At 68.2% G+C, this 56,549-nt stretch carries 49 protein-coding genes and 13 pseudogenes (1 of these 62 cut by a window edge); 22 read left to right on the top strand and 40 right to left on the bottom strand.

Annotation, left to right across the window (positions count from 1 at the left end):
* The 3 genes from ACFV0T_RS22685 to ACFV0T_RS22675 form a co-directional block, all read right to left on the bottom strand.
* Nucleotides 1-65 carry the start of a TetR/AcrR family transcriptional regulator gene (locus ACFV0T_RS22685; RefSeq protein ID WP_385781922.1) on the bottom strand. The gene continues 577 nt to the left of window position 1, outside the view, so the window shows 65 of its 642 coding nt (coding positions 1-65); the start codon lies at nt 63-65; its stop codon lies beyond the left edge, outside the window.
* A 323-nt stretch (nt 66-388) separates the two neighbouring features.
* A complete protein-coding gene (locus ACFV0T_RS22680; RefSeq protein WP_385781920.1) occupies nt 389-640 on the bottom strand; it encodes a hypothetical protein in 252 nt (83 codons plus the stop codon).
* 209 nt (nt 641-849) lie between these two features.
* Entirely contained in the window at nt 850-1,689 is an 840-nt protein-coding gene (locus tag ACFV0T_RS22675; protein WP_385781917.1) for a hypothetical protein, read from the bottom strand.
* Between the two features lie 302 nt (nt 1,690-1,991).
* On the opposite strand from ACFV0T_RS22675, the gene ACFV0T_RS22670 reads away from it, so the two are divergent.
* The 3 genes and pseudogenes from ACFV0T_RS22670 to ACFV0T_RS22660 form a co-directional block, all read left to right on the top strand.
* Nucleotides 1,992-2,288, top strand: coding sequence for a hypothetical protein (locus ACFV0T_RS22670; protein WP_385781915.1), 297 nt, complete (start codon nt 1,992-1,994; stop codon nt 2,286-2,288).
* A 10-nt stretch (nt 2,289-2,298) separates the two neighbouring features.
* Nucleotides 2,299-2,508, top strand: a complete 210-nt coding sequence (locus ACFV0T_RS22665; protein WP_385781912.1) for a hypothetical protein — start codon at nt 2,299-2,301, stop codon at nt 2,506-2,508.
* A 140-nt stretch (nt 2,509-2,648) separates the two neighbouring features.
* A pseudogene (locus tag ACFV0T_RS22660) lies at nt 2,649-2,814 on the top strand (L-threonylcarbamoyladenylate synthase); the annotation flags it as partial.
* Nucleotides 2,815-2,898: 84 nt separating this feature from the next.
* Here ACFV0T_RS22660 and ACFV0T_RS22655 read toward each other — a convergent pair.
* Nucleotides 2,899-3,210 (bottom strand): hypothetical protein, encoded by a 312-nt coding sequence (locus ACFV0T_RS22655; protein ID WP_385781909.1) that lies wholly within the window; start codon nt 3,208-3,210, stop codon nt 2,899-2,901.
* A gap of 667 nt (nt 3,211-3,877) precedes the next feature.
* A pseudogene (tpg, locus tag ACFV0T_RS22650) lies at nt 3,878-4,212 on the bottom strand (telomere-protecting terminal protein Tpg); the annotation flags it as partial.
* A 97-nt stretch (nt 4,213-4,309) separates the two neighbouring features.
* On the opposite strand from tpg, the gene ACFV0T_RS22645 reads away from it, so the two are divergent.
* The 3 genes and pseudogenes from ACFV0T_RS22645 to ACFV0T_RS22635 form a co-directional block, all read left to right on the top strand.
* Complete coding sequence (locus ACFV0T_RS22645) at nt 4,310-5,038, top strand: GNAT family N-acetyltransferase (protein WP_385781985.1); 729 nt, start codon at nt 4,310-4,312, stop codon at nt 5,036-5,038.
* A gap of 89 nt (nt 5,039-5,127) precedes the next feature.
* Nucleotides 5,128-5,337 carry a hypothetical protein gene (locus tag ACFV0T_RS22640; protein ID WP_385781906.1) on the top strand — a complete coding sequence of 70 codons (210 nt, stop codon included), beginning with the start codon at nt 5,128-5,130 and terminating at the stop codon, nt 5,335-5,337.
* 153 nt (nt 5,338-5,490) lie between these two features.
* Nucleotides 5,491-5,724 (top strand): annotated as a pseudogene (locus ACFV0T_RS22635) (phosphotyrosine protein phosphatase); the annotation flags it as partial.
* Nucleotides 5,725-5,728: 4 nt separating this feature from the next.
* Here ACFV0T_RS22635 and ACFV0T_RS22630 read toward each other — a convergent pair.
* Nucleotides 5,729-5,869: pseudogene (locus ACFV0T_RS22630) on the bottom strand (aldo/keto reductase); the annotation flags it as partial.
* A gap of 330 nt (nt 5,870-6,199) precedes the next feature.
* Between ACFV0T_RS22630 and ACFV0T_RS22625 the strand changes: the two are divergent.
* Nucleotides 6,200-6,703, top strand: coding sequence for an N-acetyltransferase (locus tag ACFV0T_RS22625; RefSeq protein WP_385781904.1), 504 nt, complete (start codon nt 6,200-6,202; stop codon nt 6,701-6,703).
* Nucleotides 6,704-6,751: 48 nt separating this feature from the next.
* Here ACFV0T_RS22625 and ACFV0T_RS22620 read toward each other — a convergent pair.
* From ACFV0T_RS22620 to ACFV0T_RS22610, 3 genes and pseudogenes are all read right to left on the bottom strand, one after another.
* Nucleotides 6,752-6,973: pseudogene (locus ACFV0T_RS22620) on the bottom strand (transposase); the annotation flags it as partial.
* Nucleotides 6,974-7,185: 212 nt separating this feature from the next.
* The gene (locus ACFV0T_RS22615) at nt 7,186-7,509 is read right to left on the bottom strand and encodes a hypothetical protein (RefSeq protein WP_385781901.1); all 324 of its coding nucleotides are present in this window, start codon (nt 7,507-7,509) and stop codon (nt 7,186-7,188) included.
* 304 nt (nt 7,510-7,813) lie between these two features.
* Complete coding sequence (locus ACFV0T_RS22610; protein ID WP_385781898.1) at nt 7,814-9,067, bottom strand: phosphatidylserine/phosphatidylglycerophosphate/cardiolipin synthase family protein; 1,254 nt, start codon at nt 9,065-9,067, stop codon at nt 7,814-7,816.
* 59 nt (nt 9,068-9,126) lie between these two features.
* Between ACFV0T_RS22610 and ACFV0T_RS22605 the strand changes: the two are divergent.
* Nucleotides 9,127-9,627, top strand: a pseudogene (locus ACFV0T_RS22605) (hypothetical protein); the annotation flags it as partial.
* 512 nt (nt 9,628-10,139) lie between these two features.
* Here the strand turns inward: ACFV0T_RS22605 and ACFV0T_RS22600 are convergent.
* The 3 genes and pseudogenes from ACFV0T_RS22600 to ACFV0T_RS22590 form a co-directional block, all read right to left on the bottom strand.
* Nucleotides 10,140-10,732: pseudogene (locus ACFV0T_RS22600) on the bottom strand (winged helix-turn-helix domain-containing protein).
* 227 nt (nt 10,733-10,959) lie between these two features.
* Nucleotides 10,960-12,186, bottom strand: a complete 1,227-nt coding sequence (locus ACFV0T_RS22595) for an acyl-CoA dehydrogenase family protein (protein WP_385781895.1) — start codon at nt 12,184-12,186, stop codon at nt 10,960-10,962.
* A gap of 1 nt (nt 12,187) precedes the next feature.
* Complete coding sequence (locus ACFV0T_RS22590; protein WP_385781892.1) at nt 12,188-13,024, bottom strand: CoA transferase; 837 nt, start codon at nt 13,022-13,024, stop codon at nt 12,188-12,190.
* Nucleotides 13,025-13,393: 369 nt separating this feature from the next.
* Here ACFV0T_RS22590 and ACFV0T_RS22585 point away from each other — a divergent pair, with 369 nt between their 5' ends.
* Together ACFV0T_RS22585 and ACFV0T_RS22580 are read left to right on the top strand one after the other, a co-directional pair.
* The gene (locus tag ACFV0T_RS22585; protein WP_385781890.1) at nt 13,394-13,687 is read left to right on the top strand and encodes a DEAD/DEAH box helicase family protein; all 294 of its coding nucleotides are present in this window, start codon (nt 13,394-13,396) and stop codon (nt 13,685-13,687) included.
* Nucleotides 13,688-14,482: 795 nt separating this feature from the next.
* Nucleotides 14,483-15,040, top strand: coding sequence for a helicase associated domain-containing protein (locus ACFV0T_RS22580; protein WP_385781887.1), 558 nt, complete (start codon nt 14,483-14,485; stop codon nt 15,038-15,040).
* A 96-nt stretch (nt 15,041-15,136) separates the two neighbouring features.
* On the opposite strand, the gene ACFV0T_RS22575 is transcribed toward ACFV0T_RS22580, so the two are convergent.
* Complete coding sequence (locus ACFV0T_RS22575; RefSeq protein ID WP_385781884.1) at nt 15,137-16,042, bottom strand: helix-turn-helix domain-containing protein; 906 nt, start codon at nt 16,040-16,042, stop codon at nt 15,137-15,139.
* Between the two features lie 340 nt (nt 16,043-16,382).
* Between ACFV0T_RS22575 and ACFV0T_RS22570 the strand changes: the two genes are divergently transcribed.
* Nucleotides 16,383-17,318, top strand: a complete 936-nt coding sequence (locus ACFV0T_RS22570; protein WP_385781882.1) for an alpha/beta hydrolase — start codon at nt 16,383-16,385, stop codon at nt 17,316-17,318.
* 175 nt (nt 17,319-17,493) lie between these two features.
* Nucleotides 17,494-17,877 (top strand): DUF3152 domain-containing protein, encoded by a 384-nt coding sequence (locus ACFV0T_RS22565; protein WP_385781878.1) that lies wholly within the window; start codon nt 17,494-17,496, stop codon nt 17,875-17,877.
* A 163-nt stretch (nt 17,878-18,040) separates the two neighbouring features.
* On the opposite strand, the gene ACFV0T_RS22560 is transcribed toward ACFV0T_RS22565, so the two are convergent.
* From ACFV0T_RS22560 to ACFV0T_RS22550, 3 genes and pseudogenes are all read right to left on the bottom strand, one after another.
* The gene (locus tag ACFV0T_RS22560; RefSeq protein ID WP_385781875.1) at nt 18,041-18,442 is read right to left on the bottom strand and encodes a tautomerase family protein; all 402 of its coding nucleotides are present in this window, start codon (nt 18,440-18,442) and stop codon (nt 18,041-18,043) included.
* A gap of 495 nt (nt 18,443-18,937) precedes the next feature.
* Nucleotides 18,938-19,726: an acetoacetate decarboxylase family protein gene (locus ACFV0T_RS22555; protein ID WP_385781872.1), complete on the bottom strand. Its 789-nt coding sequence runs from the start codon at nt 19,724-19,726 to the stop codon at nt 18,938-18,940.
* Between the two features lie 885 nt (nt 19,727-20,611).
* Nucleotides 20,612-21,009 (bottom strand): annotated as a pseudogene (locus ACFV0T_RS22550) (transposase family protein); the annotation flags it as partial.
* Nucleotides 21,010-21,020: 11 nt separating this feature from the next.
* On the opposite strand from ACFV0T_RS22550, the pseudogene ACFV0T_RS22545 reads away from it, so the two are divergent.
* A pseudogene (locus ACFV0T_RS22545) lies at nt 21,021-21,113 on the top strand (hypothetical protein); the annotation flags it as partial.
* A gap of 412 nt (nt 21,114-21,525) precedes the next feature.
* Here the strand turns inward: ACFV0T_RS22545 and ACFV0T_RS22540 are convergent.
* Together ACFV0T_RS22540 and ACFV0T_RS22535 are read right to left on the bottom strand one after the other, a co-directional pair.
* Nucleotides 21,526-21,825, bottom strand: coding sequence for a hypothetical protein (locus ACFV0T_RS22540; RefSeq protein WP_385781870.1), 300 nt, complete (start codon nt 21,823-21,825; stop codon nt 21,526-21,528).
* Between the two features lie 157 nt (nt 21,826-21,982).
* Nucleotides 21,983-22,465: a winged helix-turn-helix transcriptional regulator gene (locus tag ACFV0T_RS22535; protein WP_385781868.1), complete on the bottom strand. Its 483-nt coding sequence runs from the start codon at nt 22,463-22,465 to the stop codon at nt 21,983-21,985.
* Between the two features lie 60 nt (nt 22,466-22,525).
* Here ACFV0T_RS22535 and ACFV0T_RS22530 point away from each other — a divergent pair, with 60 nt between their 5' ends.
* Nucleotides 22,526-23,989, top strand: a complete 1,464-nt coding sequence (locus ACFV0T_RS22530; protein ID WP_385781866.1) for an MFS transporter — start codon at nt 22,526-22,528, stop codon at nt 23,987-23,989.
* Nucleotides 23,990-24,167: 178 nt separating this feature from the next.
* Nucleotides 24,168-24,905: a hypothetical protein gene (locus tag ACFV0T_RS22525; RefSeq protein WP_385781863.1), complete on the top strand. Its 738-nt coding sequence runs from the start codon at nt 24,168-24,170 to the stop codon at nt 24,903-24,905.
* Nucleotides 24,906-25,182: 277 nt separating this feature from the next.
* Here ACFV0T_RS22525 and ACFV0T_RS22520 read toward each other — a convergent pair whose 3' ends face one another.
* The gene (locus tag ACFV0T_RS22520) at nt 25,183-26,634 is read right to left on the bottom strand and encodes a membrane-associated oxidoreductase (protein WP_385781861.1); all 1,452 of its coding nucleotides are present in this window, start codon (nt 26,632-26,634) and stop codon (nt 25,183-25,185) included.
* Nucleotides 26,635-26,749: 115 nt separating this feature from the next.
* Nucleotides 26,750-26,923: pseudogene (locus ACFV0T_RS22515) on the bottom strand (transposase); the annotation flags it as partial.
* A gap of 26 nt (nt 26,924-26,949) precedes the next feature.
* Here ACFV0T_RS22515 and ACFV0T_RS22510 point away from each other — a divergent pair.
* Both ACFV0T_RS22510 and ACFV0T_RS22505 read left to right on the top strand, forming a co-directional pair.
* Nucleotides 26,950-27,414: a hypothetical protein gene (locus tag ACFV0T_RS22510; RefSeq protein WP_385781859.1), complete on the top strand. Its 465-nt coding sequence runs from the start codon at nt 26,950-26,952 to the stop codon at nt 27,412-27,414.
* A 177-nt stretch (nt 27,415-27,591) separates the two neighbouring features.
* Nucleotides 27,592-28,488 (top strand): annotated as a pseudogene (locus ACFV0T_RS22505) (aminoglycoside phosphotransferase family protein).
* Nucleotides 28,489-29,010: 522 nt separating this feature from the next.
* On the opposite strand, the pseudogene ACFV0T_RS22500 reads toward ACFV0T_RS22505, so the two are convergent.
* Nucleotides 29,011-29,508: pseudogene (locus ACFV0T_RS22500) on the bottom strand (transposase); the annotation flags it as partial.
* Between the two features lie 401 nt (nt 29,509-29,909).
* Here ACFV0T_RS22500 and ACFV0T_RS22495 point away from each other — a divergent pair.
* The 3 genes from ACFV0T_RS22495 (at nt 29,910) to ACFV0T_RS22485 (ending at nt 33,066) form a co-directional block, all read left to right on the top strand.
* On the top strand, nt 29,910-30,314 hold the full coding sequence (locus tag ACFV0T_RS22495) for a hypothetical protein (protein WP_385781856.1): 405 nt from the start codon (nt 29,910-29,912) through the stop codon (nt 30,312-30,314).
* Between the two features lie 80 nt (nt 30,315-30,394).
* A complete protein-coding gene (locus ACFV0T_RS22490; RefSeq protein WP_385781853.1) occupies nt 30,395-31,279 on the top strand; it encodes a hypothetical protein in 885 nt (294 codons plus the stop codon).
* 803 nt (nt 31,280-32,082) lie between these two features.
* Nucleotides 32,083-33,066, top strand: a complete 984-nt coding sequence (locus ACFV0T_RS22485; protein ID WP_385781850.1) for an aldo/keto reductase — start codon at nt 32,083-32,085, stop codon at nt 33,064-33,066.
* 33 nt (nt 33,067-33,099) lie between these two features.
* On the opposite strand, the pseudogene ACFV0T_RS22480 reads toward ACFV0T_RS22485, so the two are convergent.
* Nucleotides 33,100-33,198 (bottom strand): annotated as a pseudogene (locus ACFV0T_RS22480) (IS5/IS1182 family transposase); the annotation flags it as partial.
* Nucleotides 33,199-33,239: 41 nt separating this feature from the next.
* On the bottom strand, nt 33,240-33,629 hold the full coding sequence (locus tag ACFV0T_RS22475) for a hypothetical protein (protein WP_385781847.1): 390 nt from the start codon (nt 33,627-33,629) through the stop codon (nt 33,240-33,242).
* Nucleotides 33,630-33,940: 311 nt separating this feature from the next.
* On the opposite strand from ACFV0T_RS22475, the gene ACFV0T_RS22470 reads away from it, so the two are divergent.
* Together ACFV0T_RS22470 and ACFV0T_RS22465 are read left to right on the top strand one after the other, a co-directional pair.
* Complete coding sequence (locus tag ACFV0T_RS22470) at nt 33,941-34,807, top strand: alpha/beta fold hydrolase (RefSeq protein WP_385781844.1); 867 nt, start codon at nt 33,941-33,943, stop codon at nt 34,805-34,807.
* A 108-nt stretch (nt 34,808-34,915) separates the two neighbouring features.
* Nucleotides 34,916-36,691 (top strand): MOSC domain-containing protein, encoded by a 1,776-nt coding sequence (locus ACFV0T_RS22465; protein WP_385781842.1) that lies wholly within the window; start codon nt 34,916-34,918, stop codon nt 36,689-36,691.
* Between the two features lie 173 nt (nt 36,692-36,864).
* Here ACFV0T_RS22465 and ACFV0T_RS22460 read toward each other — a convergent pair whose 3' ends face one another.
* From ACFV0T_RS22460 to ACFV0T_RS22380, 17 genes are all read right to left on the bottom strand, one after another.
* The gene (locus tag ACFV0T_RS22460) at nt 36,865-37,452 is read right to left on the bottom strand and encodes a TetR/AcrR family transcriptional regulator (protein ID WP_385781839.1); all 588 of its coding nucleotides are present in this window, start codon (nt 37,450-37,452) and stop codon (nt 36,865-36,867) included.
* 165 nt (nt 37,453-37,617) lie between these two features.
* Nucleotides 37,618-38,322 (bottom strand): hypothetical protein, encoded by a 705-nt coding sequence (locus ACFV0T_RS22455; protein WP_385781836.1) that lies wholly within the window; start codon nt 38,320-38,322, stop codon nt 37,618-37,620.
* A gap of 87 nt (nt 38,323-38,409) precedes the next feature.
* A complete protein-coding gene (locus ACFV0T_RS22450) occupies nt 38,410-38,841 on the bottom strand; it encodes an SsgA family sporulation/cell division regulator (protein ID WP_385781833.1) in 432 nt (143 codons plus the stop codon).
* 1,014 nt (nt 38,842-39,855) lie between these two features.
* The gene (locus ACFV0T_RS22445) at nt 39,856-40,776 is read right to left on the bottom strand and encodes a VOC family protein (RefSeq protein ID WP_385781830.1); all 921 of its coding nucleotides are present in this window, start codon (nt 40,774-40,776) and stop codon (nt 39,856-39,858) included.
* A gap of 51 nt (nt 40,777-40,827) precedes the next feature.
* Complete coding sequence (locus ACFV0T_RS22440; protein WP_385781828.1) at nt 40,828-41,703, bottom strand: fumarylacetoacetate hydrolase family protein; 876 nt, start codon at nt 41,701-41,703, stop codon at nt 40,828-40,830.
* Between the two features lie 446 nt (nt 41,704-42,149).
* Complete coding sequence (locus ACFV0T_RS22435; protein WP_385781825.1) at nt 42,150-42,761, bottom strand: histidine kinase; 612 nt, start codon at nt 42,759-42,761, stop codon at nt 42,150-42,152.
* Between the two features lie 867 nt (nt 42,762-43,628).
* Entirely contained in the window at nt 43,629-44,420 is a 792-nt protein-coding gene (gene ribA / locus ACFV0T_RS22430; protein WP_385781823.1) for a GTP cyclohydrolase II, read from the bottom strand.
* Nucleotides 44,421-44,624: 204 nt separating this feature from the next.
* Nucleotides 44,625-45,671 carry a zinc-binding dehydrogenase gene (locus ACFV0T_RS22425; RefSeq protein WP_385781820.1) on the bottom strand — a complete coding sequence of 349 codons (1,047 nt, stop codon included), beginning with the start codon at nt 45,669-45,671 and terminating at the stop codon, nt 44,625-44,627.
* Nucleotides 45,672-45,889: 218 nt separating this feature from the next.
* Nucleotides 45,890-46,963, bottom strand: coding sequence for a tetratricopeptide repeat protein (locus tag ACFV0T_RS22420; RefSeq protein WP_385781817.1), 1,074 nt, complete (start codon nt 46,961-46,963; stop codon nt 45,890-45,892).
* Nucleotides 46,960-48,132: a DUF4331 family protein gene (locus ACFV0T_RS22415; protein ID WP_385781814.1), complete on the bottom strand. Its 1,173-nt coding sequence runs from the start codon at nt 48,130-48,132 to the stop codon at nt 46,960-46,962. Before ACFV0T_RS22415 ends, ACFV0T_RS22420 begins: the two co-directional genes overlap by 4 nt.
* 36 nt (nt 48,133-48,168) lie before the next feature.
* A complete protein-coding gene (locus tag ACFV0T_RS22410) occupies nt 48,169-49,497 on the bottom strand; it encodes a Dyp-type peroxidase (protein WP_385781811.1) in 1,329 nt (442 codons plus the stop codon).
* A 118-nt stretch (nt 49,498-49,615) separates the two neighbouring features.
* Nucleotides 49,616-50,245 (bottom strand): hypothetical protein, encoded by a 630-nt coding sequence (locus ACFV0T_RS22405; protein ID WP_010981989.1) that lies wholly within the window; start codon nt 50,243-50,245, stop codon nt 49,616-49,618.
* 367 nt (nt 50,246-50,612) lie between these two features.
* Nucleotides 50,613-51,200 (bottom strand): TetR/AcrR family transcriptional regulator, encoded by a 588-nt coding sequence (locus ACFV0T_RS22400; protein WP_385781809.1) that lies wholly within the window; start codon nt 51,198-51,200, stop codon nt 50,613-50,615.
* 221 nt (nt 51,201-51,421) lie between these two features.
* Nucleotides 51,422-52,933, bottom strand: a complete 1,512-nt coding sequence (locus tag ACFV0T_RS22395) for an MFS transporter (protein WP_385781805.1) — start codon at nt 52,931-52,933, stop codon at nt 51,422-51,424.
* A gap of 68 nt (nt 52,934-53,001) precedes the next feature.
* Entirely contained in the window at nt 53,002-53,196 is a 195-nt protein-coding gene (locus ACFV0T_RS22390; RefSeq protein ID WP_385781803.1) for a hypothetical protein, read from the bottom strand.
* 497 nt (nt 53,197-53,693) lie between these two features.
* On the bottom strand, nt 53,694-54,323 hold the full coding sequence (locus tag ACFV0T_RS22385; protein ID WP_010981989.1) for a hypothetical protein: 630 nt from the start codon (nt 54,321-54,323) through the stop codon (nt 53,694-53,696).
* Between the two features lie 1,445 nt (nt 54,324-55,768).
* A complete protein-coding gene (locus tag ACFV0T_RS22380; protein ID WP_385781799.1) occupies nt 55,769-56,392 on the bottom strand; it encodes a malonic semialdehyde reductase in 624 nt (207 codons plus the stop codon).
* Nucleotides 56,393-56,549 lie beyond the last annotated feature (157 nt).

Here is a 56,549-nt window from a genome sequence, read left to right as displayed (position 1 = left end):
TCACGCAGCAGAGCAGCGGCACTGAGGATCATCCGGTCACGGCTTTCACTCCTGCGCGGGCTCACCTGCTCACCACCTTCCCGATGACAGTGCAGCCCGCCAAGCGGGCTACCTGTAAGTAACTTATGGGCTATGCCATAGACCATGCAAGAGAGGCTGCGGTGGTCATTCGTCCGGTACCGACAGGCGCCGCTCGGCCGAGGTGCGCGCCGGCTATGACGGCACCCCTGGGCACGCTCAGCTCTGTCTGCCTCGGTCTTCGCTACCGTCGTCCGGGTTAGTCCGGGTGCGCCGGGCGGGGAGAGCGCCTGCCGCGGCTGCCCGGCAGGGCCGGGGCGCGAGCGGGGAGCAGGCCCGTCGCCCGGTCGCGGTGGAACAGGGGCAGTTGTCATGGTCCCTGCCCTGTGCCGGCGGTCGCCGGGCCGTGTGGTGGCGTGAAGCGAGCCACCTCGCTCGGAAACAGGCCGAGCAAACGGCCGGCGTCTGCCTGGCTCACGCGCAGCTTGTCCACGACCTCGTGAACGGCGGCGGCGATCGCCTGATCCTCGGCGGCGACCGCGGCCGCCCTGCAGCGTCGCGCTCCCGCCACCGGGCCGAGCACGGGCGCGAGTTCGAGGACCGCAATGTTCAGAACGATCACGTCCGGAGGGGCACCGATCCGCCTTCTCCCACGCATCGGTTGGACCGTTGCTCACGGGCTGACACACGGCTCGCGAACCCCGCTCCGCGTCGGCCACACACGCCACGGCGGCGGAGCAGGGCGCGCGGCTGGATCGGTCGTGGTGGGCACTCGCCACGTGCGACGCCCGTCCCGCTCGTCCAGCCGACAACGGCCGGGTGTCGGAAAGGTCAGCCGAGGCACACCACGAGGACGCAGATCTCCGTCGGCGACGTCGAGATCAGTGCGGGGCTGGTCTGGGACGTGCCCGAGCCCGTGTTGTCCGCGGTCGCGGGCGCCGACGGCTGCTCCGCGGTCGTATCGGAGCGGCCGGGGGCCGAGTCGCCGACGGACGGGGCGCTGCTGTGGGGCTGCGGGGCCGACGTCGCGACTTGACGGGGAGGCACGGCGCCGTCCGGCCGGCCGATCGACGGCGTAGCGCGGGGCGAGGCAGCGAGAGACTGCTGTCGCGGGGCGTTGGTCGTCGGCGACTGGGAAGAGGCGTGTGGCGACCGGTGAGTGCGCGCAGCGGTGGCTGGGGTGGACACCGGACGGTTCCGCTCGGGCGTCAGCTCTTCCGCGGCTCCCATGCTCCGGTCGTCCGGCGCTGTCGCCGCCGATGTCTGGTCGGCGGAGTGCCGGTCCATCGTGGCGATGGTCAGACCGCCGCCGACGAATGCGACGGCGCTCGCGACCGCTGCCCGGCGCTTGTTCTTCTTCCAGCGGGCCAACTGGCGACGGCGTGCCGCCCGCCCCTGCCTCGCGGGCGGCAGCTCTTCGGCCTCGGCGGCGGGGGCGTAAGGGGCCACGTCCATGCCGGCGCTGAACTCTGCCTCGTTGTCCAGGGGGCTGTCGTGCCAGGTGTCGGAGGGCGTGACTCCCCGGTGGGCCGCAGGGGCGCCCGTCCTCGCCGGGTCCGAACCGATGCGGCCGTCGGTGGCGTGCGGGGCGATGTCCGGGGCGTAGGCGCCGCACCCGGGACACACCAAGGCGCCGTTGAGATGCCGACGGCACGTGGAGCAGTAATCCATCTGCGGTTCTTCCGGTCTTCCTGGGTCACTTCGCCGCCGGCCCGCCTGGGCCACGGCCTGGTCACGTTCGAACTGGGGATCGTGCGGCCAGCCACGCTAACGAAGCTTTCGAAACGCTGTGTGCAGCCTGTGTGGTGCTACTGCGTTGATTCCTTGAGTGAGGACGAGACGGACGGACGAATCCGCGCCGATTTCGCCTACGGGTGCGTCCCGCGCCACTCCGAATCGCCATCCGGAGCGGCTCTCGTGTTGCCGTCCCAGCGATGGGATTGCTGGACCGCGTCCCGTCCGGTCAGTAGTTCGTGCTTCACAGCGCCGACAAGTCCGCCGTCGGCTTCGTCGTCCTGCGCAAGCGGGCCGTGGCCAACCCGCAGGAGGTGGACCGGCTTCGGGCGGTCCTCGAGCGTCGGCTCCTGCGCGCGGACGACGCCGAGGCGCCCGGAGACCCACGGAGCCGGGGCCGGGCTGTCGGCCGCGGGATCGGTTCCGTCGCACTGGTACCGCTGAGGCTGCTGCTGGTCCTTTTCGCTTTCGCCACCGTCCAACGTGCCGCGCGCCCGGACCACTTCCCGGAATCCAGAACAACACCGCTCCGGTAGCGGGCCCGTCATGCTGGGGCTGGGGGCGCTTGCGGTCGCCGGGGCGTGGTGGCTCGTACGGCGGATGACGGCCATGCGGATCGTGACCGCCGTGCTCGCCATCCTTGTCCTGCTGGCCGGTGGCATCGCCCTGTACCGCATAGGGCCGATGCTCCACTGCTGGGGCTCGGACCACATCGCCGGCGGGCCCGACGGCGCCTACGCCTGCTACGACTTCTGAGCGGGCCACGGTCTGCGAGCAGGCCCGGAGAGCATCGCTCAGCAGCGGGCCGCAGAAGCCCCGCAGTCAGCAGGGCGGTGAGAACCGTGTCGCCGACCGCTAACGAAGCTCTCAAGGCCACCGGTTACCTTGCGGCTGGTGTGCTGCGCACCGGCGGCCTGGTGGCCCTCCCGACCGAAACCGTTTACGGTCTGGGCACCAGCGCCGAGGACCCCGCCGCCGCCGCGCGCATCTTCCAGGTCACGGGAACGCCCGTCCTCCCACCCGCTGATCGTCCCCATCGGCGGTGCGGAGCATCTGGACGACGGGGAGGCCCGCACGCGCCGATCAGCCATGCAGACAACGAACTGACCCTGCGCCACCTCCGCGGCTCTTCCCGCGCGGCCTGCGTCAGTGCGCGATCGAGCAGTCCTTCCAGGCAGCGGCCAAGGCGTCGGGAATCGCCGGGATGTCTCCGCAGCCGTGCGGCCCGGCGGGGAAGCCGTCACTCCCGACATAGACCCAGCCGCCACCGGAGTTGCGGAAGTACTTGGTGGCGCTGCCCTCGTCCTGCATCCCCACGAGTTCCTCGTCCGTCGCACCGTCGACGGGCTGGAATCGGGTGGCGGCGTACCGGACGGTGCCGCACTGGCCATAGAAGAAGCCGTGCGGCACCGGCTCGATGTGCGCAAAATGAACTCTCTCCCGGTATACCCGGGTCACGGCAGCCTTCACCTCGCCGCCCGCGGCCAGATTGCGGCAGCCGGAGACCGCCGCGGGGACGTGACTGGTTGCGGCAGGAGCGGTATCTCCGGCCCGGGCCGGGGTGGCGGAAACCGGCGACGGTGTGGGCGTGCCGGCGGAACTCGACGAGGGTGACGTGACCGAACCGTCCGCCCGTACAGCCACCGAGACGGAGGCCTCCGGAGAGGAGCCGGCAACATCCGCCCCAGATCCGCCTGCCGCGTCCTGACACCCAGTCAGCAGCATGATTCCACTAGCCAGCGCTACCACCGACACACGTCTGAGACCGGGCATGACCCATCCTTAATTCTCGACCGACGAAGGCACCGCCGCGCCCCGCGTGACCACCGCTCACGGCCACCGCGTACCGGCCGTGAGCTCTGCCCCACAGAACAGCACAACACGGCCCGGAAATTGAGAGAAAAGGGATCTCGATTCCGCATACATGCCCTGGTCACCGGTACGCCGGCAGCCACCACGACCGCCCCGCGTGCTGATCCGGGTCGGGTCCAGGCCGAACGAAGTCGGCGTGGGTTCTTTTCCGGTCCGACGAGCGGCGGATGGAAGTTCAGAAATCGAGGTCGAGGTAGTCGATGTCGAGGTAGTCGATGTCGAGGTAGTCGATGTCGAGGTAGTCGATGTCGAGGTAGTCGATGTCGAGGTAGTCGATGTCGGTGAGGGCGACGTCGGAGAGCCCCATGGCGCGGGTTATGTCGTCCTGGAAGTACACGTCCTTCAGCCCCTCGGAGACGATCCCGCGCATCTCCTGGTCGCCGGTCCCGGCGTCGCGGGCGTCGAACAGGCGCTGCGCGTACGCCGGGGTCAGGTGGACGGTGAGGCGGCGGAGCGTCCGTCGTCGGTCGTGCCGACGGGCGCGGTGTAGCCGAACCGGGCCCGGGTCTCGACCGTGATCCCGCCGGTCGCGGCGGCCTGCCGGCAGCGGCGCTTGCAGACCTGGGTCTGCCAGCGCTGGCGGACCGCGTTCAGCAAGTTCCTGATCCTGCCGACGTTCGACTGCGGCAGGTCGGCAGCGGGAAAAGCCGTTCCGCGTGTGATCTTCGAATGGCAGGATCCAGGCATGCCGCTGGATCCGCTGATAGCTCGTGCTCATGCGCTGTGGCAGGACTTGGCTGGCGCTCCCGTGGAGTTCGGACGCTCCGCCGCCAGCGTGATCGTCTCGCCAAGATCGAAGCTGTGTCCGCCCTCGTGGTGCGGGGTCGTGGTCCTGGACGGAGCAGGGATCATCACTGCGCCGACGGCCGAGGCTGCCGTCCAACTGCGTAATGTCACTGCTGGGGTGCCCCCTGCGGCTCTTGTCCAGACTGATGTGCTCCGGGCCGAACTGCCCGTCGCCGAGGTACTGGGCCCGGCCGCTCTCGCCTACTTGTCCAGCTCGGATTTCCGTCCCATGCCCACAGACCGGACGGTGACACGCGTGCCTGCGGGGCACTCGGGCCTGCTGGCTTTGCTGGCGAAGGCGGGGCAGGAAGACGCTGATGCAAGTGGTCTGGATGAGATCTCGTCGCCTGCCTTCGCCGTCCTTGACGGTGTCGAGGTCGTGGCCGCAGCGGGATATCGGGCTTGGCCAGGAAGGACAGCGCATCTGTCCGTCCTGACAGTGCCGGAGCATCGCAGTCGTGGGTTGGCCAAGACGGTGGCCTCCGCCGCAGTAGCACACGCTCTCGACGCGGGCCTCATGCCGCAATGGAGAGCTCGGCCGGAATCGTCCCGGCGGGTTGCTCACGCGCTCGGGTTTCAGGAGGTAGGGGCCCAGTTGAGCATTCGGCTCGACGATGGCGGAGGTTGAGCAGGGGTAGGTGGGTGCGGTTATGAGGTGCTCTCCATTCAGGTGGAGGGCGGGGTGCGGCGTGCTGTGGAAGGTGGGCCGCGCCCCGCGTGCTGTCAGCCTCTTTTGATGTACGGGAATGCGAGATCAGCGATGCAGGTTGTGGACTGGTTTCGGGTCCGGTCCATGGCCGTGAGCTTGTTGCGGGCGGCTTCGAGGCTGACCCGGAGGCCTTCTTCCTCGCCGCGCCAGCCATTGAGCTTGGCCTCCGTGAGGTGCTCGGTCAGCTGCGGATGATCTCGATCAGCCGGGACCGTTGAGCGGGGTCGACTCGCAGCATGGGGCAGCGAATTTCCCGTTGACCGAAGTAACTGGGATGCCTCCGGAGCTTTGTCCGACTCGCAGATCGGGCGCCACCTCTCGCCGTCCCGGCCCGAGGTCGCAGTCGACGACCCCTTACGAAGGAAGAAGCGATGTCTGCTCCGCTCGCCTCCGTGCTGTTCGTCTGCGCCCACAACGCCGAACGCTCGCAGATGGCCGCCGGATTCCTCAACGACCTCGCGGGCGACCGGATCGAGGTCCGCTCCGCCGGCTCCATCCCGGGCGGCCAGGTCAACCCGGCCGCTGTGGAGGCCATGAAGTAAGTCGGTGTCGACATCGCCGACGCCAAGCCGAAGATCCTGACCACCGAAGGGGGCGGTGCGAGCTCTCGAGCTCCTTCATGGTGCCGACGACGTCCTCGACGGGGACGGCGGGGTCGAACCGGTGCTGGTAGAGCACGTCGATGTGGTCCACGCCGAGGTAGCGCAGGCTGTTATTGACGACCTCACGGATGTGCTCAGGGCGGCTGTCGAACCCGTAGTCGGGGGTGAAAGCGAAGTGCAGCAGCCCGCAGCGGGGCCGCCCGTTGACCATCCGCACAAAGAAGGGTGCCCAGCTTCTGCTTAGCCCCATGTTTCGGGCCAGGCACTCAGTCAGTCCCCGATTGGGCCTGTTCCAGCGGCTATCGTCTGGCCTTGGGAGTGGCTAAGAAGCCGTTGCCATACCGATCATGGAGTCTGTCGATCGAACGGGAGTCTCGATCGGGTGATCGCGGGCCCTGCCCGGCATGAGAGCAGTGCCTGGCGGTATACGGGGAAATCCAGGGGAGCGGACGGCCGCGCGCTGCTACGGTCGGGCGCCATGAGCTGGCTTCCCGATGACTTCGTCCACCCCGTCCTGGTTCCGCTGCCGGGCGGTGGTCATCACCTGCGGCCGATCCGGGAGGCGGACACTCCGCTCGACTATCCGGCTGTGATGGGTTCGCGCGAGCGGCTGTGGACCATCTTCGGCCCGGCCTGGGGCTGGCCCGCGGCCACCATGACCTACGAGGCCGACCAGGCCGACCTGTTGCGGCACGAGAAGGAGATCGCCGCACACCAGTCCTTCAATTACGCGCTGTTCGACGCGGCGGAGACAGCTCTGCTCGGCTGTGTCTACATCGATCCACCGGAGAGGGCCGGCACGGACGGCGAGATCTCCTGGTGGGTGGTGGACGATCTGGTGGGCAGCAAGGTCGAGCAGGCCCTCGACGAGCTGGTGCCGCAGTGGATCGCCGCCGACTGGCCGTTCGAGCAGCCGCGCTTCCTCGGCCGCGAGATCTCCTGGTCGGACTGGCTCGCCCTGCCGGAGCATCCCGACACGTAAGTGGTTGTTGCCCGTACCGATCTCGAAGGCCCGGTCGTGGAACTCGGCGATCAGCCCGTGCTCGCGCCAGCGGCGGAAGAAGGCGTAGACCCGGGCCCATGCGGGGAAGTCCGCGGGCATCGCCCGCCACGAGATCCCGCCCGCGACCAGATAACGGATCGCGTCCAACAACTGCCGGTGACAGTAGCCCTCGGGCCGTCCACCCCGCCCCTGGAACCAGGCCGGCACCGGCAACAACGGCCGGACGGTCGCCCACTCCGCATCCGTCATGTCCGACGGATACCGGCGCACCCGGTCCGGATGGTCGGCCGCGTTGCCGTACACGTGCGCGAGGCAATCGCACGACACGGCGGGCGACACCCGCGCTCCGCCAGGCGCCGGGCTTTCGACCGCAGCCCCTCGACCTTCGCCGGCGTCGCGTCAAGGCCCAGCTCCACCGCGATCTCCTTGGCCCGAAGCGGTCCGTGACCCGTGGATAGCTGCTATTCCAGCACGCCCAGAATGCGCTGATAGTCCGGCGTCAGAACCGTCACCGGCAGCCCTTCCCGCCAGGGCGGCACCGTCGAGCCCGGCACCGGCGCGAGCGACAGCACCGCTTTCTCCTCGGCCTCGGTCCCGGCGGTGCCCTCGGCAGCCGAGGTCGCCAGGGCCTCGACCAGCTCTTCCCGCGCGATCACCCGCCGGTCCAGCTCGATCTCGGCGGCCTCCAACACCTCAGCCAACCGGGCGACTTCCTCCCGTAGCCCTTCCACCCGCACACGGGCCGCTGTCTCCCGCTCCTCCAGCATTCCCAGCACCGACGCCACCCCGCACCCCTCGCTCACGGAGCGGAAACAAGACGCCGGATGCCTCTCTCATTCCGAGCTACACCATGCCTGACCAGCAGAAATCAACGGATCACGTTCAGTTGAGATACGGCTTCAGCGAAGGCCTTCCAGTGGGTACCACCGAATGCACCTGCTCCCGAAGCGGGCGAGCGAACTGTCACGAGCCTCGGCAAGCTCGCCCAGTCGCGGTCGGTACCTCACCCCGGCCCGGGCAGAGCGGTCCGCGCGCCTGCCCGCAGGCTTACTGTCAGGACCAGCCGCCTCGCGCATCAGGTCCGAGAGGTCAGAGAAAGCGTCGTATGGGCAGGACAGCTGCCTCCCTGACGCGCTGGAGCGGTGCCCGCCGCTTCCATCGTCCGGGACTGATGAGTTCGCTGTGCTCAAGGTCTTCCGCGAAGTGGCGGTCAAGGGTCGCGGTGAACGTCGGGTCCAGCACGGCGAGCATGACCTCTTCGTCGTGGTCGAGGGAGCGGCGGTTGAAGTTGGTCGAGCCGATGAGTGCGGTGGTCCTGTCGACAGTCAGTACCTTTGTGTGGAGCATGGTCGGCTGGTACTGGAAGACCTTCACACCGCAGTCGGTGAGATCCTCGTAGTAGCGCTGGCCCGCCAGCTGGCAGACCCGTTTGTCGGTGTACCGGCCCGGCAGCAGGATCTCCACTTCGACCCCGCGGCGCGCGGCGGCGCACAGCAGCTCGATGAAGTACGCGTCGGGCGCGAAGTAGGCGGTGGCCAGTCGAATCCTTTCCTCCGCGGTCTCGATCATCACGCGGAACAGGGTCTGCATGTCCTGCCAGCCAAAACTGGCCGAGCCCCGTACCACCTGCACCACGGCGTCGCCCTGTGGGATGTGGGCGGTGAACCGGTCGCGGTCGTCGAAGAGTTCGTCGTGGCACTCCGCCCAGTTCTGGGCAAACGCTGCGGCCAGCCCGTCCACGGCGGGTCCGCGCACCTGGACGTGGGTGTCGCGCCATTCGTCCGGGTTGCGGGCGTCGCCACACCATTCCTCGGCGATGCCGACGCCACCGGTGAAGGCCGTCTCTTCGTCGACGACAAGCACCTTGCGGTGGCAGCGATGATTCTGCCTCAACGGAGACAGATACAGTGGCTTGCGGAACCAGGCCACCTGCACACCGGCCCGCTCCATCGTCTCCAACTGGCGTTTCTCGATGAGTCGGCTCCCGAAACCGTCCAGCAGCAGCCTCACTCTCACTCCTTCGCGCGCCCGCTCCGCCAGAGCGTCGGCGAACTGCTGAGCGATCTCCCCTCTCCAGTACACGAACGTCATCATGTCGACCGTGTGCCGCGCGGAACGGACACCGGCCAGCATGGCGCCGAAGATCTGGTCCCCATTGCGCAACGGGAGCAGCGCGTTGCCTTCCGTCGCAGCGATCCCTATGAGCCGTTCCAGCCGGCGTCTGGTGCGCCGGGCCCGCTCCTGGAGGACCCCACTGAAGTCCTCCACGCCGCCGGACTCCTGGGATCGAGCGATTCCAGTAGCTGTGGCGGATCCTTCGGGTGCGTTCTGCGTATGTGCCATGACTGCACCTTCCAGGAAAGCGGCCGCGAAAACAAAGCTGAGGGGCAGCCGTGGCATGCGAGGCCTCCAGATTCCTCGGCTGCAAGAACCCCCAGCAGGTCAACACCTACCGGCGCGACCACCCCGGCTACTTCCCCGACCCCGACGTCGTCGAGGAACTCGGCACCGAAGAACGCCCCTACCGCCGGCCGAAGTGGCGCGTACAGACACTCCTGGACTGGAAGCAGACCCCACCGGGCAGCGGCCGGCGCAGCGTCGAACGCATTCCTCCCGCGCTGCCGGTGGTTTCCGTCGACGGTGACCCGGACGAACTCCTGGGCGCCTCGCAGGCAGCCGTACGGCTCGGGTTCAAGAGCGTCAACTCGTTCAGCAGCAGTCTGGGACAGGGCAACCTGCCCCTGCTCAAAACCGTGGACGCCGTCAGCGAGACGGGCGGACGCCGCCGGTGGACTCGCCGGCGCATCCTCGAACCAGCCGCCCGGCGTGCCACCAGGCAACACAGACGGCAGGTGACCACTGCGTCCCTGCGCCTCATAGACGCGGCATCCGGTTATGGGTAGTTGATCCCCCGCGGAGCGGGTACCGCACGATGGCCGGCCTGACTAGGATCGCCACCGCATCCCGCGGCAGCCTCGGCTGCCGCAGACCAGCCATCGCCAATCGTCCTCGCACCCTTGGGGCCAACCGCTGCCCGTGTGAACCTAACCGCGCTGGCCCATGGCCGCCTCCCGTGACACCAAGTGGAGCCGACCACCTGGTTGTCGCGGATTCGTGGTCGGGGGTGCGTGGTCGGATGTTTGGTCGGGCCCTGCGGGACTCCTCATCCGCGTACAGCCACCAGGTGGTTGGGGAACACCGAGGACCTGGTCGCGGTGCAGCTGCTCGATGTACCTGCTGGCGGACGGGGCGACAACCGTCCACTCCGAGGCCACTCCGAGCGCCTTCGTGCCAGGCTGCGGCACCGTCGCGAGCCACTGCCAGCGTGCGCGCGAATGCTCGGCGCCCGTTGCGTTCGCAGCGGGGCCAGGGAGCACTCACACCCGCCATCGCCGTTGCTGCCGTTCTCGTACCCTCATCGCTCCTGGACATCGGTGATCTCCACGGACAGCTTCGTACTCGCGGAAGCGGTGCTGATCATGGACGGGGTGTAGTTCGGACTCGTCCTGTCCGACAGTTCGGCCGTCTCGATGACCGGGCCAGACTCGTCGCCGTGGATCTCATAAGTGGGCATCGAGCGCCGCCGCGGTCCTTCCACCTGCGGCCACACGTCCTTCTTCCACAGCTCGACCGCGTGTTCGTCGCGTTCCAGCGCACGACGGGCCGGGCTCTGCCAGGACCAGCCGTGGCGGTGCAGGAGCCGCCACACACCCGCGATGGAACAACTGATATGGAACTGGCGGCCGATCAGCGTCCGGACGCGTTCCAGCGTCCACCGCTGGTCTTCCCAGCCATGCGCGGCCGGCCCTTTGGCGAGCTCCCTTTCCAGCAGGCGAACCGTTCGTCCGACAGCTTCGGCAGCTTCGCGGGTCCCTTCGACTTCAGACCCCGCATGCCGCCTTCACGCCAGTTGCGGTGCCCTCGCTCCACCGAACGCTCGCTGACCCGCAGATCTCCGGCGATGTCCGAGGTCCTGTCTCCTCGCGCGAGCATCTGCCCGGCCTCCAGCCGGGTCCCTTCCCGAGCAGCCCGCCGCTCAGCAGTCAGGCCCCCACCATCCGCATACCGCGTAACACCGGCATACCGCAGGGATCACCCAACCTCGCCACCCGAAGGCAACCCGAAAAGGTCAGTAGGAGCCGGTGCACTCCCCTCCGGTACGTCACATGGCGCCGAATGAGCGGGCCCAGGCCACGAGTCGACGGTAGCCATCGGTGATTCGGTGGTCACCGCTCTCACCCCACGAAGGCGCTGTGGCCGGTGATGGACTTGCCGACGATGAGGGTCTGCATCTGGTGCGTGCCCTCGTAGGAGTAGACAGCCTCGGCGTCGGAGAAGAACCGGGCGATGTCGTAGTCGAGGAGGATGCCGTTGCCGCCGAAGATCTCACGGCAGTAGGCGACGGTTTCGCGGGTGCGGGCGGCGACGAACTGCTTGGCGAGTGCGGATTGATCGTCGCGGAAGATGCCCTGGTCCTGCAGCTGGGCGAGTTGGATCAGCATGCCCCAGGAGGCGGTGATGTTGCCCAGGCTCTTGACGAGGAGGTCCTGCACCAGCTGGAACCCGGCGATCGGACGACCGAAGGCTATGCGCTCCTTGGCGTAGTCGAGCGCGAGCTCGTAGGCGCCGATCATGACGCCCAGCGCCATCCAGGCGACTCCGCTGCGGGTGACGCGCAGAAGCTCGGCGACGTCCCGGAAGCCGTTGATGTTCTGGAGCCGGTTCGCCTCCGGCACATGGACGTCGGTCAGCGTGATCTCGGCGTTCTGTACGATCCGCAGCGAGATCTTGCCCTCGATCTTCTCGGGCTTGAAGCCGGGGGTGCCCTTCTCGACGACGAAGCCCTTGACCTTGTTGTCCTCGACGTCCCGCGCGTAGACCACGACATAGTCGGCGAAGGTGGCGTTGCCGATCCACTTCTTGGCGCCGTTGAGGACCCAGGTGTCGCCCTCGCGCCTGGCGGTGGTGCGCATGCCGCCTGAGACGTCGGAACCGCCCAGCGGCTCGGTCAGGGCGAACGCGCCGATCTTCTCCATCGTGGCCATGGCGGGCAGGAACCTGTCCCGCTGCTCCTGGCTGCCGCCGTAATGGATGGAGTAGAACCCGAGCCCGTTGTGAACACCGAAGAAGGTCGAGACCGAAGCGTCGGTGCGGCACATCTCCATGGAGATCATGCCGTCGAGCAGGTGGCTGACGGCCGGCTGGTGCGCGCCGTAGCCCTCGTAAGCCAGGGCGTTCAGGTCGCTGCCGCGGAACTTGTTGATCAGCGCCTCGGGCAGCTCGGCCTTGCCCCAGGCCTCGTTGACGAGCGGCTTGACCTCGTCGCGCATAAGGGTGCGGGCCTTGAGCAGTATCTTGCGCTCGTCGTCCGAGAGCAGCGCCTCGTACTGGTAGAAGTCGGCGGCCAGCTGATCCTCCAGCTGGGCTACGGGCTCGGCAGGGGTGACGTGAGTGACGGTCATCTCAGTTCTCCTTCGTGTTCCGGTTCGGGCGGACGTCCTCCAGGGCGGACAGGACGGCGAGTTGCTTACGGTCGCGGCCCTCGGCGAGGTCGGCATACGGCGTGGAGGCGTACGCCTCCTCCACCGCGCAAACGACTCTCTCCCGGTCCTCGGGGGCCTGCGAGGGCTCACCGAGGACCATCTGAGCCATGGGCGTGCCGATGTGCTCGGTGACGTGGCGGTAGCCACCAGGATCACCACCCAGGTCCCGCCGACGAACGGCCCGACCGTGGACCAGCGGATGCCGAGCGACTGGGCCACGACGGTATCTAAGTCCTCGCGGGCGATGACGCCCTGCTGGACGAGGTAGACGGCCTGGCCGTTGAGCGGCGTTCTGGAGGCGGTTGCCCACGAGCGTGGGGATCTCTCGATGTTCGACGACAGGGGCACGGCCGACGGCGGTGTAAAGGGCGACTGCCGCCCGCACGACCTCCTCGGTGGTGCGTTCGCCGGGCACGACCTTGTCGTACGTGGCGTGATCGGCCCAGTCGGATTCGCTGCGGAGGCTGTGGCCGTGGGCATACACCACGCCGGAGTTACGCACGGCGGCGTCCACGTAGGCCAGGCTCTTGAGATTTAGGGCACCGCTGCGCTTGTTGCAGTTGACGTTCAGGTCCAGTGCCGTCTTGCTGAGCGATCGCGACTCCCCCACCCGCATGGTGTCGAAGGGCGACTCGAACTTGATCACGTCCACACGAACGTGACCAGGGATCTGGGCCGCGTACGGACCCATCACAACGGTCGAGAGATCGATCGCTCGCAACCCGTCGAGGAGCCCGGCAATAGAGGATTCCGCCACCGTCTCTTCCTTTCGGACCTCAGCTTCGTTGCATCTGCCATACAACGCTAATGAGGAACCACGGCGGACGGAATCATCAAACCTGGAAGAGCGGTGCGACCGCAGCGGTCACACCAGTCACCGGAGTTTTCCTATGATGGTGTTCTCCGAGAAAGAATCAACGGTGGAGGGGCAGGCGCTTGAATACCTCACGCGCTATCGCGACTAGGTCGCTTTCGGCGCGGTCGCGGCGCCAGATCAGAGCGGTCTTCACGGAAACTGGCGCAGGTTGATGTCCATTGGGGAAATCATGCACCTATCCGACACAGCCTGGTTCCTTTAATTACATTGCGTGCCACATTACGCGAAAAGGAGAGACGGGGGACGGCCTTGAAGCTGCGTGACCATCAGACAGAGGCGGTTGCCGTCATCGTGCGGGGTCTCGATGTCCCGTCGGGCGGTATTCCTGTGAATGGTCTGCGAAGGCAGGTGCATGCCTCGTGCGGTACGGCAAAGACGGTCATGCCGGCTGCGTCGCCGAAGCGGCTCGTGCCGAGGGGGCGTGTTCCTGTTCTGGTGCCGACGCTGGATTTGCTGAGCCAGACGGTGCAGGCGTGGCATGAGGTCGGGCACCAGTTGGCGTGGTGGCATGGGCAGGGGCCGGTCACGATCTACGCCACCTAGGCGAGCCTGGGGGTTGTCGCGGAGGCGTTCGAGGGTGTGTACGGGCAGCGGCTCGCGCCGATGGACCTGGTGGTGGTTGACGAGGCGCACCGGACGTCGGGGTCGATGGGCAAGGCGTGGGCTGCCGTGCATGACCAGGGTGTGATTCCGGCGGTGCGGCGGTTGTATCTCACGATGGCGGACACGGTCTGCAGACGTGCATCACGTTCCATCACCGGACGATGGAGGCGCAGGCGTACGCGGAGGGGCCCGGAGCGGGTGGCGGCGAAGCAGCACGCGGACCAGCCCGAGGCGTATCCGCGGGCGGTGTGGGCGGACGGCTGTGTGGGGAGCATGTGTCCCAGCGTCGTCAGGAGGTCCTGGCCGGGTTCGGCACCACCGCGCAGCGGGCTGTGCTGTCCAACTGCCGGGTTCTGGGGTGAAGGCGTCGACATCAGGAGTGTGGACAGTGTTGCTCTGCTCGACCCGAAGGGGGCGCCGCACGACATCGTCCAGGCCATTGGGCGTGCTCTGCGGCAGAAGCCGGGACAGGGGAATTGGCGTCGTTGATCGTGCCGGTATTTCTTCAGCCTGGTGAGCGGCCGGAAGACATGTTCACCTCCGGCTCGTACAAGCCATTGGTGAAAGTATTGGAAAGTCTGCGGGCTCACTATGAAGAGGCTGTCGAGCTTCTCGCGATGCCGCAAACCCGCGGAAGGACGTCGCGCAGCCGTCTGTCTCCATCGGTACGGCGCCCGGGGAAGGTGAGGAAGAATCCCGGTTGCTGCTGGGTTTGCGGCGCCGCGGGATCCGGTGATGGTCGCGGAGTGGGTGCCGTTCAACGTGATCGACACCGAACGCCAGGACTGGGCCCGCGGCCGGGCCGCCCTACGCCGCTACACCGAACGCGAGGGCCATGCCCGGGTGCCGTACGAGCACAAGGAGGGGGCGACTGCGCTCGGGCAGTGGGTGGCGGAACAGCGACGGGCGTACGAGGCCGGACAGATGAACGGCCTGGCGCGGCTGGAGGACGGCACCGACGTCAAACTCGGGGTGTTCGTGTCCAACAACAGGTCCCGCCGCGCCAAGTTCACCATCGACAGACTCGCCGCGCTCGCCGCACTCGGCCTCGACTGGGCAATGTCAGGAGGGAGCCGCGGATATGTGAGCCTATCCAACTACTTTTGCACATATCCCTGTTGTCGCCCGGAGCACTCGCTGACCAGGCAAAACACCAGGCGCTTCTGTGGGAGCAGCAGGCGGGCCCTGCACGGTCTCGGCAGGCGTGCGGATCGATCTCGTCGACGCCGGAACCCTGCGGGCTCACGGGCCGGGGGATGGACAGGTTCTGTTGCTGGCCGAGGCCGAACCTGATCGGCCTGGTAGCAGCACACTCGGACAGGTCCGAGGTGGAGCTGCCCCCTTCCGCCGAGGTACGGGCGCCGGGCTGCGTCTCTGTGGGAGAGATGATCAATCCGGATCTCCGATGGCTTCGGCCTCCTGTTGCCGTTTGTTCGGCTCTCCCACGGTGACTGCCCAGGAGGCCAGGAAACGCAGTGCCTGATGTGAGGGGGTGCCGGATGGTGCGGTCATGGCCATGACCGCTTGGTCGGGGTCGTGCGGGCAGGCAAGGATCTGCCAGTCCAGGGTGAGGTCGCCGGCGACGGAGTGCTGGTAGCGCTTGGTGCCGAAGGTTTTGTGGGCGACGTCGTGGGAGCCCCACCAGCGGCGGAAGTCGTCATCCCGCAGTGAAAGCTCGCCGACCAAAGCTTGGAGATCCCGGGCGGTGGAGGCGTGCGCAGCTTCCATGCGGACGAACGCCACGCACTGGCGGGCGCTCGCCTCCCAGTCGGTGTACAGGGTGCGGATCCGCGGGTCGAGGAAGGTGAGCCGCATGAGGTTCCGCTCGGCCGGCGACAGGGCGGCGAAGTCGGTGTAGAGGGCGGCGGCCAGCGGGTTCCAGGCAAGGACGCTCATGTGACGGCCCAGGACCATGGCCGGGGTGTCGGAGAGGTTGTCCAGCAGGAGCTGGGTTTGCGGCGCCACACGCTGCGGGGCGCGTTTGCGGGGACGGGCGCTGCCGGACTTGTTCGCGAGTTGGTAGAGGTAGCTGGTCTGGTCGGCGTCCAGGTGCAGGGCGCGGGCGATGGCGGCCAGTGCCGGTGCGGACGCGCCCTGGAGTCGGCCTTGCTCGATGCGGGTGTAGTACTCGGCGCTGAGTGAGGCGAGCTGGGCGACTTCCTCGCGGCGCAGGCCTTTCACCCGGCGGGGATGCCCGACGAAGGGCAGGCCGGCCTGTTCTGGGGTGACCTCTGCCCTGCGGGCCTTGAGGAATTCACCGAGGTCGTTGTTCCTGCCGCGACTGGTACTGCTCATGTCTTCCATGGTGCCCCGAAAGGGCCGCCGGTGGGGGGGCAAGTTTGTACCGGGGAACCCGGGTGACCAGGAACAACCGTGGCCTGGCCGGGGCCGATAGCGGGAGTGAGGATGGAGGAGCCGGCGAGACCGAAGACGAGTCGCTGCGGTGGCCACCGCAGCGGGCCGACGCACAGGTCGCACGCCCAGGGCAGGGCTGCGGCCTGAGAGCGCAGCGCCCGCCCGCAGGTCCAGGCCGCCTGTGCCTGCACCACCGCGCCCGGACTACAGGGACGCGTCGTGCTCACCCCCTGATCCGCCCGCATACAGATCATCCATCCCCAGCTACGAGGTGTTTCCCGTGGATTCCGTGACCTTCAAGAACAAGAACCTGGACGTCGCCGCCGATCTCTATTTCCCGCCCGGCTTCGACCCTGACCGGACGTACCCGGCGATCGTCAGCGCCCACCCGATCGGCAGCTGCAAGGAGCAGACCTCCGGCAACGTGTACGGCGCCAAGCTCGCCGAAGCGGGGTACGTCGTCCTCGCCTTCGACGCCACCTACCAGGGTGCCAGCGGCGGCGAGCCCCGCTGGATCGAGGACCCCGGCCTGCGTGTGGAGGACTTCCGCTGCGCCGCGGACTACCTGGTCACCCTCGACTACATCGCCGAGGACCGCATCGGCGTCCTCGGTATCTGTGGCGGTGGCGGCTACGCCGTGAACGCCGCGATGACCGACCGCCGCTTCAAGGCAGTCGGCACGGTCACCGCCGTCAACTTCGGCCGCCTCATGCGCGAGGGCGCCCTCAGCTCCGACACCGACTCCGACGCGACGATCAGGGCCTTGCACGCGGTCGCGAAGCAGCGCACCGCCGAGGCCCGGGGTGCCGAGCCGCGCGTCGACGTCGCCCTGCCCGACTCGCCGGAGAAGGCCGCCGAACTCGGCATCACCGCGCTCGACGTACTGGAAGCCACCGAGTACTACCGCACCGAGCGGGGGCAGCAGCCCCACGGCGTGAACAAGTCCCTGTTCTCCCACATGGGATCCGCCATCGGCTGGGACGCCTACCACCTGGCCGAGCAACTCCTCACGCAGCCCCTCCAGATCGTGGTGGGCGGCATCCCGGGCGAGTTCGGCGCCTACCGCGACGGGTTCGACCTCCTCAACCGGGCCCGCTCGCAGGAAAAGGACATCCTCGTCGTGCCCGGACAGTCCCACTACGACTTGTACTGGAAGCCCGAAGCAACCGAACAGGCGCTGGCCACCCTGATCCCCTTCTACAACAAGCACCTCTGACCAGCCGACTCCACCGGTCCGCTGGATCCTCCCCCGGACGGCGCCGGAACTCCGACGCCGGCCGCCCCCCTGCGGTAGGTCGTGCAGGGCGAGGACGGCAGTGGACTCGCCGCGGCATCTGTGGCCGCCGAGGTCGAACGCGTACTGGCCGACAGACGGGGTCGGACGACGAGCGGTGTCGCATTCCAGGGTGGAGGGGCCGCCGTACGACTTTCGGGTACGTGCGGCGACCCCGGACACCGCGGATGCCCTGTGCGCCGGCTACGGTCTGGACACCCACGGTGAGCTGAATTGCAACGTCGCCCAGACCGTCGTGGTGAACATCAGGCGCTGGATCCTGCTCAGCCCTCAGTACGAGGGCCGGCCCGCCGACTGTCACGCGATGATCATCAACCATGAGGTGCGTCATTTCCTCGGGCGCGGACACCGGGGACGTCCGGGACCGCGCATGCCGGCACCGGTGATAATGCAGCAGATCAACGGGCTGCACGGGTGCATCGCCAACCCATGGCCCTACGACAACCAGGAAGACATCACCGGGCCGAGCCTGTACCCCTGACCGGGAACCGGCCGAACGGCCTGGTGCATCGTGGCGTCGAACGACGCGGGCTCGGCCGTGGTTCCCCGCTGCGGCCGGGCACCACCGGGTCATGATGACCGCTTCCGCCAGCGAGGCCGGACTTCACTGCGCCGAGAAGGCGCACCCCCCAGAGCGTGCGCCTCTACGCGTCCGGCCGGCTCATCCATTCCTTCTCGTGGCCCGGGTCCGGCAGGACATGGCCGCCTTCGACCGCGGACCGCGCTGGGCTGTCCTGGATCACCACCAGAACGCGGCGTTCGGGAATCCCGGTGACGCGGACGGCGGCCGCCGACAGCTCCAGCGCGAGGCGTGTGGTCTCCTCCTGCGGGTGGCCTCGTCGGGCCCATCCAGTGATGAGCAACGGCGCTCCGGGTTGCCCGCCGACGTAGACGCTGTCCTGGGGCTGTTCGGCAAAGACCACGTTGACGTAGGCGGGCGGCACATGATTGATCTCCGAGTGGATCCGGGTGATCTCTCCGGCCAGTTCCCCCTTCGTTGCGACTTCCAGCGTCCCCTGGGCAGTGGTGCAGGTGTAGATGGGCACGTCCGCTCCTGAAGTGTGCGGTCTGGGGGCATGACCCTTGAGGCGAGGGGCATGCCCCGGGTCGTCGGGTGGGGGCTGGGGGTTAGTTAGTGAGGTCGGTGACGTATGAGGGTGGTGAGGTCGGGGACGGGCTGCTGGAGAGTGATGGTGGCTTCGGCGATGCGCAGTCCCGGCGGAGGAGGCGGTGGCGGCGAATTGTCCGCCGGGGCCGAGGGCGGGGATGCTGGGGCCGCCGACGGAGTAGGCGCGGGTCCGGTGGACGGCGCCGAGCTTCTTGGGGAAGCCCTGGACCCAGCCGAGGGCCATGGCGTAACTCGGTTCGGGTAGTCGGTGACGACGCCGTCGACGCCCATGTCGGAATGAGCGCAGGGTCGGCAGGGTGACTTGGCCAGGCTGTGGCCGGGTGACTCAAGCTGACGTCGATCCCGCCGACGTCTGCACAGGCCGGCGAAGCGCCGAAGACGCGGCAGGGATCGACGATGATGTGACCTGGCGTCAGGCCAGCGGTTGAACTCGGGTGACGTTGTACGACATCGAAGCTCTGAAGCCCATCCCTGCGCGAACAGGCGTCAGGTCTGCCAGTTCCTCGCCCGGGGCCTGAAAAAGCTCGATCTCACTCGTGCCGGTCCAAACGTCAGCCACCTGTTGGTCCGCGTAGTCCATCCGAACCAGTTCGTGTACTGCCGGCTTGTCGTATTTGCCCACCTCCAGCGTGGGGAAGTGTCGCAGATTGATCGTGTCCCGGCCCAGAAGGGCTGACGGGTCTTCCAGCGGAGCCTGGAGCGTGATCCGCGCCTGGGCGAGAGTTCGCTCGTCCGACGAGATGCTCGCACCGAAGCGAGCGCCAGGCTCCAGCCTCGGCGAGGCCTTGCCCGGTGACGCGAACACCCGGGTCTGGTGCACCCGGCCCGCCTTCTTGGGGAACCCTTGGACCCAACCGCGAGCGAGTGCATGGTGGTTGTCCACGTAGATGTAAGGACACCATGACACGGGCCGGCCGTCGTAATGGGCGTCGACCAGGACGAAGAATTCCCGGTACTGGCTGCGGACGGGGTCGAGGTACTCGTCGTTCTCGCCGTTGAACTGCCAGTCAACGAAGAAGGCGACAACCCGTCCGGAGGAGTCCGGATCCGGGGTCAAGCCTTCAGGCAGCGTAGCCTCCGCAGCGGCGGGATCGGTCCAGAATTCAACTCCGACGATGTCACCGGCGTAGTGCCAAGGCGGTGTGGGGGCGATGTTGGCTACGCCCTTGGGGGACAGCGGGACGGTGTAACCCTTCAGCATGTGGGGCTCCCTGAGGCGGCCATGGCGACTCGGCAGAGCACGTTGTCGCTCAGCCGGCCCATGACCAGTCATTCATTCACCAAAAGTAGCGCAATATACCTTTGGCGACTTATGTGACCACGCCGATTCGTCTCTGTTTCGCAGCTTGGAAGGCGCTGCATCATGCGAATTGCCGTGCGAATTGAAGCGGACATGCCTGATGCGTGTCGGTACAGGTCAGAAAGCGCAGTCGCTGAGCTCCTCAGCGCGGCCGCGCAGCATCTTCGGCGGCTGACGTCGCGGTGAGGAGACGAGGACGTCGGCAGGGCGGTCGCTGCTCCTGCAATATCGAGCTGCCGTCGCAGAAATACCCGATCGGTAGCCACTCTGAAAACTTTCCTGCGTCGTTCTGCGGAACGCGGTGCCCCTCGGATGGTTCACCTGCCCAGGGAAGCCGGGTGTGGCTCTGAGTGATTGGCCGCCCGGCGCCCCACGACGACGTGGCCGCCAAATGGTAATCGCGAGTGATCGCTGAGTAGGGAATCGACGGCGAGGTCGTCCGTCGGGAGGCACCCGCACACCCCGCGGAGGCGCCACACGGTCGCGACCTGAGCCTGCCTCGACGCAGGAAAGGCCCATCGCCACTGCGTCGCAGTGGCGAGAGCGGCCGTGGGCCGCAGTCACGACGCGTCGCCGACGAGAAAACCCGAACTCCTCGCACTCCTCACCGATGTCTTCGCCCTGGGCGACGAGGTGATCTGGGGGCATCCGCCTGGCCGACGGCGGATCCGCGCATCTTTCACCAGGGGATCGCTCAGATGTCACGGGTCGATCAAGTGTGTGGCTGTCGGTGTCGTCGGGGCAGAGTTGAATCCCGGGGACCCTGGCCCTCCGTCGTAGTCCTCGCATCGCCACGACCAGGCGGCTGTTGGCGTCGATGACGACCTGCAGGTTGGTCGAGTACCGGTAGTTCTTGCTCGAAGCGGCGATGCTCCGGTCCAGGGTGGGCACCAGGGTGCCGTCGACGATGTAGACGGTGTCCTCGCGCGGCCGACGAGCCGACGAGATGGCCAGCAGCGGTGCCAGGTGATCGAGGATGCGGTCCGCCGCGGACTTCGGGACACCGCACAGCGGCGCAACCTGTCGCAACGTGAGATTCGTGCGCCAGTAAGTCACCACCAACAACACCCGGCCGTCCAGCGGTAACCGCCAGGGCCGACCACGCTGGACGTCACCGCCACGACGCCGCACCAAATCCACCAGCCTGGCGAACTGCACCTCGGTCAACCCGAGAACGGCTCGATCGACTTCGATTCTCGTGACCTGTGACGGCTTCGAGGTCGCCCGCCATGCCCGTAGCTGGGCCCGCCACCAGACCATCACCGACCCCGACCACGCTGCCGCTGCCACGGCCGCGGCAGCCCGCAAGAAGGCGGCCGATACGAAACCGGCACCCACGGATGCGACGGAGGTCGAGGAGCGGTCACCGGAGATCTACGGCCGGATCTTCGGCGTGATCGACGGCGGGCTGAGCACGGGTGAAGGGGCGGCTGATGAGCACCAAGAACGGCACGAACCAGGCCTGGACCAGTCGCGACGTCGATTCCGAACTGATCTATCTGGCCAAGGCGTTGAAGGCCCCGGCCCTGCGGAACGCCGCGGCACGGCTGGCAGAGCGGGCCCGCGACGAGGGCTGGAGCCACGAGGATTATCTCGCGGCCTGCCTGCAGCAGGAGGTCGCCGCCCGCGACTCCCACGACGCCGAGGGACGCGACCGGGCGGCCCGTTTCCCCCCGCGCACTGTTGGCGCCCCACGCATGTCACGGCCCCCGTCCGCCGTACTGCCGGGTGATAGCCGTGTGCCGATTCCCGCCGGCCGCACGCGCCCCGCCGGCGAACGGCGCCGGCTCCGCGAAGACACCCCACACACCCCGCGGGCGACGCCGCAGGGCGGCGCCCCGGCGCAGTACCGGCCCCACCCGCGGGCACGTCCCGCGCGCCACGGCCCCCAGGGCGGTCCGCAGCATCGTGGTCGCCAGCGCCGTGGTCCACAGCCTCGCGGCGCCCGGGACGGTGCCGGACAGCCACGGCCTGCGGGCCCCGTCCGGCGTCATGCGCACGGGAGGGCTCCGGCGGCAGGACTCCTCGCCCCCGGCATGCCCGTGCACGTCGTGCCCGGCCGGAAGCAGCCCGCCCCGGCCACCCCGGCCGAAGCCGGAGGCCGGCGGCGGCGTCGTCGCGGTGTCCTCGGCCGGTGAGCGGTGGCCGCCGCCTGCCCTACGGGGTGTCGTCGACCGGGCCGGAGCGGTCCCAGCCGGGGACCAGGTCGTCCCGGTGGACGTCCTCGCCGTGGACCTGCTCGCCGCAGGTCTCGCAGAGCGTGCGGGCGACCAGCTCGTGATCGTGGTGACGGATCAGGCCGGGCGGCGCGGTGACCGCCCAGCGGTCGCCCCAGCCGATGAGCTCGCGGGTGATGGCCCCCAGATCGCGCCCCGCCTCCGTCAGGTAGTAGCCGCTGTAGCGGGCGTCGTCCGGCAGCGGGCGCCGCTCCAGGACACCGCTTTCCACCAGCGCCTTCAGCCGCGCCGCCAGACGGTCCGTGGGAGCACCGGTGTTCCTGGCGATCTGGCGGAAGCGGTGGTTGCCGAGCATGACCTCACGGATCGCCGGCAGCGCCCACCGGTCACCGACGATCTGCAGGGCGGCGGCGAGCGAGCAGGGCCGTCCGGCCAGGTCCAGGGGGTCGATACGTGTGGTCACAGCCCCCAGTATCACCCGGGAGGGTTTGATTTCCAAATCACCCTGTGCTTGGCTTGCAGCATGTCGCTGCTTCGATTTTCAAAGCACCCTGGGACGGCTGCCGCAGTCGTCCTGGTCGCCGTCTTCATGACCAACCTGGACCTGCTGATCGTCAACGTCGCACTGCCCGCCATGGGCAGAACCTTCTCCCCCGGCGGCGACGGCACCGGCCTGGGCGCCCTGTCCTGGGTCCTCAACGCCTACGCCATCACCTTCGCCGCACTGCTGGTCGCGGCCGGACGGGCCGGCGACCGCATCGGCCAGCGGCCCGTCTTCCTCACCGGGATCGCCGTCTTCACCCTCGCCTCACTGGCCTGCGCCCTGGCCCCGAACCTGCCGCTGCTCATCGCCGCCCGGGTGGTGCAGGCCGCCGGAGCAGCCGCCCAGATCCCCACCTCCCTGGCCCTGCTGCTGGCCGCCGTACCCGCCGAGCGCCGCACCCAGGCCACCCGCAACTGGGCCGCGGTCGGCGGACTCGCCGCGGCCGCCGGACCCGTCGCCGGCGGCCTGCTGACCCAGGCCGACTGGCGATGGATCTTCGCCGTCAACCTGCCCATCGGCCTCGCCGCACTCATCGTCGGCCGCACCGCCCTGCCCCGGCCGGCCGCCCGCGAAAACGGACCCCTGCCCGACCCTGCCGGCGCCCTGCTCGCCGTCCTGTCCACCGCCACCCTCACCGCAGCCCTCGTCCAGGCGCCCGGCTGGGGCTGGACCAGCACTCCCACACTCCTGCTGCTGGCCGTCGCCGTGGCCGGCGGCGGCGCATTCGTGTACCGGTCCCTGCACCACCCCCGCCCGCTGTTCGAACTCGACCTGCTGCGCCTGCCCCGCTTCGGCGCCGCAGGCGCCGGCAGCCTCGTCTTCGGCACCGCCTTCGCGATCATGCTGCTGTCCAACGTGCTGTGGTGCCAGGACGTCTGGCACTGGAGCGCCCTGCACACCGGCCTCGCCCTGGCCCCCGGCCCCGCCCTCGTCCCCGTCGTCACCCTCCTGACCACCCGCGCCGCCCAACGCCACGGCCACGGCCCGCTCGTCGCCGCCGGCGGCCTGCTCTTCGCCGCCGGCATGGCCTGGCTCGCCCACACCGCGACCACCACCCCCGACTACACCCACGGACTGCTGCCCAGCCAGCTCCTCACCGGAGCAGGCACCGGCCTCGCCCTGGGCACCCTGGTCGCCGCCGGCGTCCACGCCGTCCCCGCCCACCGCGCCGCCACCGGAGCAGCCCTGGTCAACTCCGTCCGCCAGATCTCCGCCGCCCTCGGCGTCGCCGTCCTCGTCGCCATCACCGGCCCCCACATCAGCGCCACCTCCCACCACGACTTCCGCACCCTCTGGTACACCGCCGCCGCCCTCGGCCTGGCCACCACAGCCTTCGGTATCCACCTCACCCGCAAAACCACCCCCACCCCCGCCGCGCCCACCACATCCAAGGAACCCACCACACCCGAGGCGGACACACAGGCCCTGACCGACGCACCCTGAGCCACCGCACCCGGCACCCGGCACCCGGCACCCGGCACCCGAACGCCACAAAGCCACGAACTCGGAGCCCTCAGCGCGTCACAAGGCCAGGAGGGGTCAGAGGGGCGGGCCGGCCGGCGCAGGGTGCGGGGCCGGGCGGGCGGCAGCGGCCGGTGGTGCCTGTGTGCTAGGAACAAGCATGGCGTTGAAGATCGAGCGAACTGATGCACGTACGTGGCCTGATGAGCAGATGAAGGAGCTCTTCAGCGAGGGCTTTCCGCAGTTCATCACGGCTGACAGGCTGGTGAAGGACTACATAGGCAGGGTCGGCGAGTGGTTCGCCGACCTGAACCTCACTCTGATCGACGAGCACGAGGTGCCGGTCGCATCAGGTTGGGGGGTGCCGATCCACTGGGACGGCCTGCCCGAGACACTTCCCACCGGGTACACGCAAGCCCTGGTCCGTGCGGTCGAGGGCCGCGAGCAGGGAACAGAGCCCAACACTCTGGTGATCTGCGGGGCAATCGTCACCCCGGCACTCAAGGGACACGGGCTGGCGGGCGAAACCCTCAAGGCGCTGCGCCACACCGCGCACGACCGCGGCTGGCCGCAGGTCATCGCCCCGGTCCGCCCGACGATGAAGGCCCAGTACCCGTTGACACCGATCGAGACGTTCATGACGTGGCAGCGGGAGGACGGAACGGCGCTCGACCCCTGGATCAGAACCCACCAGCGCCTCGGCGCCCAGATCCTGTCGGCGGCCCCCGCCTCGCAGACGATGACCGGCACCGTGGCCGAGTGGGAGCACTGGACCGACATGGCCCTCCCCGCGTCGGGTGATTACGTCATCCCAGGCGGCCTGAGCCTGCTCAGGATCGACCGGGCCGCCGATGAAGGCGTATACCAGGAACCCAACATCTGGATGCGACACAGCTGAACGGCACACCGGTCTGAACGGGGAGCGCCGCACCGTCTGCCGCACGCCGTGTCACGAGCAGCGCCCAACACCGCCGATCCCGCAAGGTGTCACCGGGCACCTTGCGGGCACCCCCGCGAAACACTCCAGGTCAGCCCCACGCCGCCACGGCCAAGCTCACCAGTCTCCACCAGCCCTGACCGGCAGCCGCCCCGGCGGGTCGAGCCCGGCATGCCGGTCTTCACCGACCCGTCCCCGAGCCGCACCCCGAACACCTGCCGGCAGGGGCGTGAACCCGCTATGGGCGGCTGAGGGTTCGTGTGATCCCGGCGGCGATGGTAGTGGCGAGTACCCAGCCGACGGCGATCAGCAGGTAGGACAGCCACTGATAGAAGCCGGCGGGCGCGAAGGCACTCTGCTGACCGAAGTCGACGACCGGCAGCAGGAGATCCAGCGTGTAGACGGGAGCATTGAAACCTGGGCCTTTGCCGTGCTCGACCGGGGGCGGAGGATGCGTTCCAAACGCAACCCAGCCCACAAGGAGCAGGGCCAGGAGCCAGCCGCCGGCACGCGCGGGACGGAAGCCGTAGCCCACAGCGGCATCCTGGAGATGACCCCACAGCCTGGCGTACCAGGGCATTGCGGCCCGGCGCCGGCGCTGCTTCGCGAGTTGGACGGTGCGGGCTTCGGCGTCATCACCGACGCGGCGGTAGGAGGCCGCGAGCTGTTCATAGCTGTGAGGGACGAAACCGTCTGCATCGCGCTGCAGCAAAGCAAGCCGGTCAGCGGCGGGAAGGCGTGGAGCAAGCGCCTCGTACATCAGTCCCTCCAGACGTACCGTGGCCGGCCAGACCTGCGGCTCCGCCTCGATGACTTTGAAGGCGGCGTAGTGCATTCTGACGTCGCCGCGGACGGGGTGAGCACCCCGCAGCGTCAGCTGTACGGCCTCACAGCTGCTGATACCCAGGGCGACGCCGCCCGGATTGCTCAGCCTGGCCTCGATGAAGGAGACCCAGCCTGCGACCTTGGCGCCCGTAAGCCTGACCCGGCCCTCGGCCGTGAGGCCACCGCCGTTGAGGACGGTGCCGACGGTGAGCCGCGCCGCGTCGAGCGCATCACCGTTCGTGCTTTGCACCTGGGCGTCCTCCAGATTGACAGCCCCCTCGACATGGGCCGTGCCCAGCCGGATCCCGCCCAGCGCCACGAGGCCGGGCGCCCATACATCAGCGCCCACCGAGGCATGATCGAGCTGGAGCGCCCACCCGTCCCCCGACCCGAGACGTGCGCCGTCCAGGAAGATCCCGCCGGAGATCCCGGCGTTGCTCAGCCGCACGCTCCCCGCTACCCGGCAGTCCGTGAGCCGCAGCGCACCCTCGACACGCAGGGACGTGGCCGCCAGGGCGGGAAGGCAGGACCCGCTGATGTCGAGCTGGCGGGTCTGCGCCCCGTCCAGCTCCAGGCAGTGCTGGAAGCGGCACGAGGCCACACGGACCGGATGGCGTATCTCTGCGTGCCGCAGGTCGAGGACGCCGGTGATCACGGCCCCGGCGATACGCAGAGCGGGCGCCTCACCGGATTCGGACGAACCCCCCAGCACGAGGGCCCGGATGACCTCAGCCCGCACCATCCGTTCCGCGTCCTGAACCGTCGCAGGGTCCTCACGCCCGTCTGGGCGAACGTCGACCGTCACACCACGCGGGAACGCCCGCCAGATACGACGTTCCAAAGACGTCAGGCCTGTGATGTCCATCCGCAGGACCCTACCCATGACGTCACCACGGCACAGCCGGGACCGCTCTCCTGATCCCACAACCGCTCGTCGAAGTCAGTGCCCCTAAAGCCTCTCGGCGTTGGCCGCTTCGATCACTCCTCGGCGCGCCCGGCCGCAGCCGGCTACTCACGTCCACCGCCAGGACAAGCCGGCCGTCGGCGGCCTTGGGCTGGGGCGACGCGGCCAGAGTCTGCCGCGACCGCCCGGCGCCGAGGCGGCCACGATCCAGGACGTCGTACAACGCGCCCTGCCCGCGGCGGCGGCCAGCACGGCAACTGGCGATAGCGTGCCGGCATGACGGCTGAGGGTGCGGCGGCGGACGGCGAGGCGCTGGCGGGCGGCATGGCCAACGCAGGCGCGGTCTTCCGCAGGGGTGCAATGGTGCAACGCCCGGCGCCGCGCAACGCCTATGCCCTCCACGCCTACCTTCGCGCCCTGAAGAAGCACGGCTTCGACGCGGCCCCGACCCCAGCCGGCCTGACCGCGGACGGCCATGAGCGGCTGACCTTCATCCCCGGCGACGTCGCACTGCCTCCGTTCCCGCCCTGGGCGCTGTCGGAAACCGCCCTCAAATCTGTGGGAAGCCTCATCGAACAGGCCACCAAGACCTGCCGGGCCTTCGTCGCCGCCCGCGTGGCCGACGGTGACCCCGTCTACCTCCAGACACTGACCGAACTAGGTGAATGGCAACGCTGGGACAGGATGCAAGCCTGGCTCGCCGCACACCACGACACGTTCACAGCAGCCCTGCTGAACTGACCCACCACACGTCACGACACCGACGAACGAACCGGCCCGGGACGCGTCCCGCCGTTCCGTCCCACAGCCCCTGGTCTGCAGCTCTCTGAAGCGAATTGGTGATGCCAGAAGAATCACGGCGCGATGTTCCGAAGAGCGAGAGCAACTCCGCCCGCCGCCTCGGTACTGTGGCGTCGCATGACCGACACCGAGATCGAGATCACCGCAGACCTGGTGCGCGACCTGCTGCAGGAACAACATCCTGACCTCGCAGGGCTGGCCATCCGTGAGGTGGCGGGCGGCTGGGGCAACCAAATGTGGCGCCTCGGGGACGAGTTGGCCGTGCGCATGCAGCGCATGGACCCCACCCCGGAACTCCAGCTCAAGGAGCGGCGGTGGCTACCCGTGCTGGCCCCGCGCCTGCCGCTCCCGGTGCCGACCCCGGTGCGGTTCGGCGAACCGTCCGAGCGCTTCCCCAAGCACTGGACCGTGATGACGTGGGTTCCCGGCGAGCCGCTGGACCACGCCTCGATCAGCCGCGGCACCCACGCGGCCGACACGCTGGCGGGCTTCCTCCGGGCGCTCCATGTGGAGGCGCCCGCCGAGGCGCCGATCAGCTCGGACTTCGGCGCTCACCCCAAGAAGTGCATGGACGGCTTCGACCACTTCTTCCACGCCGTCGTCCCCGACGACCTCGCCGACGATGTCCGGGCCGTCTGGGACGACGCTGTCGCGGCGCCCGAGTGAGAGGGCCCGCCGGTGTGGGTGCACGGCGACCTCCATCCCGCGAACGTCGTCGTCTCGGACGGAACGCTCTCGGGCATCGTCGACTTCGGTGCCCTGTTCGCCGGCGATCCGGCGTGGGACCTCGCCGCCGCATGGGTGCTGCTACCCGCGGGCACGGCCTCACGGTTCTTCGACATGTACGCGCATGCGGACGAGGCGGCGATCCGGCGCGCCCGCGGGCTGGCCGCCATGAAGAGCCTCTTCCTGATGCTCATGGGGCAGAACGGAGATCGGGGCCTTCCCGGCGGCAAGCCGAACTGGGGACCCGCAGGCCGGTCGGCACTTGATCGTGTCCTGAAGGGCGTTTGACGGACACCTGGTGCGCGAAGGCACAAGACTGCTGGGAGCCCGACAAGATCGGCACCTACCGACGGTGCGTGCGAGCCGCGCTTGCCGCCCCGAAGACGTGACGTCTCCTGAAACAAGCGGGACGGTGCGACCTGGGACGCTGTTCTCACGCAGATGAGGACGGCGGCGTACCACCGCTTCGCCATCGCCCGGTGTCCGTCGGCAGACCCGGACACGGCGCGCCACGAGCTGGATGACATGCGCGACAGGTTCAACAGCGCTGCCGGCGACACCGATTTTCCTCCGACAAGCTCTCGCTGGTGCGATACGACTGGGCCCTGTACCGCGAGCACCAGCATCTGCCGGACCCGCGGGCGACGCGGGCGCTGACCGGCCCTGTGTGGCGGTCGCTGCGCAACTCGCACATCTGGTAGGGCTTGGTCAGGCCCGTATGGGGGTGGGTACGTCTTGGTGGCGGGTTGGGCAGGCGGCCGGTCCAGGGGGCGCGGAGTGTCTGCAGTTCCCGGACGGCCTGGTAGAGGCTCAGACCTGCACCGCGTCTTTTGGGTCTCGTGCCAGTCGTTGCAGGGTGCAGAAGCAGAAGGCGTGGGCGGCGGAGACGAGGGTGACGTGGTGGTGCCAGCCGTTCCAGGTGCGGACCTCAAGTGGGCCAGTTCCAGGGCCTGTTTCATCTCGCGGTTGTCGTGCTCGATGCGGCAGCGCAGCTTGGCGAGGCGGACCAGCGTGGCCGGCGGCATGCCGGAGGGCAGGCTGGAGAGCCAGAACTGCACGGGTTCGGGTTCGCCGGCAGGCCATTCGGCCGGCAGCCAGCGTTCGGGCAGCTCCGGACCGTCGCTGGCTGCGCGGATGCCGCGTCCGGCCGGCTGGATCCGCAGGACAACGAACCTTGAAGCATGCGCTTGAAACCGCTCTGGCCGTTGCCCGGCCGGGATCCCTCTCGCCAGGACACCGGTCGGGCGGCCAGCCCCCCGCCCCGATGACCAGGCTTTTCGTGGTCTGGGCAGGCTCGGGGTACTGCATCTTCGCCAAGGTCGCCCGCAGTGACTTGACTGCTCTGTCGCAGGTGAGCAATTACGAATACTTCCGGTGATCCCGTCACGGCACATGCCGATCCGGTTCCCGGTTTCACCTGGCGGGCGAGGTAGGGGCACAGGCCGGGGCTGCAGCTCATGGTGTCGACCAGCTCACCCGGTGCGGTCACCGGTCGCTGACTCGCCCGATGTGGCTTGGATGGGTCCCAGGACGTTGGCCAGAACTGAGATGGCGCTACGTCCAGTGGACGGCCACGCTGTCACGTCGAGGGGAACGGCCTCAATCGCGGCCGTACACGAACTGCCGGGGGCCGGAGGAACGATGGGGAGCCCGGCCAGCCGCCAGCGAGGGGAATGCTCGTGAACAGACGCAAGCGCATTGTTGTGGGCGTGCTCTCGGCTGCTCTTATCAGCGGCAGCACGCTCCTCGCCCAGCCGGCGTCGGCAGGTGCCGACTGTGCCAACGGCAACCATTGTGTCTACTACTACGACGTCGGCGCCGACAGGTTCTCGTTCTTCGACAGTGACACCAACTTCACCGACGACTACTTCCCCAACGGCGCGGTGGTGAACGACAACATCGAGGCCGCCAGCAACTCCAGCACCGGTGGATTCGAGAGCCACTACTACTACGACATCAACAACGGCGGCGGCCTGGTCTTCTGCGTGAACCCCGGGCACACCGTGTACCGCAGCCAGCTCAGCACCGACAACGTATACGGCAACCACGTCGGTCAGATGGACGAGGCCAGCTCACTGAGGCTGCGTCCCACCACAACGATCCATTGCTTCTGATCCGCATGCGACGTGATCGGTTCGGGGGCCGCGAAGCGTCGCAGCGACGCGGCCTCCGGACCGCTGGGCTCCTGCTGGTGATGGGACTGGCCGTTGGCAGTGTGGTTGCCTTCAGCGCATGGAGCAGCGACCCGGGCATCAGCCCGCAGCCGCGCCCGGTCTCGCTCGACGCGCTGCACCGGCTACCACCCATCAACGCGGTCGTCCACTCCTGGGATCCGGCAGGCGCACGCATCACCCTGGCCGAACAGCGACTGACCGCGGCATGCATGACTAGGCACGGGTTCAGCTACCGGCCTGCCGCGCCGGGCACGGAGGCCGACGTGGAGTGGCCGACCCTCTTCGGGCAGGAGTCACTCGCACCTCACCGTGCCCGTACCCGCGACGGATCCGAACCCTCGACGGGCCGGAGCGCGGCCTACGGCCGGGCCCTTCTCGGCGACCCCGACAAACAGGTCACCGCTCACGGCGAGCGGCTCTCTGTGAGCGCCCCGGCCGAAGGCTGTCTTGCCGAAGCCGAGCAGCGCATGCTGGGCAACGAGCGGGTGCGGTGGATGCAACTGCAGATCCTGCTGCAGGAAGGACAAGAGGACGCGTTCGAGATGGTCACGCGTGACCGCCTGTTCCGCGCCGCGAACGCCCGCTGGATTGCCTGCATGCACCGCGCGGGTTTCGACGTCGCGTCCCCGTCCGAGTTGGCGGCCCACCCGCAGCCCGGGAAGGACGCGGACAGTGGCCGGCTGACCGACCTACGATGCAAGGAGGCGGACGACTACCTGACCGTCGCCTACACCCGGCTCGCCGTGTGCGAGCGCCGGTGGCTGACCCAGCACCCAGACGTGCTCAGGGACCGTACGGCACTCCTGCGCCAGCAGGATGCGGCCGCCCGAACGGTCATCGGCTCCGGGACCGGTCGTGGCAACTCCGCCAGCAGGCCGACCGGAACCACCGACCACTACCGGTAGTTCCTCAATTCCGCGGCGCGAGTGACGGTTCGATCGCCACGCCCTTCGACGAATCGCAACCGGGACTCCCCAAACGCTTGTATCCGGTGGACGAGGAAGAGCTGCATGCCGGAGCGTGCCGCACAGTGGCACGTCATCTTCGCCGTGCCGGACGATCAGCACGTCACCCGCGTCCTGTACGCACGCGAAGGAACCCTCCCCGTGGCGTGGACCGATCAGTGATCGCACAACCGGCGAAGAATCCGCTCGACCGACGCGGCAGCACGGCTGGGTTGAGCAGGTGATCGGCATGGTGCTGTGCCTGCTCGCCTCGTGGTCACGGCAGGCAAGCAGGTCAACGAGTTCGTCGATGGCACCCTTGAGTGCGCGGTACCAGACCGTCTCCTCCGTGTCGTCCGTGTCGTCCGTGTCGTCCGGAGCGACCGGAGCGACCGGAGCGACCGGAGCGACCGGAGCGACCGGTGTGAGCGCTACACCGAGCAGGGGGTCAGTGTCCACCTGGCGTCTGACCAGGTGAACGTCGGCCTGCTTGCCGGCAGCGCCGGCGTTCTGCTCACGCTGCACACCCTCAGCGCTCCCCGCCCCACTGACCTGGGTGGGAGACGTGCCTCCTCGTGAACCACCGGTGTCACGAACACGTATGCAGGACGGTCTATGTCTGTGCGGGCTATCCGCAGACTCCGCTGTGCGCGATCGAGCACATCAGGTGATCCTCTCGTCGGAACGCGGGGCCATGCCACGTGATGGCTGTCGAACAGAGGCGCGTATGGTGACGGATCGATGCAATAGGGAAGGGAATCTTGATGCGGACGGTGGACCTCGGTAGCCAGGGACTGCGCGTGCCGGTGCAGGGACTGGGTGCGATGGGGATGAGCGTGGACTACGGCGCCGGGGATGAGCGGGAGTCCGTGCTCACGCTCAACCGCGCGGTGGACCTGGGCGTCACGTTCATCGACACGGCGGAGTCCTATGGCCCCTTCGAGAACGAGAGGCTGATCGCCCGCGCGCTGGGACACCGCCGGGACGAGGTCATCCTGGCGACGAAGTTCGGCGTCGACTTCGCTGACGACGGCACGCCCGGTCCGCTGGACGGCCGGCCGGAGCACATTCGCCGGGCCGTGGAGCGTTCGCTGCGCCACCTGGGCACGGAAGTGATCGACCTCTACTTCATGCACAGGGTCGATCCCGGGACGCCCATCGAGGACACCATCGGCGCGATGGCAGAACTGATCGCTGCGGGCAAGGTCCGCTACATCGGCCTCTCTGAGGTGTCCTCCGAGACCATCCGCCGGGCCCATGCCGTCCACCCCCTCACCGCGGTCCAGTCGGAGATGTCGCTGTTCAGCCAGGACCTGCTGGACAACGGCCGCAAGGCCACGATGGACGAACTGGGCATCGGCCTGGTCGCCTCCTCACCCATGGGCCGCGGCTTCCTGAGCGGAGCCATCCGCAGCATCGACGACCTGGCCCCGGACGACGCGCGGCGCGGACTGCCCCGCTTCTCGCCGGAGAACATCGCCGCCAACCTCGTCCTGGTCGAGCGCGTACGGGAGATCGCCGGCGCACGCGGTGCGACGCCGGGACAGGTCGCACTCGCCTGGGTCAACGCACAGGGCGCCGTCGCCATCCCCGGCACGAAGAGGCGAAAGTACCTCGAGGAGAACGCCGCAGCCGCCGAACTCGTCCTGACCCAGGACGAACGCTCCGCACTCGGCGCCGCCGTCCCAGCCCGAGAGGTCAGCGGCGCGCGCTACACCGCGCAGGCGCTGGCGTCGACCAACCGATGACCACGCGCACTCGCGTGAGGGGGCGATGCTCCCCGCCTGCCGGTCCGGCACTCGAGGTCTGCCTTCCAGCAGCTTCGGTCCCGGCGCGGGCAGCAACGGCTCGATGAGCGACCACAGTTCATCCGACACGATCCACGGCCTCGACTGACGTTTCCCCCATCACGCCGAGATCATCACACCGAGGCCAAGCGGAGGTCCCCAGCCCAGCTCTCACAACGGACCCGACCCGTTGGGAATGTGACCTCCAGAGCGACGCGCCCGGTGATCGGTGGGTGTTCCTCCCGCACCTCTAAAACGTCCTCCCCGACGTGGTCCGCGAACGGCATCTCCTCACCGACCGCCCCCACCGTGACGCGCCCCGAGCCGCCCATGTCGTAGCCGGCGTCCGGCTCCGACGCCGCAACGATCAGACACCGATCCGATCGGGTCGTGAGGTGGATGGCGGCACCCCGGTCAGCTATCAGCCGCACGTCAGCGGGCCCGCGGGGGGCACCACTGCCGTACAGGTGCCACGAGCCGACGACCTCCGCGAGCCGACGACCCACCAAGCTCTGCGCGCTCACCCCAGCACCGTGAAGCGGACACTCGTTCGACCCATCAGGCTCCATCGGCCGACAGTACCGCCGACCGATCTCCCAGGTCACAGCGTTATAAGGGACAAGCCATAGGCGTGGTTAAGTCGCGTTGTCCTTCTTGATGGTCAGGACTAGCGTGGTGAGTGGCAATAAACGTCATATGCCGTGGGGCTAGGACGCCACGCAGGGGAAAACAGCCCCGAGGCTCCGCGACGGTCACCCTTGGCTGAACGCATTGCATGAGCTGCCACGTGGGTGGATCTGACGCATTTCAGCGCCGGAGGGCGCAAGAGGTTGATGTGCTTCCCACGCGACACAAGTCAGCGACCATCAAAGGGCAAAAGGTCTTCTACCGAGAAGCAGGCCCCAGCGACGCGCCGGTCGTGCTGCTCCTCCACGGATTCCCGAGCAGCTCACACATGTTCCGTCATCTCGTCCCCGCACTGGCCGATGACTATCATGTGATCGCCACCGACCACATCGGATACGGCCACTCGGCTATGCCCAAGGTGGACGAGTTCGACTACACCTTCGACAACCTGGCAGGGGTCACCGCCGGGCTGCTGGATCATCTGGGCATTCAACGCTTCGCCATCTACGTGCACGACTACGGAGCGCCGATCGGCTGGCGCCTGGCCCTCGACCCTTCCTTCGACGTCAGCGCGATCATCTCGCAGAGCGGGAACGCGTACATGGAGGGTTTCGCCAAGCCCTTCTGGGACGATCTGTTCGCGTACGCCACCGATCCCAGCCGTGACACAGAGCCGGGTGCGCGGGCCAAGTTCAGTCCCAGCACGACGCGTTGGCAGTACGAGAACGGCGCGTCCGACACCAGCCTCGTCAGCCCTGACACCTGGATGTTCGATCAGCTCCTGCTGGAACGGCCCGGCAACGACGAGGTCCAGCTCGCCCTGTTCCGTGACTACCCCACGAACATCGAGGGCTACCCGAAGCTGCAGGAGTACTTCCGCACCAGTCAGGTGCCTCTGCTCGCGGTCTGGGGCGAGCGGGACGAGATCTTCGGGCCGGACGGCGCGCGAGCGTTCTCGCGCGACCTGCCCGAGGCCGAAGTCCACCTGCTGCCCGCCGGCCACTTCGCCCTCGAGACGCACCTGGACGCCGTCAGCGGATACATCCACGGATTCCTCGGACGCGTCCTCACATGAGAGATGGCCAGACCCGCCCGCGCCGACTGTTCGTGAGAGGGCGCGGCAGTTGAAGACATGCGCTTCCCGATGCGGCGGGCGGGAAGCGCGTCCCAGGGAGGCGGCGCGGTGGCCAGACTGACAGCGATGAACGTCGGGATGCCGCAAGACGTGCCCTGGCATGGCAAGACCGTGTACACCGGCGTTTACAAGCAGACGGTGGCCGGGCCGCGGATGGTGCGCCGGCTGAACATCGACGGAGACGGCCAGGGAGATCTTGGCGGGCACGGCGGTGAGCAGCGCGCGGTGCTGGTCTACCAGCTCGATTCCTATCGGTTCTGGGCGAAGGAACTGGGGCGCGACGACCTGACGCCGGGCCAGTTCGGCGAGAACTTCACCGTTGAGGGCCTGCCCGACGACGAGGTCTGCATCGGCGACCGCTACCGCATCGGCGCCGCCCTGTTCGAGGTCACGCAACCCCGGGTCACCTGCTACCGCGTGGGGCTGCGCTTGGGCGAGCCGCGGATGGCGGCCCTGCTCGTGGCTCACCACCGCCCCGGCTTCTATCTGCGCGTCATCGAGGAGGGCGAGGTCGAGGCCGGGCAGGAGATCGTCAAGGAGTCCTCCGGACCGGAGGCCATGACCGTCGAGGAACTCGACCGCGTGCTCTACCTGCCCGGCCACACCCGCGAACAAGTCGAGAGGGCCCTGCGCATCCCCGCGCTCAGCCCCGGCTGGCAGGGTTCCATGAAGACCCTCCTGGAGCAGGACGACAACCGGACCTCCGGGAGTTCCTCCGGCAGCGCCGGGCTCACCGCCGCAGCCAACGCTCCACCGCCTGCCTGGCCCGGCTTCCGTCCCCTGACCGTCACTCACATCCAGCCCGAGAGCCGCAGCGTCTTCTCCTTGTGTCTGGCCGCCGCCGACGGCTCCGCGCTCCCGGCCGCGCTGCCCGGCCAGTTCATCACTGTCAAGGTCTGGCCCGAAGGAGGCACTCCGCCCCTCATCCGCAGCTACTCGCTGTCCGGCGCGCCGGGTACCGGCACGTACCGGATCAGTGTGAAGGTCGAACCCCACGGCGCCGCCAGCAACGAGCTGCGAGCCCACATCCGTGCCGGCGACCGTGTGGAGGCCGCAGCGCCCCGCGGCACCTTCTGCCTGGCTGAGGGAGCCAACCCGGTCGTGCTGCTCTCCGCCGGGGTCGGCGCGACCCCGGTCCTGGCCATGCTGCACACCCTCGCCCGCGCCCGCTCCACCCGGCAGGTGTGGTGGCTGCATGGAGCCCGCAACGGCAGCGAGCACCCCTTCGCCCAGGAAACCCGAGACCTGATAGCGGCACTGCCCGACGCACGGTCGGCCGTCTATTACAGCAGACCCACCAGCGCCGACCGGCTGGGCGTCGATTACGCCGCAGCCGGACACCTGTCAGCCGAGCTCGTCCGCGAGCTGGGCCTGCCGACCGACGCGGACGCGTACCTGTGCGGGCCGGCCACCTTCATGGACACCGTCACCGCCGAACTCGTGGACTACGGCCTTTCCGCCTCCCGCGTCCACACCGAGATCTTCGGCTCAGGCGCTGCCATCACCCCCGGTATCAAGGGCGCGGCATCGGCACCGGCGCCGCACCAGCCCCCAGGTCCTGCGGGCGTCGGCCCGCAGGTGTCCTTCGCTCGCAGCGGCCTCAACGTCCCCTGGAACGATGCCCAGGAATCGTTGCTCGAACTCGCCGAGGCCTGCGACGTACCGGTCCAGTGGTCCTGTCGCACCGGCGTCTGCCACACCTGCGAACTGGCTCTCATGTCCGGGTCGGTCGTCTACTCGCCCGACCCTGTCGAGCCCCCGGGCGAGGGCAACATCCTGATCTGCTGCTCCAAACCCGCCGGAGAAGTCGTACTGGACCTGTGAGTCGCGCCGTTGCAGGCAACAGCGCTGCGACGCCAGCAACTCGGCTTGTCCGTGGGAAATCATGCGCCGATGTCGAAATGGGAATGCTTCCTCGTTCGCGAACAGCCCAATGTGGTTGAGTAGTTGGCGGAGACAGTCCGGCAGCGGCGGAAGGTGTACTGCGACACGCGGGGTCAGGCACCGAGAGCGGGAACAACCACGGCATCTATGTAAGAGGGGAGAAATGACTGCGTGGGCGGCAACTGGTCGATGACGCTGCGGACTGCGAAGGCGCCGATCAACATGTGAAGCAGGTAGCCCTGCGCAGGGTTGTCCGGCAAGATTTCTCCGCGCTCGGTGGCGCGTCCCAGTATCTCTCGCAGTTCCTCGATCTCCGGCTCGATGATCAGCTCACGGAGGGCGCGCAGGAGATCGGGGTTCTCATGCACCACCGTGGCCAGACCTCGCAGAAGCGCGTAGTTCTGGTCTATGCGGACGTCATCCTCGCGCGTCACCACCGCGTAGAAGTCGCCTCTGAGAGAACCAGTGTTGATACCGCTAGCGGCCGGCTCCTGTTGCCGGATCGCCCCGGCGACAAGCTCGGCCTTGCCGCCCCACTGGCGGTAAAGCGTTGCTTTGCTGGACCGGGTTCGGGCCGCCACGGCGTCCATCGTCAGCGCGTCGTATCCGACCTCCCGAAGCAGGTCGAGCACGGACATATACAGCTCGGCCTCGCGCTCAGACGTGATCCGAGTGCGACGCGCCGATGCGGCTTCCGCCACCCCCACTCCCCCCTCTACGGCTCCATAGGAGTCCCCGGACGAAACGAAACTGTTTCGTACACTCTTCGTGCTACCCGTTACCGGCCGCCCCACCTGACCGGCTCCGACTGCAGTTGGCGAGGCCTCGACGGATTCGTCAAGGCGAAGCCCGGGACGGCCCTCCTGCTAGAGATTCGTGCCGGTGTCGCCACCGTCAGTCGAAGAGTCTCGCCGCTTCCTCTCAGCTGAAGCAGAGAGGCCCTTGTGCTCGTCCAGCAGTTCAAGTAGCGCGGCGTCGGCCTTCTGTTTGTCCTCTTTCGTCAGTTCAAGAGGTGCGTTGCTGTAGACGGCGTACCGGTCGGGATCCATGATGTTGGCGGCCCTCAAGGTGAACGTCAGAAGGGTGCGCCACCCCTTGCGGTGGCCGAACCTCGCCTGAATCTGGACCTTGTAGTCACGAGGCTCCGGATCGAATCCGGAAAATGGTGCCTCGAACTCGATGATGAGCTGCTGCGCTTCCCTGCCAGCCACGGCAAATCCGGCTGGCAGCTTCGCCTCGTCCTCAGGACCAGGTTGGAGACGGGACGGTGACGACACCCACAGGAGTGGCAGGTGGGAGGCGGGCTCATCGGGGAAAGTCAACCTGAGATCCTGGACGACTATCGGCTTGGCACCGGTGTTGTGAAGGACGAGCGGAAGCCTCAGACGAGCCAGGGAGCAGTGGACAATCGCAGCGAAGGAATGAGGCTCCCACGACTTCAGGCACCCTTGCCTGGCGTTGATCCACCAGAAGGATGCGACAGTGAAGATCAACGCGCAAACCGACACGACGCCGGCGCCGGGAATCGACGGAGACGCATCCTGAACCGCATTGGCAATCAGCGGTAGCACAAATTCAGTGTGCCAGCCCCAGACTCCACATGCTAACTCGGCGACACAGGGCTCCTGAGCTTGAGAGGCACAGCCTACGGGTGTGGATCACCAGGACCCTTCACCCGTAGCAATGAGGTGCGTGAGCCAGGCGTCCAAGTCAATGTGCCCGGACTCAGCTCCCCTAGGTACCACAGCCTCCGCGTCTTGGAGGAACAACCTGATTTCACGTGCCGGGGCCTTGAACAAGGCCGCGCCGTCTGGCGGATTGAGGAGGATGTACAAATCACTGGCGCCATGCTCCTCGGCGGGCCATACGCGTACGTCTCCCTCACCGGCCGGACCCTCCAGACCATCGGCGAGAAGGTCTCGCCCAATAATCCATTGCACCGTCTCGTCACTGCCGGTGGCGAATGAGGCGCGGACAGCATAGGGATCGCTGGGTTCGTACTGCAGGCTCATGCTCGTGCACAAGGACATTTCATGCGAGATGACGAGCTGTACAGGTAGCCCCCGGATCACGGTTCGCAACGACTTCATTGCTCTCAATCCTGGAGCCGAGTCGCGCGGTGAGAGCCACTGAATCTTCCGCCGCCGGAACGAGCGAGGCCGGGACATGGAAGCGGTACTGCGACGGCAGGTGCGGGATGCCGCAGACATCAGTTGCCGGACGAAGGCGACCTTCGCGTCAGCGGCCGACGCTGTCGCACGCAGTACTTCTGGCACCAAGAAGGGCTCTGCCGGACGCCTCCAGGGAGGAGCGAGGGTGACAGGCATGCGCTTCGCAAGGTTACTCACAGGTTTTCCCTTCAGCTCAGAGCGTTCTGCCGACTCAGCCGGCACTCAGGTCGCTGACGCGATTCGATTCACGGGTCAGGAAGATGCATCCCGCACGGCGGCCGACCTGCTCTGCGTCAGTAGACGCACAAGAGGTGCCGGTGCGCTGACACTCGAGGTTCCAAACGCGGTACGGAACCACTCATCAGTAATACCATACACTGTATGGAACGGTGAAGAGCCTGCCAGAAAGGGCAAGACTCGCCTGATCGCTCATGGTGCCGCCGCAGGACCCAGGCCTCGTGCAGGGCGATGCAGGGCGACGCCCCGCATGCCGAACCACCTCACCCCGAACGAGACCAGCCCATGGCCCGAGGGCTGCGTCGCGAAGTATCCGGGCCCGCCCCGCAGGCAGCGGCAAGTCGAGAACTCGGCCTGCGGCCGAAGCCGTCGCTACCGCTGAGAGCTACAACAAAGTGACGGTGAGAGCCCACGACCAACCGAGGTCAGCTCCCAGATTTCTTCGACCGCAGCCGTCGGGGGAGGCATCTTCCTGCTCGGTGACGCGGCCGATCTGCCTGTTCAGGTGCGGTTTCGCGTCGACGACAAGGCTGGGCGATGAGCCCATGGGCATCGGCCGTCAGTTCAGTCAGCGCCAGTGTGTGCTGAGCGCGGACCACCTTGGTACGCAGATATCAGAACTTGTGGGCCGTGGTGCGGCGCCGACGACCAGCACGTCGTATGCCCGCGTGGGGGGGACCTTGTGTAGAGGTTCGTTCAGCTGACGCCGTGCGCGCCGGTCATCATCGCGGCGAGGTCGTCGGGGCGGATGAAGGACGGCGGCACGGGCGGGCCCCAGCTGTACAGGGCACTGGCGCCCTCCCATGTCTCGGGGGTCCACAGTTGATCGTCCACGATGCAGTCCATGTCGGAGTAGTACTCGGAGAAGTTGCCAGCCGGGTCCTTGAGGTACCAGAAGAAGTTCGCTCCCAGGCGATGGCGGCCCAAGCCCCACACATGGCGCTCGGGGTGGCCTTCGAGCATCCGGGTGGCGCCGCGCCCGACCTCGTCCACGTCGTCCACCTGCCACGAGGTGTGGTGGAGGAAGGAGACGGGGGCCTTTTGTACGAGGACGTTGTGGTGATCGGTGGAGCAGCGCAGGAAGGCCGCACCCGGCACCAGGTCGCTGACCTTGAAGCCGAGCCCTTCGGTGAAGAAGCGTTGGGAAGCCTCCTGGTCGGTGGAGCCCAGGACGACGTGTCCGAGGCGGCGGACGCGTACCGGCCCGTCACGCAGCACGCCGGGGGCACACACACCTGCCCGCTCGACCCGCCCGGGGCCGTTGTACGGCACCGCGGCGGCCGGGGATTGCACGACGCGCGGCTGCACCTCGACGGTCACCGTAACCGCGGTGCCCGGGTCAACCGCACGCAGGCGGTGGGAGTCCCGGACGAACGGCCTCTCCAGCCGGTTCAGTGCGGAGGCGATCCGGCTCAGGTCGTCGGGGTCGTCGGCGCTGAGCGTGAGCTCCTCCAGGCGGCGCCGTACCGCGTGAACGATCTTGAGCTGCTCGCCGCCGTCGGCAGTGGCGAAACGGTCTTCGCCGAGGTCTGTCAGCCCGAAATCAGCGTAGTAGGCGGAGGTGGCGGCTACGTTGGGAACGCCGATCGTGATGTGTGCCACGCGGTGCAGGGCCATGGCAGTCTCCTAAAAATGCTTCAGCGTGCGGTGATGTACTTAGGCCGTGCGTCAGGCGCTCTGCGGGCCTTCGGGGTAACCAGGGCCGGCAATCAGCGGATTGCGCAGCTCACCGATGCCTTCAATCCAGCTGCGCAGTTCCTCGCCGGGGGCCAGGAAGCGGCGCGGATTCCGGGCTCCGCCCACACCGTCCGGTGTGCCGGTGAAGATCAGGTCCCCAGGCAGCAGCGGGCAGATCGCGGAGATCCAGGCGATCTGCTGGGACACCGAGAAGATCATCTGGGAGGTGCGCGAGTCCTGCATGGTCTCGCCGTCCACCGCGCAGCCGAGCGCGAGATCGTCGGGGGCGTCGAACTCGTCCGGGGTGACCAGTACCGGCCCGGTCGGGCTGAAGCCGGGGAACGACTTGCCCAGCGAGAACTGGGGCGCCGGCCCCTGCAACTGGATGCCGCGCTCCGACAAGTCCTGGCCGAGCGTGAGCCCGGCCACGTGCTGCCACGCGTCCGAGGCGGCGATCCGGTACGCCTCGCGACCGATCACCGCTACCAGTTCGACCTCCCAGTCCACCAGGTCACTCGGCAGCGCAATCGTGTCGTAAGGCCCGGTCAGAGACGTGGGGTACTTGGTGAAGACAGCGGGACGCTCCGGTACGGCGACCGCCGACTCCGTCACGTGGTCGGCGTAGTTCAAGGCGACGGCGAAGACCTGGCGCGGGCGCGGAACCGGTGCGCCCAGCCGCCGCCCTTCGAAGGGCATCCGCTCGGGGCCGGTCGCGACCGCGGACCGGGCCCAGTCGCGGAACTCGGTCCAGCGCTCGAAGGCTGCCTGCGGGTCCGAGGAGAACAGCCCGTCACTGGCCTTCTCCACGTCCACCACACCGTCGTCGAAGACGAGCACCAGGCGGCCGTTCAGATTGGCTGTGCGCACGGCACAACACCTCCATGAGATAGAAAAAAAGGGGTGATCAGCCGGGCAGCCGGTATCGCTCTGCCCGGAATTGTGGGTCGTGTGGCCGGCCAAGGTCCCGCGGAGTCAGGGCTCGGCGCAGCGCCAAGACAGGCCCAACCGCGATTCCCGCAGCCCGGAATCTGACAGACGTCCCGGACTGAGCCGGACATCGCACACCAAGGTCGTCCCAGCCACGGTGCTCAGTGACGGGCCTGGACAAGCTGCGGGACAGGGCACTCGTCCTCGCACTCCCAGCGGCCGGCCTGCGCCACGGTCCGGCCCACTGCCTCCTGGCCGTGAGATGGGGCCACATCGGTACGCGGACCGCCGGCCGGACACCGACTGGTATCGCAACGCGGCCATCATCCGAACACCTACAGCGCCCGGGGCCGCGACCTGCGCCCTGCCTGTGACGACGTGTGAGGTCAGGCGACGGGGCGTTGGAGCCGCTGCTTGAGCGACTTGCCGCGTGCCTCCATCGTGGCCTCCAGCTGGGCCTTCTTGTGCTCCCGACGCGCCTTGGCGGCCTCACGCTCCGCAGCCGACTCCGCGTCGCGGACCGCCTTGACCTCGGCTTGCACCCGCTCGGCCGGCCTGCGCTCCAGCACCGCGCCGAATCGCATCGCGAACACGTCGATCGCCGCGGTGTCGCGCTCGGCGACCTCAGCAACCAGCACCGTGCTGCCCGCGCTGACTTCGTCGGCCACCAGCGCCACCAAGCCTGAACCCTCCGTCGCCCGCCGCCAGTCGGCACCGCCGCCCACCAGGGCGCCGGTGCCCCAGCCCAGCACGACGCCGAGCGGTCCACCCAGCAGGCCCACCACCGAACCGACCAGCCCGCCGACCAGCGTGGCCTCCCCCGCCCTGGTGTCCACGCCTTCCGGAATCCGCACCGTCGCGTCCTCCCCGCGCTCGACGAGCATCGCACCCCGGACCTTCACAGTCGGGCCGTCCAGCCGCTGCAGCTCACTGAGCGCCTGGTAGGCGGAGGCCTGTTCGGTGAAGCGGAAGACGACGATGTTCTCTGTCTTGCCCATTGCCACTCCTCAACTGCTCATAGGTCCTGTACTCGAACTGCTCATAGGTCCTGTACTCGGCGGGAGCCCCACCTGTGAGACATTGTGTATCGGAAAGCTTCTATGAGTCAAGTCGTCTCATAGATGTCCGGGTGGCGTCGCCACGGCCCCGCGCCGCCGCAGAGGCTTGGAAGCAGGCGTCGGCCGAGCCAGACGTGAGGTGGACCCCCGTCGCACCGGGGCGGCCCCAAAAGCTCCCGGGCTCGGGCCTTGGGGCGTTCATCCGCGCCGCGCTCGCCCAACGCCAGGGGGGCCGGGCCAAGTCCGCGGCCACCGGCCACCAGCCACCAGCCACCAGCCACCAGCCACCAGCCACCAGCCACAGCATCTCGTTCCCGGCCACCGTCTGACCAGATCCGACGGCAGTGGGCGCTCTGGATACTCGAGCCGGTGTTGCCCTCGTCGTCGAAGAATCCCGCCGCTTGGTCTCGCCCTTGGCGGTAAGGCCCTTCTCCTGCCCCTCCAACAGCTCCAGGAGTGCTGCGTCTGCCTGTTCGGGGCCGCGTGTTCTTGCTGCGTCGTTGCCGGTGGCCAGGGCCGACCGCGCAGCTCCGTTCGCTCCTGACGGTGTTCGTGGCCGACGACGGCTGGGTGGCGGGAGTGGCCATCATGGCGTCGATCGGCACCGCCATACCGGCCGTGCCGCCGTCAACATGCCAGGTTCGCTTTTCCTGCCCGGTCGGCCCTCTCCGGGCGTTGGGTCGGCAAGGTTGCCGTCAGGGCTGGTACGGCGGCGAGGACCCACCCATCGCGGCCGCCGGGAGGCCCAGGTCGAGCAACGACCCGACCGCGATGGGTGCTCTCAGCAGGGAGACACTCACTTGTCACTCATGACGACGACGCGGGGCCGGAACCCTGGCCCGACGAGTCCATGGCGAACATTGCTCCGGAGCGGTCTTCGCCCGTCTGCTCGGCCTGTGGCTGGAGTTGTCTCGAGACGTTGGGCTCGGCCGTCAGTTCTGTCAGCGGCAGTGTGTGCTGAGTACGGACCACCTTGGCACGGAGGTAGCGAACGTTGTGAGCCGTGGTGAAGACGCCCGTGGGAACGTGCTGGGTCACCGTAAGGCCCAAGGTGCGCAGCTGGGCTGCCTTGTCCGGGTTGTTGGAAAGCAGGTCCAGCTCGCAGATACCGAGAGCTGTAAGCATCTGCGCGGCAGCGGTGTAGTCGCGGGCGTCCTCGGGCAGGCCGAGGGCCGCGTTGGCCTCGTAGGTGTCGAGGCCCTGGTCCTGGAGGGTGTAGGCATCGAGTTTGTTGTAGAGGCCGATGCCGCGGCCCTCCTGGCGGAGGTAGAGCAGGACGCCGCCGCGGTCCGCGATGCCCTCGACCGCCTCGCGCAGTTGCGGGCCGCAGTCGCAGCGGGCCGAGCCGAAGACCTCTCCGGTCAGACACTCGGAGTGCAGGCGCACCAGCGGGGGCCGGCCGGCGTGCGGTTCGCCGAGAATTACGGCCACATGTTCCTTGCCGTCGGCGAGGCCGTGGAAGGTGGCGAGGTCGGCGGTGACCGCATAGCCGTCTCCGAATCGGAGCGGGACCGTCACGCGGGTACGAACAGTTGCTGCCGACAGGCTGGTCGCATTGCTGCTGTCGTCGGGTGGGGTGGCGTTGCGTGAGTCGCGCATGTCGTCTGCTTCTCCGGGGCGGCGGTTGCGGGTGTTGTTCGCACGATGGGCGGACGCCGACGCCAGGACGCCATGGCGGTACGTCGATCACGACGAGGCGCCGTCATTTCGGCCTCTTCTGCGCAACCCTGCTCTTCGCGGGGACGCCCAGGCCGCACGCCTCGAGAGGGCACGGCCAGCACGCCCACGCGCTCGGTCGACTCGTCAGGGAACGAGGATGAGGCGGATCGGATCGCCGATCTTGTTCTCCAGGCGGTGGATCGCCTTGGGAGCGTCGGCCAGGGAGATGTGGTCCGTAATGGACGGGGCCAGGTCGAGACGGCCGCTGCCGGCGAGCCGGATCAGCTCGTAGACGTGATCGAACGAGGATCCGTAGTGTCCGTACACCTTCTTGTTCTTCAGGTTGAAGGTCATCTTCTCCGAGATCGTCAGCGGCTCCATGGTGATACCCACCAGGACGAGCGCACCGTGGTCACCGAGGAGGGGCGACGCCTGCTCCCGGACCCGGGGAACACCGGCGAAGTCGAAGGCGTAGTCCAGGCCCAGGCCGTCGGTGGCCCGCAGCACGGCTTCGGTGAAACCGGGGTCGGACGGGTCGAGCGCGATATCGGCGCCGAACGCGAGGGCTCGCGCACGCGCACTGGGCAGCGGGTCGACGGCGATGATCGGCGTGGCACCCATCGTGCGGGCCAGCCGGACGGCATGGGCACCCACCCCGCCGACTCCCCAGATGCCCACGGACTGGGCGGAACGCACCTGCACAGTCTCGACCAGGGCCGCGTATGAGGTGGAAACGGCGTCCGGGATGATCGCCGCCTGGTCGAAGGGAAGTGTGTCGGGGATGGGAACGACGGTGTCCTCACGAGCGATCGTGTACTGGGACCAGCCACCGTCGTAGTCGACGCCGCGACCGCGGAACGACGTGCACGTGCCGCCCCTGACGCAGGTGGCGCATTCACGGCAGGGCTGCCCCGCCTGCAGGGCGACCCGCGTGCCGACGGCCAGCTTGCGCTTGAGGCCGGGGCCCACGGAATGGATGACACCGGAGATCTCGTGCCCGAGGGTGAGCACGTTGGAGTTCAAGTGCAGCGGCGAGATGCTTCCGTCGATGAGGTGGAGGTCGGAGAGGCATACGCCCGCAGCCTTCACTTCGATCAGTACTTCGCCCGGTCCGGGCTCGGGAACCGGGATCTCCTCCATGACGAACTTCTTCGTGTCCAGGTGGACGCGTCCTGCCAGCATGGTGTCCATCGCTTTGGCCTTCTCGGGTAGTGGTTGCTGATTAGGAGTGCTGCAGCGGTCCGTGGGGCCACAGAGCGGTGAGGTGCGCGGCAAGGGGCTCAGGGATGAGGGCATCAGCCGGTAAGAGGCCGGGCACGTCTGCCCCAGTGCGGGGTCGGCCGAACGGCACACCAGCGTGTCGGCCGACCCCGGCGGTACCTTTTGCCGCCGGCGTCACCGCTCGGCGGTCATGGGGCAGCCTGTGCGACCCGGTTCTGCGCAAGGACAGCGCGCTGGAACAGGGCATGGGCTCGGGCTGTCTGACGGAATGCGAGGTTCTGCAGGGCCAGTTGGAGCCCCCGCTCGGCATCTGACCCCACGGTGAGCCAGAAGTCGGCCGCGTGGTCGGCGTAAGCCTCCGGGTGACGCAGCACCAGTTCGTCGTAACCCGCTGCCGCGCGCTCGCGCCACTGATGTGCCTCGTGGACGCGGCCGCCTGCGTGCAGCGCGGCCGCCAGGTGGCCGACGTACTCGGGGTCGTCGCTGGTGTGCGCAAGGGGGCGCAGGAGGGCGACGGCAGCCGATGGGTCTCCGCGCAGCAGCTCGACCTCCGCCAGGTGGCCCAGTGCCGACGCGTAGTCGGGCACCCGGCGCCGTGCGGCCTCGTAGCACGAGCTGGCCGCATCGAGATCGCCCTCGCGGTGCCACATCACACCGCGCCGGAAGTCCAGCTGGGCGAGTGGAAACGGCGAGGTTCCCCGATAGTGGCGCCGCGCCTCGTCAAACAGGTTGTCCGCCTCGGCAACCTCCCCGCGTTCCGCCTGGAGTACGGCAAGCGCGCCACATGTCGTGAAGCTGCTCTGCCGCTCTGACGCTTTGCGGATCAGGGCCATGGCATCCGCGTAACAGCCGAGGGCCTGCAGGACGACAGCTCGTTCCGCGTCCAGTGTGGCCTCGTCCACGCCGCTCCGGCCCGCCGCTCCGAGGTCGGCAACGGCCTCGGCGAAGCGGTGCAGGGTCGCCCGCGTCCTGGCGCGGGCGAGCAGGGCCGTGCCGTCCTCGGGTGCGGCGCGAACCAGCCCCTCAGCGAGTTCCGCGGCCTGCTCGTAGTCGGCTACGCGGCCCAGGATCTGGCCTCGGAGGTTGAGGAGGTCGATCAGGGCCGCCCCTTGCGCCACCGCCAACGGAGCCCCAGGCGTCTTCCCGGTACCCGCACGGCTGAGCCGTACGGCCAGGCCGTCGATCTGCCCGTGCAGATTCGCTACTGCGATGGTGCCGTTCGTCGTGACCGGCTCACGTTCCTCGAGAGACGCGCGGGTCATGCCGCCTCCCCGGGGGGAGGCATCAGCGCGGCCAGGCGGGCCCCCAGGTCCGGAGGGGTCGCGTTGGGAGCGTTCAGGTAGGGGAAGCTGCGGGTGGCCGGCTGAGTCGGCTGGTCTACGCCGTCACTGATGCGCTCGCCGTCGATGCCGCCCACCAGCAGCGTGTAGAGGGTGTCCACGATGTCGTCGTTGAGCGACCGGCCACCGCAGGTCATGTGCGGGCCGCCGACGAGCAGGGCGGTCTCGATCTCGAAACAGCCGTCCTCGGAAAAGGGCTTGGACAGGTCGACGACGAGGAAGTCCGCCAGCAGCAGTTCGGTCAGCGGGTGAGCACCCTGCTCGTCCAGCGGCCACGCGGTCGCGCCGTCCAGGCCGTCGTAGAACGCCAGGTTCGCGTTGAGCCGTGCGCGGTAGGTGCTCGCATAGTCGGGCCGCACGCTGAAGGCGTCCTCCTCGTTGAAGAGGTCGCGGATCTCCAGATCGCTGTTGACATGGTCGAACTTCTTGGGCGACATGACCACGTTCTTGATCTCCGGCCGGCCCATGCGCTCCAGCCGGACCGGGCGTCCACCACCGGAGGTCAGGGTCTCGCCGACGACCGCCACCAGCGAGCCGGCGGCCGGGCCCAGCACCGAGGCGTCGATTTCGAGCACGATGCTCAGCGCGTTAAGGCCCTCCAGAACGTTGCTGGCATCAGACCTGAAGGCCAGCTTCCCCGTCGCCTCGGTGACCATCACGCCCACGAAGTCGATGAAGAACGGGTCGAGCCGCGACCCGGCGAAGATCTTCAGCCCCTCGGCCTCGGTGGGCACCTCGTTGCCGACCTGGAAGGAGACCTTCCGGCCGCCGGGCGCCTGGCACGTCCCCGCCTGCACCAGGGTGCCCGTGCCGCCAACCTTCTGGGGAGCGTCGAAGGTGAAGTCGAAGACGTACTCGTCCTCGCCGACATTGAACGCCGCAGCGGCGCCCTCGCTCACGGACGTGATCGGCCGGACGCGGAAACGGTGGGTGATCACGTCGGAGAACAGGGCCGTAGGGGCCGAGGCCGGGAGCACGTTGAGGACGAGCACCAGGTTCCCCGGCCGCTCCGGGCTCGGGAAGGCGTACACGTCGCAGATGTCGGACGCGGGGTCGGCGATGGCACGCGGCCCGGAGAAGTGGTCAGCCATGGGAAACGCTCCTTTTCGCGTTACTTGTGAGAGATGTCAGGTGTCGAGGTCGGCGATCCAGCGCAGCGCCGACAGTCCGGGCATGAAGCAGTACTCGCCACCCCGGTTGACGACGAACGGCGGCAGTCCCTTGAAGCGGCGGCGGATCGGTTTGCGCGGGACGGTGAACCCGCCGTCGTCGTTCATGCCGATCAGCGGGTCCTTTTCCGCGGGCGCCCCGATGAACTTGCCGTCGTTCACCCACTGCCGCTGGACGAACTCGAACTGCCGGTCCAGGTGCGCTCCGACAAAGGCGAACATGATGCCGCGGTCGGCGCCGTCGTCCTCCAGCACCCCCTTGGGCAGCGGCGGACCGTAGGTCGTACCGCGCCTGATCATGCGGTGCAGACGCACCTCGCCGGTGACGACCGCGTCCCGCGGGTTCATGCGCCGGGCGTGGGCGCCCACGGGGCACTTGAGACCCTCCGGGTCGTCGCCGTACATGAACTCGTTGTTCCGCTTGGGATCGGCACCGAGTTCCGGATCGTCCTTGTCCGGCGTCAGCGCCAGCGGGGCGCCACTGGGCCAGCGGCCGACGAGCTTGGCCGCCAGCAACTCCTCGTCGGCGGTGTCGGTGGCGCGCTCGTGGAGGTACTTGCGGAAGTCGGCGACTCGCGTGTGCAGCTTGCGGAAGGCCACGTACGTTCCGTTGCGACCGAGCACCTCGGGCTGCGGAACGGGTGCGACGCCGTGGGTCTCGTCCGTGTATCCGGTGATGAACTCGCCTGCCCTGAGCGGCTCTTCGTACGGATTGGTACCGGGGATGCCCGTGCACTCGATCGCCGGCTGACCAATGCCGTCCCGGAACCCGAACGGTTCCTTCTCGTCCGGTCCGACGTGCACGTCCTGCTGCCAGATGGCGACGACGCCGGGCAGATCGCGCAGGGCGTCGCGGATGAGGAGGAGGACCGTCTCCAGGCGGGCGGCATCCGGGGCGAGCCCGCCCAGGATGAGGTGCACGTCCTTCGAACCGAGCGGGCCCTCCCAGTTCTCCGGCGCGCTTTCCCCGACGTCCCCGATGTACTCCGCCCGCGCGGCCATGCCCTCCCGGAACTCCTCCGGGAAGGTGGCCAGCGACTCCTCGGGCACCCCGAGGGCCGTCAGGCCCTGGAAGCTGAGTGCCACCGCGAGCGAGACCTGGCGCTCGGGGTCGAACGCGGCGACCGAGTCGAGGGCGGGGGTGAGCCGCCGGAGCAGCTCGCGCCCCTGCCGCCGGTCGTCGATGCGCAGGGCGAGGTAGGCGCCCGCGTAGGGCGTCGGCCGTGGCTCCAGAGCGGCGGCCTGGATGTCGTCGAGCTCCAGGGCGTTGCCCTTCTCGATGCTCATGATGCCTTCCAGAACTGTCTTGCGTGGACGGAGTCGTCACGCGGGTCGTGAAGGGGGGCGGGGATGCCGCCCCGTCCCGGAGGGGGCGGGGTTGGTGTCCCCTCCGGGGTGTGGTGGGTCAGCTGGCGGCCTGGGCGAGCAGCGGCTTGAGGGCCGGGTGCTGGAGAGCCTCCTCGGCGGCGGGGTCGTCCAGGACCTCCTGGAAAGCGGCGTTGATCCGCTCAGCCTTGGTGATCTCCGACATCGTCAGGGAGCTGACCGGGTTCCAGTAGGCGGTGGCCTTCTGCTGCCCGTCCTGCAGGATCCACCTCATGCCGGCCATGTTCGCGATGATGTGCTCATCGAAGCCCTCGCGCGTCTTGTCGCCCGTGAGCGACTCAAGGCCGCCGGACTTCTCGATCCACGGGGCGATCTTGGTGTCCCACTCGGTGGTGTGCTGCATCCAGTCCACGAAGTGCTCGAAACCGACGGTCAGGAACGCGTCGTCGATGTAGGGCTCCCACTCGGTCTCGAAGGTGGTGGCCCACAGCAGCTCCGTGCCGTTGTTGAAGATCACGTGGCGGGTGTCACGCAGTCCGGTCTTGATGGTGGCCGCCATGGGGGCCTGCTTCAGGGCCTCGACCATCCGCTGACAGGCCGCCGCGCACTCCTGCTCGTGCCCCGGCTTGATGTGGAAATACGTGGCCATCTCGGAAACAACACCGTCGGTGGCGCCCTTACCCGCCTTCTTCGTGACCGTAGCGTTCATGGTTTCCTCCATTAGAGACCTTGTGCGCGCATGCAATGGCATCGACGACATCTATGGACAGTTACGGGATCCGACTTCGCGACCCCTGTGTGAGACAGATTGACTCACAGAGAACCTATGAGTCAACTTGTCTCAGAGGGATCTGCGTCACACTGATTCAATCCATAGGCGCAGTGATCGGATCGGTGGCACCCACACCGGGCCGCGGGCCGAACGGCTCACGCCGACAGGTCCGGCCGACGGCTACCGAGGCGGCGAACCCCGGAGATGACAGGACCTCGCATCTCTTCACGAGTGCGAGGGAATGCCACCTTGATCAGCCCCGACCCGACTGGGGACATCCAGCCACGCCGGGGACTCGACGACGCTACGACCAGCCCCGCATGGCGGCGTCCACGACGGCGTCCACGGTGTCACGACCCAGGCGGTTCCCGGCGAGAAAGCGCTCGAAGAACAGGGGACCCGCGGTAGCCATGGCAAAGGTCTCGGGGGTGACGTCGGACCTGAGCTGGCCGCGCGCCACGGCCGCGGCAACAGCGGGACGCAGGGCATCTGCGATCTGGTTCAGCAGCGACTCCCGGAGGCGGCGCATGCCTTCGTCATGGCGTGAGCCACCCAGGATCGCAGCAAGGACAGCACCGGCCTGCTCGTCGTCCCACCGCTCGGCAAGCACGCCCAGACGGTGAACCAGCTCCGCTCGCGGATCGTCGCCCGTAGCGGCCCGAAGCTCCTCAGGCATCGGAGGCAGAGGCGGCATGCCGGCCTCCAGCGCGGCCAGGCGGAGGTCGAGCAGGCCGGGCCAGTGCCGATAGACGGTGGCCCGGCCGACGCCGGCACGGGTGGCAACCGCTTGATGCGTCACGGCCTCCAGCCCACCCTCCGTGAGCAACGCGGTGGCCGCCGAGACCATCGCGTCACGGCTGCGCAACAGACGCGGATCGGTTCTGTCTTCCACCTCTCCATTCCCTTCTGTGAGACAAAGCGACTTGCAGCCTAGTATGGGGCATTTTGTCTCAGAAGTTAAGGCGGGTGCCTGGAGAACCTGCACGACTCCCCCGGGGCCGCCCCGTCAAAGGTACCCGGACACTTCCTCCCCATGATCCTTCGTGCACGGCAGCCGTCGCAGCAAGTGAGTGCAGCGCAGCACGCGCCCTCCCAGACAGACCCGTTCGTTGGTCACATGTGGACGACAGGTGCGGCGTCCTCGTCCTGCTGCGGCACGCCGCGGCGGTAGAGCAGGGCGGTCACGACCAGGCCGATGAGGAAGAAGCCTGCCGACCACCAGTAGGCGGTGGAGTAGCCCTCGAGGCCGGCCTGGGCCAGGACGGCGGGGTCCTTGGGATCGCGGTCTGAGAGGTATTCGGTGACGGCGTCGGAGGCCATCGTGCTGAGCAGGGCGACGCCGATGGACCCGCCGACCTGCTGCACGGTGTTGACGGCGGCGGACGCGGCTCCCGCGTCGGCGGCGGCCACGCCCGAGGTGGCCAGGCTCATCGCGGGCGCGATGACCGCGCCAAGCCCGACGCCGACGAGCACCAGCTGGGGCATTACCTGCGTCACGTATCCGCTGTTCAGGTCCAGCGTGGTCATCCACATCATGCCGGCGGCCGCGATGGCCATGCCCAGCGGTACCACCGGCTTGGGGCCTATGCGCGGCACCAGGACGTTGGCGGCCACGGCGGAGGCGGACGACGATGCCACGATCATGGGCAGGAAGGCAAAGCCGGTCCTCAGTGCGCTGTAACCGAGGTTCTGCTGCAGGTAGTAGGTCAGGAACAGGAACACGCCGAACATGCCCGCGCCGCTGACGAAGAGGGCAGCGAAGGAGGCGCCGCGGTTGCGGTCCAGCAGGACCCGCAGGGGCAGCAGCGGATATGCCGCCTTGCTCTGCCGCCAGACGAAGAGGGTCACCAGGACGGTACCGGCCGCCAGCATGCCCCAGGTCGCCACCGAACCCCAGCCATGCGTCTCGGCGTTCGAGAAACCGTAGACCAGGCAGAACAGGCCGGCGGAGACCAGCAGAGTGCCGGGGATGTCGAGCTTCGAGGACGTGTTCCGCGGGGTGCGGTGCAGCAGGACTGCGCCACCGACGAACGCCACCACCGCGAAGACCACGTTGACGTACATGGTCCAGCGCCAGTCCAGGTACTCCGTCAGTACCCCGCCGAGGATCAGGCCGACGGCTCCGCCCGCACCGGCGACCGAGCCCGCGACGGTGAAGGCCTTCGCTCGCTCACGCGGCTCGGTGAAGGTGGTCATCAGAAGCGACAGCGCGGACGGGGCCAGCAAGGCAGCGAACCCGCCCTGGACCGCGCGCGCAGCGACGAGCATGCCGAAACCGTTCGCCGCGCCTCCCACCACGGAAGCGGCCGCGAAGCCGGCCAGACCCACCAGGAAGATCACCTTCTGCCCGACCAGATCCGCAATCCGGCCGCCGAGCAGCAGCAGGCTGCCGAAGGCCAGCGCGTAGGCGGTGACCACCCACTGCCGGTCGGCGTCCGAGAAGCCCAGGTCGCGCTGGGCGGACGGCAGGGCGATGTTCACGATGGTGCCGTCGAGCACACCCATCAGCATGGACAGGGAGATGACCAACAGGATCCACCAGCGGCGCTGGTGTGACGGGTCGACAGGCACATTCTCAGGTGTGGTCTCAGCGCCGCGAGCGGCGGCGATTGCGTTGTGTGACATGGGGACAGCCCTCCAGGCAGCGGACGGGGGTATGACGGCAGAGACAGGGACACAAACGGGCAGAGAGATCAGGTGCGGTTGTGGGACGACGTGACCGCCTCGGTGAAGAGGATCGTGACGCCCTCGTGGAGGCCGAGGCGGCCCACCGCGCCCAGGTTCTTGTGCCGGTACTCCTGCGGCGGACGGCCGCGCGGAACCGCGATCACGTTGTCGGCGAATACTGGGGTCGCGTCGGGGCGGGCTGCGCGTCGGGAGGGCCTCACGCGCCCTCTTCGGCGGCCAGATCGGGCACCAGGGCGTTGTCGCGCGCGTGGTCGAGGCCCCTGACCTGGAGGGTGCGGGGTGTCGACATGGCCGCGCGGGCTGAGCGACAGGCCGAAGTGGGACAAGACGGGGTCGGAGCGGACGCCATCTGTCCAGTCCGACTCCGACGAGCAGACCCACGCCCTTGTCCAGGAGCCTTCCGGCCGGACGGAGTCGGCGGCAGGTGCGGGCAGGAGGGTGCCGTTGAGCTCCTCCTGCCTGCCGCCAGGGCGCGGTCAGGAGTCGCTCAGATCAACGGCCATCCGCCTACCGCCAGCGGGTGTTACGGCGAAGTGCACGGTCTGAGCCCACCCGCGCCAACGGCGCATGTCTCACCGATTGTCGCGGCCTCGGTCGTCGCTGGACCGGTTGGAATCGTGGTCGCACCGCTTCGAGTCATGGTCACACCGAGGTCCCGGAGGGGGCGGGGTTGGTGTCCCCTCCGGGGTGTGGTGGGTCAGCTGGCGGCCTGGGCGAGCAGCGGCTTGAGGGCCGGGTGCTGGAGAGCCTCCTCGGCGGCGGGGTCGTCCAGGACCTCCTGGAAAGCGGCGTTGATCCGCTCAGCCTTGGTGATCTCCGACATCGTCAGGGAGCTGACCGGGTTCCAGTAGGCGGTGGCCTTCTGCTGCCCGTCCTGCAGGATCCACCTCATGCCGGCCATGTTCGCGATGATGTGCTCATCGAAGCCCTCGCGCGTCTTGTCGCCCGTGAGCGACTCAAGGCCGCCGGACTTCTCGATCCACGGGGCGATCTTGGTGTCCCACTCGGTGGTGTGCTGCATCCAGTCCACGAAGTGCTCGAAACCGACGGTCAGGAACGCGTCGTCGATGTAGGGCTCCCACTCGGTCTCGAAGGTGGTGGCCCACAGCAGCTCCGTGCCGTTGTTGAAGATCACGTGGCGGGTGTCACGCAGTCCGGTCTTGATGGTGGCCGCCATGGGGGCCTGCTTCAGGGCCTCGACCATCCGCTGACAGGCCGCCGCGCACTCCTGCTCGTGCCCCGGCTTGATGTGGAAATACGTGGCCATCTCGGAAACAACACCGTCGGTGGCGCCCTTACCCGCCTTCTTCGTGACCGTAGCGTTCATGGTTTCCTCCATTAGAGACCTTGTGCGCGCATGCAATGGCATCGACGACATCTATGGACAGTTACGGGATCCGACTTCGCGACCCCTATGTGAGACAGATTGACTCACAGAGAACCTATGAGTCAACTTGTCTCAGAGAGGCCTCCGTCACACGACTGGCCCTCCGTTCACATACGGCCGCGGCTCTGGCGTACACGAGTCGCCCTCGGTACACCGGCCGAGGGCGACATTGACAGGAAGGCCCAACGGCAGTCCAGGGCTCGCTGGCGAAGACGGTCAGACCGCCGTCCTTCTCGATCAGTTGGCTGATCAGTCGGCACACGCCCCGAGCGGGCGAGGACCCCACTCTTCGTCCACAACCCCGTCCCCGCCAACAGCCGCCCCAGCCCCGAGCTCCTTCTGGGAATTCGGGGCCTTCGCCTGCCCGGCAGACGGGCCGACCGACCGGCTCCTCCAAGGAACTCGCGGGCACCCTGGCAGGGTTGGCCGGGCGGACGCGGCTCGGCATGGGCCCGAAGCCAGTGGACGAGCCCAGCTGGGTCTGCCCGCGAGCAAACTGGTGTCACCACTGCGAGTAGTGCGGGGTGCACGCGCCGAAGCGTCGTGGCCTCCACAGAGCAGCGCACCCCGTTTCGCTCGACCAAGCAGGGCGGCCGCACCCCGGGCAGCGAGCGCACCAGCGCCCATCGACCCTCCGGGGAGCCTCTCCACTCGTAGCGGCGGGCGTCGAAGCCTCCTACGCTGACGTGCCGCCGCGAGTGCCTGCGCTGCTGCCACCTCTGGCACCAGTCGAACGGGCGATGCATCCATGCGGGGGCCCGGCGCCCAAGCGGCCCGGCACAGGGCGTAGCGGTCCTGGGCGAAGACCAGAGCGAGGCGGTCACGCTTGGTCTTGGACCAGGGCATCGCCCATCCGTCGACCCGCGGGCCGTAGCGGTTGGCGAACTCAGGCACGTCGATCCGTGCGGCCAGCCAACGCAGGGGCGGCGTCCACAAGGGTCTCCAGGGCCGCGCGTCGGCTTTCCCCTGCATGCTCCAGGCGCGGTTCAGGTCGCGCACCCCGCTGATCACGTGGGTGGAGTCGGTGCACTACTTACCTCCGGCGCCGACGAGCCCTGCCTGTCGGCAGTGCTCCAGGAGCCGGTGGCGCACTGCAACACCGTGACCAGCGAGGCGACATGCCCGGAGCCCCGCGCACGCCGAACGAGGCGGCAAACGGCTCGTCGGCGGAGAATTCCGCGAGACGGTCCCGCGCCCGTATCGGCCGACTGCCGTGCGAGTGGGCGGCCCGCGCCACCAGCACGGTCCGCTCCGGGATCTTGGCAACCCTTCCGGCTGCAACGACATCCGCACCACCCCGCTACCGCAGGACAGTTGGGGCGCCGGTGCTCAGAAGTACCGGCGCCCACGGCATGGCGCCTCTCACCTACCAGGCGGCAGTGCCCTCAGGCATAGGCGACGGCGTCATCGACGGGCACCCGCGGCAGCCGCGGGAACCACGGGTCGGCACCGGGGTGACCGATGTTGACCACCAGATGCGAGCGCCAGCTGGTACCCGCGAAGAACTCCTCGTCCACGCCGGCCCGGTCGAAGCCCGCCATGGGACCGGCCGCCAGCCCCGCCGCGCGCACCGCGAGCAAGAAGACCCCGGTCTGCAATGCCGAGTTGTAGGCCGCGAGGCTCTCGCGCTTCTCCGACTGGTCGGCGAACGCCGCTCGCAGCATCTCGCCGCGAGCCGGGAAGACGGTCGGCATCTGCTCGTGGAAGTCGACGTCGTAGGCCAAGACAGCCACGGCCGGCGCACTGAGCGTCTTGGCCCTGTTGCCCTCGTCGAGATGCGGGCCCAGTCGCTCCTTGCCCTCGGGAGTGCGCACGAAGAGCACGCGCAGAGGCTGGCCGTTGGCGGCGCTCGGCGACCAGCGGGCGAGTTCCCAGATCATGGCGAGTTCGTCGTCGGCAACGGCCACCTCGGCGAAGGTGTTCGCGGTCCGGGCCTCGGTGAACAGCACCTTTCGTCCGGCGTCGTCGAGGACATCGAGGGCCTGCGGTTCGCGGTTGGTCATGCTCATGATTTCTCTCTTACTTCGGTTGTGTGTGGTGCCGGGGCGGGTCGACCGCCCCCGCACCACCCCCGGGGGCCGGGTTTGCGGAGCCCGGCGGGGCCCAACGGCCCCGCGATGTCACAAGGGCCCTGTCCCCGGGCCGACGGCATGTGTTGTGTGCTGT

This window comes from Streptomyces sp. NPDC059582 (assembly GCF_042735715.1).
GTDB lineage: Bacteria > Actinomycetota > Actinomycetes > Streptomycetales > Streptomycetaceae > Streptomyces.
Note: the sequence above shows the minus strand (reverse complement) of the source record. Positions and strands in the feature narration are given on the sequence as shown.

Bases quoted from the DNA above. Each gene is read 5' to 3' on its own strand.
- ribA (WP_385781823.1), bottom strand. From the start codon at position 44,420: ATGCGCGACTCACGCAACGCCACCCCACCCGACGACAGCAGCAATGCG.
- ACFV0T_RS22530 (WP_385781866.1), top strand. From the start codon at position 22,526: ATGTCGCTGCTTCGATTTTCAAAGCACCCTGGGACGGCTGCCGCAGTC.
- ACFV0T_RS22450 (WP_385781833.1), bottom strand. From the start codon at position 38,841: ATGAAGTCGTTGCGAACCGTGATCCGGGGGCTACCTGTACAGCTCGTC.
- ACFV0T_RS22510 (WP_385781859.1), top strand. From the start codon at position 26,950: ATGACGGCTGAGGGTGCGGCGGCGGACGGCGAGGCGCTGGCGGGCGGC.
- ACFV0T_RS22575 (WP_385781884.1), bottom strand. From the start codon at position 16,042: ATGAGCAGTACCAGTCGCGGCAGGAACAACGACCTCGGTGAATTCCTC.
- ACFV0T_RS22420 (WP_385781817.1), bottom strand. From the start codon at position 46,963: ATGACCCGCGCGTCTCTCGAGGAACGTGAGCCGGTCACGACGAACGGC.
- ACFV0T_RS22595 (WP_385781895.1), bottom strand. From the start codon at position 12,186: ATGACCGTCACTCACGTCACCCCTGCCGAGCCCGTAGCCCAGCTGGAG.
- ACFV0T_RS22405 (WP_010981989.1), bottom strand. From the start codon at position 50,245: ATGAACGCTACGGTCACGAAGAAGGCGGGTAAGGGCGCCACCGACGGT.
- ACFV0T_RS22555 (WP_385781872.1), bottom strand. From the start codon at position 19,726: ATGCTGAAGGGTTACACCGTCCCGCTGTCCCCCAAGGGCGTAGCCAAC.
- ACFV0T_RS22415 (WP_385781814.1), bottom strand. From the start codon at position 48,132: ATGGCTGACCACTTCTCCGGGCCGCGTGCCATCGCCGACCCCGCGTCC.
- ACFV0T_RS22435 (WP_385781825.1), bottom strand. From the start codon at position 42,761: ATGGGCAAGACAGAGAACATCGTCGTCTTCCGCTTCACCGAACAGGCC.
- ACFV0T_RS22610 (WP_385781898.1), bottom strand. From the start codon at position 9,067: ATGGCACATACGCAGAACGCACCCGAAGGATCCGCCACAGCTACTGGA.
- ACFV0T_RS22520 (WP_385781861.1), bottom strand. From the start codon at position 26,634: ATGGACATCACAGGCCTGACGTCTTTGGAACGTCGTATCTGGCGGGCG.
- ACFV0T_RS22525 (WP_385781863.1), top strand. From the start codon at position 24,168: ATGGCGTTGAAGATCGAGCGAACTGATGCACGTACGTGGCCTGATGAG.
- ACFV0T_RS22485 (WP_385781850.1), top strand. From the start codon at position 32,083: ATGCGGACGGTGGACCTCGGTAGCCAGGGACTGCGCGTGCCGGTGCAG.
- ACFV0T_RS22625 (WP_385781904.1), top strand. From the start codon at position 6,200: ATGAGCTGGCTTCCCGATGACTTCGTCCACCCCGTCCTGGTTCCGCTG.
- ACFV0T_RS22385 (WP_010981989.1), bottom strand. From the start codon at position 54,323: ATGAACGCTACGGTCACGAAGAAGGCGGGTAAGGGCGCCACCGACGGT.
- ACFV0T_RS22490 (WP_385781853.1), top strand. From the start codon at position 30,395: ATGGGACTGGCCGTTGGCAGTGTGGTTGCCTTCAGCGCATGGAGCAGC.
- ACFV0T_RS22665 (WP_385781912.1), top strand. From the start codon at position 2,299: ATGCTGGGGCTGGGGGCGCTTGCGGTCGCCGGGGCGTGGTGGCTCGTA.
- ACFV0T_RS22580 (WP_385781887.1), top strand. From the start codon at position 14,483: ATGGTCGCGGAGTGGGTGCCGTTCAACGTGATCGACACCGAACGCCAG.
- ACFV0T_RS22380 (WP_385781799.1), bottom strand. From the start codon at position 56,392: ATGAGCATGACCAACCGCGAACCGCAGGCCCTCGATGTCCTCGACGAC.
- ACFV0T_RS22645 (WP_385781985.1), top strand. From the start codon at position 4,310: ATGCCGCTGGATCCGCTGATAGCTCGTGCTCATGCGCTGTGGCAGGAC.
- ACFV0T_RS22410 (WP_385781811.1), bottom strand. From the start codon at position 49,497: ATGAGCATCGAGAAGGGCAACGCCCTGGAGCTCGACGACATCCAGGCC.
- ACFV0T_RS22425 (WP_385781820.1), bottom strand. From the start codon at position 45,671: ATGGACACCATGCTGGCAGGACGCGTCCACCTGGACACGAAGAAGTTC.
- ACFV0T_RS22445 (WP_385781830.1), bottom strand. From the start codon at position 40,776: ATGGCCCTGCACCGCGTGGCACACATCACGATCGGCGTTCCCAACGTA.
- ACFV0T_RS22395 (WP_385781805.1), bottom strand. From the start codon at position 52,933: ATGTCACACAACGCAATCGCCGCCGCTCGCGGCGCTGAGACCACACCT.
- ACFV0T_RS22675 (WP_385781917.1), bottom strand. From the start codon at position 1,689: ATGGATTACTGCTCCACGTGCCGTCGGCATCTCAACGGCGCCTTGGTG.